General features: G+C 44.0%; 43 protein-coding genes and 1 tRNA gene. 32 read left to right on the top strand and 12 right to left on the bottom strand.

The features are described from left to right. The first annotated feature begins 160 nt into the window (after positions 1-160). From DD657_RS11905 to DD657_RS11950, 10 genes are all read left to right on the top strand, one after another. Positions 161-1,462, top strand: coding sequence for an alpha amylase family protein (locus tag DD657_RS11905; RefSeq protein ID WP_021986831.1), 1,302 nt, complete (start codon positions 161-163; stop codon positions 1,460-1,462). Between the two features lie 75 nt (positions 1,463-1,537). Next, positions 1,538-4,675: a SusC/RagA family TonB-linked outer membrane protein gene (locus DD657_RS11910; RefSeq protein WP_082989301.1), complete on the top strand. Its 3,138-nt coding sequence runs from the start codon at positions 1,538-1,540 to the stop codon at positions 4,673-4,675. Positions 4,676-4,693: 18 nt separating this feature from the next. Further along, positions 4,694-6,328 (top strand): RagB/SusD family nutrient uptake outer membrane protein, encoded by a 1,635-nt coding sequence (locus DD657_RS11915; RefSeq protein ID WP_021986829.1) that lies wholly within the window; start codon positions 4,694-4,696, stop codon positions 6,326-6,328. Positions 6,329-6,341: 13 nt separating this feature from the next. Beyond that, positions 6,342-8,054: a DUF5018 domain-containing protein gene (locus tag DD657_RS11920; RefSeq protein WP_287050000.1), complete on the top strand. Its 1,713-nt coding sequence runs from the start codon at positions 6,342-6,344 to the stop codon at positions 8,052-8,054. 84 nt (positions 8,055-8,138) lie between these two features. Then, complete coding sequence (locus DD657_RS11925) at positions 8,139-9,530, top strand: alpha amylase family protein (RefSeq protein ID WP_287050001.1); 1,392 nt, start codon at positions 8,139-8,141, stop codon at positions 9,528-9,530. A 270-nt stretch (positions 9,531-9,800) separates the two neighbouring features. Continuing rightward, the gene (locus DD657_RS11930; protein WP_287050003.1) at positions 9,801-10,874 is read left to right on the top strand and encodes an SGNH/GDSL hydrolase family protein; all 1,074 of its coding nucleotides are present in this window, start codon (positions 9,801-9,803) and stop codon (positions 10,872-10,874) included. 20 nt (positions 10,875-10,894) lie between these two features. Then, positions 10,895-11,905, top strand: a complete 1,011-nt coding sequence (locus DD657_RS11935) for a phosphodiester glycosidase family protein (RefSeq protein ID WP_287050005.1) — start codon at positions 10,895-10,897, stop codon at positions 11,903-11,905. Between the two features lie 35 nt (positions 11,906-11,940). After that, entirely contained in the window at positions 11,941-12,717 is a 777-nt protein-coding gene (locus DD657_RS11940; protein ID WP_287050007.1) for a glycerophosphodiester phosphodiesterase family protein, read from the top strand. 181 nt (positions 12,718-12,898) lie between these two features. Next, positions 12,899-14,062, top strand: a complete 1,164-nt coding sequence (locus DD657_RS11945; protein ID WP_068692415.1) for a n-acyl-d-glucosamine 2-epimerase — start codon at positions 12,899-12,901, stop codon at positions 14,060-14,062. 16 nt (positions 14,063-14,078) lie between these two features. Continuing rightward, positions 14,079-15,155: an SGNH/GDSL hydrolase family protein gene (locus DD657_RS11950; RefSeq protein WP_287050009.1), complete on the top strand. Its 1,077-nt coding sequence runs from the start codon at positions 14,079-14,081 to the stop codon at positions 15,153-15,155. A 5-nt stretch (positions 15,156-15,160) separates the two neighbouring features. Here the strand turns inward: DD657_RS11950 and DD657_RS11955 are convergent, their stop codons facing one another. Continuing rightward, positions 15,161-15,526, bottom strand: a complete 366-nt coding sequence (locus DD657_RS11955; RefSeq protein ID WP_021986821.1) for a hypothetical protein — start codon at positions 15,524-15,526, stop codon at positions 15,161-15,163. Next, positions 15,523-16,077: an RNA polymerase sigma factor gene (locus tag DD657_RS11960; RefSeq protein WP_068691811.1), complete on the bottom strand. Its 555-nt coding sequence runs from the start codon at positions 16,075-16,077 to the stop codon at positions 15,523-15,525. The genes DD657_RS11955 and DD657_RS11960 overlap by 4 nt, the downstream gene beginning before the upstream one ends. Positions 16,078-16,249: 172 nt before the next feature. On the opposite strand from DD657_RS11960, the gene DD657_RS11965 reads away from it, so the two are divergent. Beyond that, entirely contained in the window at positions 16,250-16,663 is a 414-nt protein-coding gene (locus DD657_RS11965; protein WP_287050025.1) for a DUF6249 domain-containing protein, read from the top strand. Between the two features lie 77 nt (positions 16,664-16,740). Here DD657_RS11965 and dinB read toward each other — a convergent pair whose 3' ends face one another. From dinB to DD657_RS11985, 4 genes are all read right to left on the bottom strand, one after another. Then, positions 16,741-17,814, bottom strand: coding sequence for a DNA polymerase IV (dinB, locus tag DD657_RS11970; RefSeq protein WP_287050012.1), 1,074 nt, complete (start codon positions 17,812-17,814; stop codon positions 16,741-16,743). Between the two features lie 89 nt (positions 17,815-17,903). Next, positions 17,904-19,055: an MFS transporter gene (locus DD657_RS11975; protein ID WP_021986817.1), complete on the bottom strand. Its 1,152-nt coding sequence runs from the start codon at positions 19,053-19,055 to the stop codon at positions 17,904-17,906. A gap of 105 nt (positions 19,056-19,160) precedes the next feature. Next, positions 19,161-20,927 carry a class I mannose-6-phosphate isomerase gene (locus DD657_RS11980; RefSeq protein WP_287050014.1) on the bottom strand — a complete coding sequence of 589 codons (1,767 nt, stop codon included), beginning with the start codon at positions 20,925-20,927 and terminating at the stop codon, positions 19,161-19,163. A gap of 10 nt (positions 20,928-20,937) precedes the next feature. Further along, positions 20,938-21,837: an ROK family protein gene (locus DD657_RS11985; protein WP_021986815.1), complete on the bottom strand. Its 900-nt coding sequence runs from the start codon at positions 21,835-21,837 to the stop codon at positions 20,938-20,940. A gap of 348 nt (positions 21,838-22,185) precedes the next feature. On the opposite strand from DD657_RS11985, the gene DD657_RS11990 reads away from it, so the two are divergent. The 7 genes from DD657_RS11990 (at position 22,186) to DD657_RS12020 (ending at position 34,279) form a co-directional block, all read left to right on the top strand. Then, a complete protein-coding gene (locus DD657_RS11990) occupies positions 22,186-25,257 on the top strand; it encodes a SusC/RagA family TonB-linked outer membrane protein (protein ID WP_287050016.1) in 3,072 nt (1,023 codons plus the stop codon). Positions 25,258-25,269: 12 nt separating this feature from the next. Beyond that, a complete protein-coding gene (locus DD657_RS11995) occupies positions 25,270-26,868 on the top strand; it encodes a RagB/SusD family nutrient uptake outer membrane protein (RefSeq protein ID WP_118774638.1) in 1,599 nt (532 codons plus the stop codon). Positions 26,869-27,004: 136 nt separating this feature from the next. Further along, positions 27,005-28,141: a SusE domain-containing protein gene (locus tag DD657_RS12000; protein ID WP_273134539.1), complete on the top strand. Its 1,137-nt coding sequence runs from the start codon at positions 27,005-27,007 to the stop codon at positions 28,139-28,141. A 154-nt stretch (positions 28,142-28,295) separates the two neighbouring features. Beyond that, positions 28,296-29,513 carry a glycoside hydrolase family 76 protein gene (locus DD657_RS12005; RefSeq protein WP_021986811.1) on the top strand — a complete coding sequence of 406 codons (1,218 nt, stop codon included), beginning with the start codon at positions 28,296-28,298 and terminating at the stop codon, positions 29,511-29,513. Between the two features lie 258 nt (positions 29,514-29,771). Then, on the top strand, positions 29,772-30,953 hold the full coding sequence (locus DD657_RS12010) for a glycoside hydrolase family 76 protein (protein WP_068691824.1): 1,182 nt from the start codon (positions 29,772-29,774) through the stop codon (positions 30,951-30,953). A gap of 20 nt (positions 30,954-30,973) precedes the next feature. After that, complete coding sequence (locus DD657_RS12015) at positions 30,974-33,343, top strand: GH92 family glycosyl hydrolase (protein WP_287050018.1); 2,370 nt, start codon at positions 30,974-30,976, stop codon at positions 33,341-33,343. 195 nt (positions 33,344-33,538) lie between these two features. Further along, a complete protein-coding gene (locus DD657_RS12020) occupies positions 33,539-34,279 on the top strand; it encodes a GntR family transcriptional regulator (RefSeq protein WP_068692419.1) in 741 nt (246 codons plus the stop codon). Between the two features lie 36 nt (positions 34,280-34,315). Here DD657_RS12020 and DD657_RS12025 read toward each other — a convergent pair. Then, positions 34,316-34,388: transfer RNA gene (locus DD657_RS12025), tRNA-Phe, on the bottom strand. Between the two features lie 227 nt (positions 34,389-34,615). Between DD657_RS12025 and rbp the strand changes: the two genes are divergently transcribed. The 3 genes from rbp (at position 34,616) to DD657_RS12040 (ending at position 38,114) form a co-directional block, all read left to right on the top strand. Further along, the gene (rbp, locus tag DD657_RS12030) at positions 34,616-34,936 is read left to right on the top strand and encodes an RNA-binding regulator (RefSeq protein ID WP_068691826.1); all 321 of its coding nucleotides are present in this window, start codon (positions 34,616-34,618) and stop codon (positions 34,934-34,936) included. 539 nt (positions 34,937-35,475) lie between these two features. Next, positions 35,476-36,822, top strand: a complete 1,347-nt coding sequence (locus tag DD657_RS12035; RefSeq protein WP_021986806.1) for a WG repeat-containing protein — start codon at positions 35,476-35,478, stop codon at positions 36,820-36,822. Positions 36,823-36,848: 26 nt separating this feature from the next. Continuing rightward, positions 36,849-38,114: a hypothetical protein gene (locus DD657_RS12040; RefSeq protein ID WP_021986805.1), complete on the top strand. Its 1,266-nt coding sequence runs from the start codon at positions 36,849-36,851 to the stop codon at positions 38,112-38,114. Positions 38,115-38,149: 35 nt separating this feature from the next. On the opposite strand, the gene DD657_RS12045 is transcribed toward DD657_RS12040, so the two are convergent. Both DD657_RS12045 and thiL read right to left on the bottom strand, forming a co-directional pair. Beyond that, positions 38,150-38,752, bottom strand: coding sequence for a hypothetical protein (locus tag DD657_RS12045; RefSeq protein ID WP_021986804.1), 603 nt, complete (start codon positions 38,750-38,752; stop codon positions 38,150-38,152). A gap of 34 nt (positions 38,753-38,786) precedes the next feature. Next, positions 38,787-39,830, bottom strand: coding sequence for a thiamine-phosphate kinase (gene thiL / locus DD657_RS12050; RefSeq protein WP_068691828.1), 1,044 nt, complete (start codon positions 39,828-39,830; stop codon positions 38,787-38,789). Between the two features lie 176 nt (positions 39,831-40,006). Here thiL and sufB point away from each other — a divergent pair, with 176 nt between their 5' ends. The 9 genes from sufB (at position 40,007) to DD657_RS12095 (ending at position 50,486) form a co-directional block, all read left to right on the top strand. Beyond that, positions 40,007-41,452: a Fe-S cluster assembly protein SufB gene (gene sufB / locus DD657_RS12055; RefSeq protein WP_021986802.1), complete on the top strand. Its 1,446-nt coding sequence runs from the start codon at positions 40,007-40,009 to the stop codon at positions 41,450-41,452. A 101-nt stretch (positions 41,453-41,553) separates the two neighbouring features. Beyond that, a complete protein-coding gene (gene sufC, locus DD657_RS12060; protein ID WP_118774496.1) occupies positions 41,554-42,300 on the top strand; it encodes a Fe-S cluster assembly ATPase SufC in 747 nt (248 codons plus the stop codon). Positions 42,301-42,347: 47 nt separating this feature from the next. Then, positions 42,348-43,709 (top strand): Fe-S cluster assembly protein SufD, encoded by a 1,362-nt coding sequence (gene sufD, locus DD657_RS12065; protein ID WP_068691830.1) that lies wholly within the window; start codon positions 42,348-42,350, stop codon positions 43,707-43,709. 35 nt (positions 43,710-43,744) lie between these two features. Beyond that, entirely contained in the window at positions 43,745-44,968 is a 1,224-nt protein-coding gene (locus tag DD657_RS12070; protein ID WP_287050019.1) for an aminotransferase class V-fold PLP-dependent enzyme, read from the top strand. A 55-nt stretch (positions 44,969-45,023) separates the two neighbouring features. After that, positions 45,024-45,443: a SufE family protein gene (locus DD657_RS12075; RefSeq protein WP_068692423.1), complete on the top strand. Its 420-nt coding sequence runs from the start codon at positions 45,024-45,026 to the stop codon at positions 45,441-45,443. Positions 45,444-45,484: 41 nt separating this feature from the next. Continuing rightward, positions 45,485-45,799: an iron-sulfur cluster assembly protein gene (locus DD657_RS12080; RefSeq protein ID WP_021986797.1), complete on the top strand. Its 315-nt coding sequence runs from the start codon at positions 45,485-45,487 to the stop codon at positions 45,797-45,799. Positions 45,800-45,916: 117 nt separating this feature from the next. Continuing rightward, positions 45,917-47,731, top strand: a complete 1,815-nt coding sequence (locus DD657_RS12085) for a DUF5723 family protein (protein ID WP_287050020.1) — start codon at positions 45,917-45,919, stop codon at positions 47,729-47,731. Positions 47,732-47,930: 199 nt separating this feature from the next. Further along, entirely contained in the window at positions 47,931-50,312 is a 2,382-nt protein-coding gene (feoB, locus tag DD657_RS12090) for a ferrous iron transport protein B (protein WP_187373432.1), read from the top strand. Positions 50,313-50,336: 24 nt separating this feature from the next. Continuing rightward, the gene (locus DD657_RS12095) at positions 50,337-50,486 is read left to right on the top strand and encodes a FeoB-associated Cys-rich membrane protein (RefSeq protein ID WP_021986794.1); all 150 of its coding nucleotides are present in this window, start codon (positions 50,337-50,339) and stop codon (positions 50,484-50,486) included. A 13-nt stretch (positions 50,487-50,499) separates the two neighbouring features. Here the strand turns inward: DD657_RS12095 and DD657_RS12100 are convergent, their stop codons facing one another. The 3 genes from DD657_RS12100 to DD657_RS12110 all read right to left on the bottom strand — a co-directional run bounded on the left by DD657_RS12100 (position 50,500) and on the right by DD657_RS12110 (position 54,736). After that, the gene (locus tag DD657_RS12100; protein ID WP_068691834.1) at positions 50,500-51,258 is read right to left on the bottom strand and encodes a hypothetical protein; all 759 of its coding nucleotides are present in this window, start codon (positions 51,256-51,258) and stop codon (positions 50,500-50,502) included. A 100-nt stretch (positions 51,259-51,358) separates the two neighbouring features. After that, positions 51,359-52,732, bottom strand: coding sequence for an MltF family protein (locus DD657_RS12105; protein WP_068691836.1), 1,374 nt, complete (start codon positions 52,730-52,732; stop codon positions 51,359-51,361). A 51-nt stretch (positions 52,733-52,783) separates the two neighbouring features. Next, positions 52,784-54,736 carry a putative porin gene (locus DD657_RS12110; protein ID WP_287050021.1) on the bottom strand — a complete coding sequence of 651 codons (1,953 nt, stop codon included), beginning with the start codon at positions 54,734-54,736 and terminating at the stop codon, positions 52,784-52,786. A gap of 77 nt (positions 54,737-54,813) precedes the next feature. Here DD657_RS12110 and DD657_RS12115 point away from each other — a divergent pair, with 77 nt between their 5' ends. Together DD657_RS12115 and DD657_RS12120 are read left to right on the top strand one after the other, a co-directional pair. After that, on the top strand, positions 54,814-56,520 hold the full coding sequence (locus DD657_RS12115) for a glutamine--tRNA ligase/YqeY domain fusion protein (RefSeq protein WP_068691840.1): 1,707 nt from the start codon (positions 54,814-54,816) through the stop codon (positions 56,518-56,520). A gap of 78 nt (positions 56,521-56,598) precedes the next feature. Next, positions 56,599-57,465, top strand: a complete 867-nt coding sequence (locus tag DD657_RS12120; protein WP_287050022.1) for a YitT family protein — start codon at positions 56,599-56,601, stop codon at positions 57,463-57,465. The last annotated feature ends 150 nt before the right edge of the window (positions 57,466-57,615 follow it).

The raw sequence follows: 57,615 nt of genomic DNA on the forward strand, positions 1-57,615 counted from the left end.
GAACGTTTTAATTACAGATTTTAAATTGACGATTTTGGACTGAAAGAATTTGATGCCGAATCAGCTTGCCAGATAATCTAAAATTTACAATCTAAAATTTACAATTTATATAAACGTTTTTTGAGACTTATTATTGGTTAATGTAATAAAATTGGGATTGATGATTAAAAAATTACTACTGCCCCTTCTGATTATGCTGGTTCTTGGGGCAAAAGCAGAGGTTAAACCGAAGTACATGTGGTTTGATTGTGAGGCTAACTACAAACGTTTGAGTTATCCGGATTCGATTGCTTATTATTTAAATAAGGTAAAGAAAACCGGTTTTACGGATGTGGTGGTGGATATCAAATCCATTATGGGTGAAGTGCTTTACAAAAGTGATTATGCCCCCTACATGGGTGAATGGAAAGGCATTACGCGTGCCGGAAATTATGATATGTTGGGCATTTTTATAAAAGAGGCCCGTAAGATCGGTCTGAGGGTACATGCGTCGATGAATGTTTTTAGCGGTGGTCATAATTTCCATCAGCGAGGCATTATTTATAAAGAGCATCCGGAATGGCAGTCGCAGGTGTATTGGATCGACCGGATTATGCCTATTTCTGAAATGACCTGGAATTATAACGGGATGCTCAATCCCGCGAATCCGGAAGTTCGGAAATACGAGCTGGATATTATCAAAGAGGTTGTGAAAAAGTACAAGGACCTGGACGGAATCGTGCTGGATCGGGTACGTTATGACGGTATTACCTCGGATTTCAGTGAGTTGTCCAAAAAAGCATTCGAAAAATACGCCCGGGTAAAAGTGGAGAAATTTCCGGAAGATTTGATTTATTGGACCAAAGAAAACGGTAAGGATGTGTGGAAGCCGGGAAAACATTTTAAAAAATGGGTAGAATGGCGGTCTTGGGTGATTACTTCTTTTATGGAAGAGGTACGGAAAGAAGTAAAAAAGATCAATAGTCACCTTTTACTGGGGGATTATACGGGAGCCTGGTATCCGGTGTATTATGAGCTGGGCGTAAATTGGGCAAGCCGGAAATACGATCCTTCCAGGCATTACGATTGGGCGACGCCTTCCTATAAAAAAACCGGATATGCCCATTTGCTGGATGTATACATGACCGGTCTGTATTATAACGAAGTAACGATTGAGGAGGTGAAGCAATTGAACGAGGCGAATATGAAAAACCGCACAGAGGCAGCGATGGGAGAAGGCCGTGATTATTGGTATTCAGTAGAGGGCGGTACTCAATTGGCCAAAGAGATCGTATGCGGCGATGTGCCTGTTACGGGCAGTATTTATGTCGATCAGTACAACGGCAACCGGGAACAATTTAAGCGGGCGGTAAAAATGGCTTTGCAAAAAGGAGACGGACTTATGCTGTTCGATATCGTTCATATCATCAACAGGGATTGGTGGGATACGCTGGAAGAAGCAATTCAAGAGTCAACTAAATAAAATCCTAAATTCAATTATTAATTAAAAAACATTCCTATGAAAAGAGGCATTCTGTTTTTTCGAAATTGCCTGATAATGAGAATAGCAATATTGTCATTGTTAATGGTGTTTACTTCGGCGGGGATGGCGTTCGCGCAGTCTGTCGTCAAAGGTAAAATTACGGATAGTAAAGGAGATATTGTTATCGGTGCTACGGTAATGGTGAAAGGGACGACCATCGGAACGGCAACCGATGTGAACGGTCTTTATTCTTTGACAATTCCTGCTAATGTAAAAGGTCCGAAAATATTGTCTTATTCCTTTTTGGGGTATAAAACCCAGGAAGTAACCTTGAAGGATCAAACCGTTATAGACATTGTTTTGCAGGATGATGTAGCTAATTTGGACGAGGTTGTCGTTGTCGGTTACGGCACTCAGCGCCGGGCCAGCGTGACGGGATCGGTGGCACAGGTCGGAGGGGAAGAATTATTGCGGGCTCCGGTAGGTAATATTGCTAACCATTTGGGAGGTTTGGTTACGGGTGTTATTTCCTACCAGACTTCCGGGCAGCCGGGTAGTGACGGAGCCAGTATTATCGTTCGCGGTGCCGGAGCAAAATATATTGTGGACGGTGTACAGCGTGACTTTACTGAAATAGATCCGAATGAAATCGCGAATATTTCAGTTTTGAAAGATGCATCTTCTGCCGCTATTTACGGTTTGGATGCCAGCTCTGTGATTATTGTAACGACAAAGAAAGGAAAGGTTGCTCCTTCCAAAATAACGTTTACAGGTTCTTATGGCGTCAGCCAGAATGCGGTAATGTTGGAAATGCTGGACGGACCGGAGTATGCTTACTGGTACAATAAAGCTCGTCAAATGGACGGGAATGCTCCGGTTTTCTCCGATGAGCATGTGAAGATGATGCTGAATGGAGATGATTCCGACGGTTGGGGAAACACCAACTGGTATAAGGAAACATTTGACCTGGGACGCAATTATACTTATAATGTGAATGCCAGCGGCGGTTCTGAAAAATTACGGTATTTTGCTTCTATCGGAAGCTACAATCAGGAAGGTAATGTGAAAGGATTCAAATACAACCGTATCAATCTGCGTTCCAATATCGATGCGACTATTGCCAATAATCTGGATTTGACGGTAGGTATTGCCGGTCGTATTGAAAAGCGGAGACAACCCGGTTTTTCGGCCAATCCGGGAGATTGGAATAACATTCCGCAACAGGCTATGCGTGCTCATCCTTATGCACCCAAAATGTATCACGGTCTGCCGGTGTCTACCAGAACGGCCAGTACGTGGGTAAGTCCCGAGGCTGCAACAGAGCTCTCCGGTTATAATAAAAACCGTAAAATGGTTGTGGAAACGAATTTGGCCTTGAATTACAATGTGCCCTGGGTAAAAGGATTGAAAGCTAAATTTATGGTGGCTTATGATGCGGCTTATAATCTGTCAAAAGCTTTTTCTACGCCTTACAGAACGATGATTGCTACGCGTCCGGGTTCTGTAAATGACAATATTCAATATACGGAAGCCTGGGATCCCAGAAACTACGCGATAAAAGAGAAGTCGGAAGGATATGCCTTGTCTGAAGGAACGACTCATTATGAGCATATTACGACCAATACCAGTTTGAATTACGATAATCAATTCGGTAAGCACAAAGTGGCGTTTATGGCATTGATGGAAACTGTTCAGAAAAAAGGAAACGATATGAGCGGCTATGTGACCGGTTTTAATTTTGCCGGTATGGACGAACTTTCGCAATCTGTCAATAAAGGTACCGATAAATCTTCGGTAGCCGGTAGCAGTTACGATCAGCGGAATGTCGGATTTGCAGCCCGTTTGAATTACGATTATGACAATCGTTATCTGGCAGAGCTGGCTTTCCGTTATGACGGCAGCTATAAATTCGGTGGTATGAAGAAAGGCAACCGTTGGGCACCGTTCCCTTCTGCTTCTTTGGGTTGGAGAATGTCGGAAGAACAATGGTTTAAAAAAGCATTGCCTTATGTAGATAACCTGAAGTTGAGAGGAAGTGTGGGATTGACGGGTATGACGGAAGGTATAAATGCTTATATGGACTTGTCAACCCTGAAGCCGCTGGATGCTCCGGCTGCCGTGATCGGAGGACAGGCTGTCAGCGGATTGATGACCAATGTCGTTCCTAATTTCAATTTGACCTGGGCCAAGGGTTTACAATATAACGGTGGTATCGAATTATCGATGTGGGGTGGTAAACTGGGTCTGGAAGTGGATGTATTCTATAAATACCTTTACGATATGTTGAGTAAGGTTACGGGTGGGTTCCCCGATTCATGGGGTGGTTACCACCAGACTTATGAAAACAAGAACAAACAGGAACATAAAGGTTTTGAATTTGTGTTGAGCCATAGTAACCGGATCGGAGATTTCGCCTATAAGGTAGCTTTGAACGGAACGTATACGAAGCGGATTTGGTTGAGGTATACGGACGACATCAATACCCCTGATTACTTGAAATTAACGGGTAAAGAAGTGGGTAGTCAGATCGGATTTATTGCTTTGGGCTTGTATCAAAACCAGGAGCAAATTGATAATTCGGCTATGTTGCCCGGTGATGAAGGAAAATTGCGTCCGGGAGATATTATTTACATGGATAGAAACGGGGACGGTAAGATCACTTATGACCAGGACCGTGGTTATGTCGGTAAGAATGCTTATCCGAAGTTTGTCGGTGGCTTTACCTTTAACGGATCCTGGAGAGGTATCGACCTGTCGTTTATGTTCCAGGGAGCATTGGGACGGGATGTGGCGTTGACCGGAGTTTATGAAGGTGTCGGTATGGATAATTCCTCAATGACGTTGTCTTTTTACCACGATGCAAATTCTCCCCGCTATTTGGTCGAAAATGCCTGGACGGAAGATAACCGGGGTGCTAAATTACCTCGCTTGACAATCGATTCCCCGACAACGCATAATGCATATTCTTCTACATTCTGGTATAAAAACGGGGATTATCTGCGTTTGAAAAATATGCAGATCGGTTATACTTTCCCGCAAAAATGGATGAATGCCGTGGGTATTTCCAATTTAAGAGTGTATGTGGAAGGGGAAAATCTGTTTACAATCAGTGAACTGCAGAAATACAATATCGATCCGGAACAACCGAATGTATCCAACGGATATTATCCGCAACAACGGATATTCTCTGTAGGCGTTAATTTGTCGTTCTAATTAAAATAGTCGAATATTATGAAATATACAATATTAAAATTAGCTGTACTGGTCGGGATGATCGGATTTTCAGGGTGTACGGATTTTATGGATACGACACCGACCGACCGGGTATCCGATAAAATGATTTGGCAGGATGAGGCGAGTGCGAATCTTTACCTGAATACATTTTATGCATATATCGATCGTTACGGGGTATTCGGGAATGCCCAGTTTAACAGTAATTTGACGGAAGGATTGACCAATACCTTTAAGTACGGGTCGGTATCGATGGGGGCTTTGGCCGGGGATGCCAACTATTATGTATTCAATCCCGCGCTTATATCGCCGGATCAGAATCTGCTGGGCACCTGGGGGGCAACCTATGAAAGAATCCGGAGGATTAACGAATTTTTGGCTACAATGCAGAAATACTCTACGTTTTCTACGGACGTAAATGCGAAATTAGAGGCTCAGGCTCGTTTTTTCAGGGCATATCTTTATTTCCAACTGGCAAAACGGCATGGAGGTGTGATTTTGTATACGGATTTGAATATGTCGAAAAACAAGAATCGCAGTACGAAAGAGGAAACCTATGATCTGATTGAGAAAGATCTGGATTATGCTGCCTCTGTGTTACCGAAAGAATGGGGGGCAGAAAATAGAGGCCGGATCACCAAGGGTGCTGCATTCGCTTTTAAATCCAGGGCAATGCTTTATGCAGAACGCTGGGATAAGGTGAAAGCCAGTGCCGACTCGGTATTTAATTTGCAGATGTACAGTTTGACCGATGCTTATGGGGATGCCTGGAAAGGCGGCAATTCGGAAGCTATTCTGGAATACGAATATTTGAGGACGGGACCGTCTCATGGATTCGACAAATCATATGCACCTTTTGGAGAAATTGAAAATGGCGGAGGCAGCGGAACTCCGACACAGGAAATGGTGGAGTCGTATGAGAAAGCGGATGGTACTCAGGTAGACTGGAGTCCTTGGCATGTTGCAGACGGTACGACTGTTCGGCCGCCGTATGAAGAACTGGAGCCTCGTTTTCAGGCTACGGTTATCTATAACGGATGCGAATGGAAAGGCAATACGATGGAAAATAGCGTCGGCGGAACGAAGGGAAGATTCCTGGAGTACGGTAACGACCCTTATTGTCAGGGAAAAACGACAACGGGGTATTATCTGCGGAAGTTGATGGATGAAACGCATACGGATTATACCTATAATAGCGATCAGAGTTGGGTGGAAATCCGCCTGGCAGAAGTATATCTGAATCGTGCGGAAGCTAATTTCAGACTGGGGAATACGGGCGCGGCACTGGCTGATATGAATGCTGTGAGAACCCGTCCGGGGGTTGGTTTACCTGCTAAATCCGGACTTACCGGAGAAGAGTTGATGGCTGCTATCCGTCAGGAAAGGAAAATTGAATTGGCTTATGAAGGACATTTGTATTGGGATATGCGTCGTTGGAAATTAGCTCATAAGGAGTATAACAATTACCGTTGCCACGGTATGAAAATCACTTCTGAAGGTGCAGACAACCGGTATGAATATGTGGATTGTGATTTCCAGGACAGAAAGTTCTTAGAAAAAACCTATGTGTTACCGATTCCTTCTTCAGAGTTGTCGAACAATTCGGGTATCGAACAATATGACGAATGGAAATAAAATGATTGCGACTATGAAAAAATATACGATTTTACAATTGATCGCGGCGTTGTGTCTTTTACTAGGCGGATGCCAGGATGTGGAAACAGTAGTGCCGGATGTTGCTGCTGTCGGTATAAGTAGTATAACGGCTACTTTCGAGGATGGTTCCGGTAATTTTAAGGGTATTGTGGAAGAAGGAAAAAATGAGATTATCATTGTTATTCCTTATTACTATCCGGAAAACACGGACAATGTGATGACGATGGATAAGTTTACCAATATGCGTATGAGTGCATCGTTGGCGGATAATGTGACGATTAGTCCTGCTTTGTTGTACATGGATTTGACGAAGGAGAACGTCGTAACCGTTAAGAATCAGCGGAAAGAAAGCAACCGCTATATCGTAAAAGGAGAGATTCGTAAAAGTACGGCTTGTTTGCTGGAGGAATTCAATTTGCCGGGCCTGGGCATTTCCGGAGTGATCGATCAGGATAAAAAAACGGTGTCTCTGGTGTCTACCGATAATATCGGCGAAGTGTTGGCGGATGTTACCCTTTCGTATCATGCGACAATTTCTCCGGACCCGAGGACTGTGGCCCTGAATTATGACGAGGACGTGCAATTGACGGTAACGGCCCATGACGGTGTTACCAAGAGTGTTTATACCGTGCAGAAACGGTTGCCGGAAAAACTGAATGTCGGTATCCGGAAAGGTAGTGTGAAAGAATTGTTTATCAAGAAACTGAATGCGGATTTAGGTATAACGACGGCTAATCTCACCGGTGGTATGGCTGCGATCGGTAAGTATATTGTTCTGAATACCCGTGCTGAAAAGAGTATTTATATCGATGCAAAAACCGGAGAGAAAGTCGGTGAGATCGATTTGGGGGCTATCACCGGAAATCTGATCAACTTCAATACGACGGGAGATGAAGCGGGGAATATTTTGATCTGTAATTTGTCGCCTAACGACGGTGCCAATAATAAATATTTTAAGATATGGAAGATAGCCGGAGTTACCGGTACGCCTCAGGAGTTGATCTCTTATGAGAATACGCCTCAATATGAACTTGGACGTAAGTTTTCTGTCAGAGGTAGTGTGGACGGAGATGCCATTATTACGGCTCCGATTGTAAATACAACGGCATTTGCCCGCTGGACGATCGTAGGGGGACAGGTGACATCCCAGACTCCGGAAATCGTAACCGTAACGGGTCCGACCGTATGGGGATTGCATTGTGATGTGATCTATACTTCGGCTACGGATGTTAACAGTGATTATTTCGTGGTATCCTATGCCGACAATACGGCTGCCTGGGTGAACGGTGCAACGAACGTAACCCGTCAGAAACTCGATCCGTTGAATACGAATTTCTATTGCAATACGGTTGACTATGTTGAGTTCAACAAAGGCAAATATATGAGTTATGCCTGGGTAAATCCGTGGACCTGGGGAGATGCCGACCGGGTATTTATGCTCAATGTTTCTTCTTTGGCCAATTATACCGGAGCTGTGGCAACAGAATGGGGATGGGATTCCGGTAATCCGGTTGTGGAATGGGCTTCTCCGTATGACGGCGGAGTTACCGGTTTCGGTCCGAAATACATCGGACAGCCTGCTAATGGAAACGGTACAGCGGACGTGGCATTCCGGGTTTCGGATAACGGATATTATCTGTATCTCTATTTCATGTTTACCAATGGTTGTATTGCCGGGTATCAGTTTGATTGTATAGATTTGTAATAAATTGAAAACTGTGTCGGAACTTTCTGCCTCCTTTATAAAGGGGGAAAGTTTTGACACAGTTTCTATATACGTGTATTTTGTATGAATAATGTTTGGAAGTCAGTTTTTTATGCGTTTTTTGCGGTTGTTTTGTCCGGTTTTCTGGGGGTGGGGTGTGGAGATGACGGGAATAAACATTCCTGGGAATTCGGGGACGACGATGAGGAGGAGACCGATCCGAAGGCAGAAAAACCCCGCTATATCTGGATAGATGCGGCAGCCAATTTCCCGGATTTTGCGAATAGTAAAGAAAACATAGCCAGAGATCTCGGGTTGGCAAAGGAGTCCGGATTTACCGATATTGTTGTGGATGTCCGGCCTACAAACGGAGATGTATTGTTTAAAACAACTGCCGGCAGTCAAGTCGAATGGTTGGGAGCCTGGGTGTCTGGTGTGTACACGAAAGTTAACCGTACGGCAACCTGGGATTATTTACAGGCCTTTATCGACGAAGGACATCGTTTGGGCCTGCGGGTGCATGCCGGTTTCAATACTTTTGTCGGAGGAAATGTGACGGCTTTGGGAAATGCAGGGGTTGTCTTCAGGGATGATGAAAAAGCGGCCTGGGTAACCTATAAATTGTCCGATAGCGGTATACACAGTGCTTTGGATGAGCAAACCGGCGGAGAACGTTTTTTTAATCCGGTAAACGAAGATGTGCAAAATTATATTTGCGGTTTGCTGGAAGATCTGGCTGCTTATGAAGGTTTGGACGGTATTATTCTGGACCGGGGACGTTTTGAGGGATTAGCCAGTGATTTTTCGGATTATACCCGGAAAAAGTTTGAGGCTTTTTTAGGACATGAAATTGCTGATTTTCCGGGAGATGTTATGCGGACAGATATAACGGAAGGAAATATTCCGTCTGAGGTACCGGTTTATTTTAAAAAATGGCTCGAATTCAGGGTAAAGGTTGTTCATGATTTTATGGTAAAGGCCCGCACCCGGATAAAGGCCCGTAATCCGGAAGTTAAATTCGGTGTGTATGTAGGTGGATGGTATTCAACTTATTACGCCAACGGTGTAAATTGGGCGAGTCCCGATTACAATACGTCTTTGAAATATTCATGGGCGACGGCAGATTATAAAAATTACGGTTACGCAGATCATATGGATCAGATATTGATAGGAGCTTATGCTGCACCTACCGCTGTTTACGGGAATACGGAATGGACGATTCAGGGTTTTTGCCGGAACGCGATGGACCTTATTAAAGGAGCTGCGCCCGTTATCGGAGGGCCGGATGTCGGCAACGGTCAGTGGGCAACGGCCGGAGATGCTGTCGTCAATCAGGCGATAACGAAGTCGGTGGATGCTGCTATTCATGCCTGTGACGGTTATTTTCTGTTTGATATGATCCATTTGAAACAAAAAAATCAATGGCAATATGTCAAACAAGGTATCGATAATTATCTGGTGACTGTCCATAAATAGTTTTTGTCTTTTGTATTGCCGAAGGATGGAAAAGTTGCCGGATGTTGTTTTTGACCGGTTTATTTTTGATTTACGATTTACGATTTACGATTTTTGATTTATGGTTTACGACTCTTCTTTTTGCAGGGAAGGACTGTGGGTATAATCTAAAATCGTAAATCTGAAATCTGCAATTAAAACGTCGGTATATGCTGTTGTAAAACTTATATTTAAATAAATTGCAAATACAATAAATGAGTCCATGGACTTGGTAAAATAAATGTGAATTCAATGAAGTTTTTCGTTTTTATATTGCTTTGGTGTTTGTGTGGAATGACATTACAGGCCCAGTTTGTTTATTATCCCGCTTCCGATTTTCCGCTTTTGGGGAAAATATCGGAAAAGACGGAAACCAGATACGAGCGTTTACCGGCTTTGCTGAACGGAAATACCCGTCCCCCTATTTGGGAACTGGGAAAAAATACGGCTGGATTAGCGATACGTTTTGTTTCCGATTCCAAAGCTATTGCCGTGCGCTGGACATTACGGGCTCAGGTAACTATGAGCCACATGGCATTGACGGGGATTCAGGGGTTGGATTTGTATACGTTAGAAGGTAAGAAATGGCGTTTTGTCAATGTTGCCCGTCCGGAGGGTAAAGAGAATACGGCTGTGATCATTTCCAATATGGAGCCTGTAGAGCGGGAATATATGCTTTATCTGCCATTGTATGACGGAGTTGTTTCTTTGGAAATAGGGGTAGATTCGACAGCTTCGATCGGACAGCCTAAAGTGGATTTACCTGTTCGGGACAAACCAGTGGTGTGTTATGGTACGAGTATTTTGCAGGGAGGCTGTGCTTCGCGTCCGGGAATGGCTCATACCAATATCCTCTCCCGCCGGTTGAACCGGGAGTTTGTGAATTTGGGTTTTAGCGGAAACGGGCAGTTGGATTATGAGATCGCCGGAATTATGACAAACCGGGATGCCGCTCTGTATATTTTAGATTTTGTACCCAATGCCAGTGTGCAGCAGATAGAAGAGAAAGCCGAACGTTTTTTCCGGATTATCCGGGATAAGGCTCCGGATGTACCTGTCATTTTTGTTGAAGATCCGCCTTTTACGCATAGTAAATACGATCGGGTCATGCAGCAGGAGATCGAGCGGAAAAATAAAGCTTTACATATCGTATTCGACAGATTGAAGAAAGCGGGTGAAAAATCGATTTGGCTGTTGCCTTCTGAAAAGATAATAGGTGATGATGCTGAGGCAACTGTTGACGGTATACATTTTACGGATTTGGGGTTTATGAGATATGCTGAATATTTGTATCCGGTTATTGAAAAAAGGATGAAAAAAGAATGATTTTTTGTAAAAACAGGGTTATGACGAAAAAAGGACTTTTTTTAGGGTTGATCGTATGGGTATTTTGGGGAGTATTGATAAGTTGCGGGAGCGAGGTTGGAGGTAAGCCGGATTATGAGTTCCCTTCGGGAAATCCTGAACCGGGGGAAGGGGATTCCGGTCCGGAAGCACAAGGGTGGCAAGTGACAAATGCATTTGGAGAGTTACCTGTTTATTTGAAAGTTTATAAGTCGCCTGCTGTGTTGAGAGGCAAGAATGCTGTGGCATACATTGCCGTTGTAGATACGGAAAAAGGTGCCGAATTTTTGATTTTGGGAGATGTTTCCGGCAGTAAGACTCCGGCACAGTTTTACGAAACAGAAACGGTGAAGCCGGCAGTCATAATGAATGCAGGTTATTTCTGGGATGGGAATACGGTAAGTATGTTGTGTAAGGAGGGGAGAATATTGGCCCCGGCGCAGCCTGTGTGGCAGTCTGATCTTACGTTCTATCCGACGCGGGGAGCTTTCGGTGTCGGAAATGACGGCGTTTATGATGTAAATTGGGTATATACTGTCGGAGATCAGATGTATGCTTATCCCGCTCCGGCGCAAAATAATGAAGAAGAAACCCCTCTTCAGGAGCCTTCTGCCGATTTTCCTCAAGGTGGCCGGGTATGGAACGTCAGACACGCTATCGGCGGGGGACCTGTACTGGTAAAGGCCGATGTTTATCAGAATACATACAGCCAGGAGTTGTTCGGGGATGCCAGTGGAATCGGTGCATTGGCGAATCATCCCCGTTCAGCTATCGGCATAACCAGGGATCAAAAACTGATCTTTTTTGTTTGTGAGGGACGGAATGTTACCCCGGGTGTATCTGGTTTGACTTTGGAAGATGTGGCCTGTATTTTGAAAGATTTGGGTTGTGTGGATGCTCTGAACTTGGACGGAGGTGGGTCATCCTGTATGTTGATTAATGGGAAAGAAACGATAAAGCCGAGTAGTAATGGGGTTCAACGGGCTGTTGTTACGGCAGTCGCCGTTCGTTGACCGGTTGATATGATTGAATTTAAAACGATTTGTTTATGAAAAATATTCTGTTAGCCTGGTTGGTTATGCTGGGTTTTTGTATACAGCTTCAGGCTGAAAACGGGCCGAAAGTGATTGCCCATCGCGGGTATTGGAACAAAGAAAATTCGGCCCAGAATTCGATTGTAGCGTTACAGGAAGCCGGTGGAATTAAATGTTACGGTAGTGAGTTTGATGTCCAGCTGACCTCTGATGGTGTGCCGGTCGTTGTTCACGATGCGGTGGTGGAAGGAATCGTGATCGAGAAAAGTATTTACGAAGATGTGAAAAATATCCGGCTGGCAAACGGCGAAGGTGTTCCTACGCTGGAAGAATATCTGAAAGCCGGGAAAAAAATCGGTAAAACCCGGTTGATATTGGAAATAAAGCCTCATTCGACACCGGAGAAAGAGACGCGCGTGGTTGAACTGGTGTTGCAAATGGTAAAAAAGGCCGGGCTGGAAAAGAAAACCGAATATATTTCATTCAGTAAACATGTTTTGAAAGAGATTGTAAGGTGCTCTCCCCGGGTACGATCCGCTTATTTATCAAGTGATTTAACTCCGGCACAGATTAAGGAGTTGGGATGTACGGGGGTAGACTATAATTACGCCGTTATCCAGCAGCATCCTTCCTGGGTGGAAGAATGTCATCGTCTGGGTATGACGGTTAATGTCTGGACGGTGGACCGGCCGGAAGTCATGAAAGAGATGATGGAGAAAGGTGTCGATTATATCACAACCAATGAGCCGGTTTTATTACAAACGCTGATAAAGGGAAAAAACAGATATTAGATCAAAGTATTTCCTATATACAGGATATATTCTAAAATAATTTAATAATTATGCCGGTATATTTTAAATAATGATTATTTTTGTTTGTTATTATATCATTACTCTTAATAATTAATCTGATTTAAGGTTTTATATCAGACGATTAGTGATTTTATTACAATATAAATAGGAAGATATGGATATGGATTTTGAACAACTGGCCAAACAATATAAAGGTGAGTTGTTGGACAATGTGTTGCCTTTTTGGCTCGATTTTTCACAGGATAAGGAATACGGAGGGTATTTTACTTGTTTGGAGAGAGACGGACGGGTCTTTGATACCGATAAATTTATCTGGTTGCAAGGCCGTGAGGTGTGGATGTTTGCCATGCTTTACAATAAAGTGGAGAAACGGAAGGAATGGCTTGATTGCGCTGTGCAGGGTGGAGAGTTCCTGAAAAAGTACGGTCATGACGGGGATTACAATTGGTATTTTGCGTTGGATCGTCAGGGGCGTCCGTTGGTCGAGCCTTATAATATCTTTTCTTATACTTTTGCAACGATGGCTTTCGGGCAATTGAGCCTGGCCACCGGCGATGCCGGGTATGCTGAAATTGCCAGGAAGACATTCGATAAAATCCAGACAAAGCTGGATAATCCCAAAGGGAAATGGAACAAGGCTTATCCGGGAACCCGTAATCTGAAAAATTTTGCATTGCCGATGATTTTGTGTAATCTGGCTCTTGAGATCGAACATTTATTAGGGGAGGATTACCTGAAAAAATGCATGGAGGTTTGTATCCATGAGGTAATGGATGTTTTTTACCGGCCGGAGTTGGGAATTGTGGTGGAAAATGTAACGGTGGAGGGGGAATTATCGGATACTTTTGAAGGCCGGTCGGTCAATCCGGGGCATGCGATCGAAGCGATGTGGTTTATTATGGATTTGGGGGTACGTCTGAAACGTCCGGAACTGGTGGAAAAAGCGAAAGATATTGCTTTGAAAATGGTGAAATACGGTTGGGATGAAAAGTACGACGGGATTTTCTATTTTATGGATCGTTTGGGACATCCTCAGCAGCAGTTGGAATGGGACCAGAAGTTGTGGTGGGTGCATATCGAGACCATGATCAGTATGTTGAAGGGGTATCAACTGACAGGTTCGGAAGAGTGTTTGGAGTGGTTTAAGCGGGTGCATGATTATGTGTGGACACATTTTAAGGATCCGGAATGTCCGGAATGGTTCGGTTATCTGAATCGCCGGGGAGAAGTTCTGTTGTCTTTGAAGGGAGGTAAATGGAAAGGATGTTTTCATGTTCCCCGCGGTTTATACCAGTGTTGGCAGGTTTTGGAAAAACTGAAATAAATTTATTTGTCAGGCAATGAAGGTTATTGGACTCATTTTGATCGGATTGATAGCATTGCTCGGAGAGTTGAAGGCGGAAAGATTACCCGTGCAGGTGGGGATGAAGGCTGTTTCGGCCGATAACGATACGCTCCGGCAGTTGGGCCGGGTTGTAAAGGAAGGCGATCGTCTGGGGTTGTATTGGGCGGCTTGCGGGGTGGAATTAACCTGTAAAACGACGACTTTGCTAGTAGAGATGGATAGTGACGCTCCGGATAATTACGTACAGGTGGTGATCGACGATCGATACGATACCCCTGTGATCATCCGGTGTACGCCCGGGCGTAAGCTTTACCGGATAGCTGAACATTTGCCGGATACATGGCATAAATTTACCTTGAGACGACGGACCGATCCGACGACAATGGGTTGTTTTCTCCATACCTTGTGGGTGGACGGACAGGCTTGTCTGCAGGTGACACCGGCAAAATCCCTGAAAGTCGAATATTACGGCGATTCGGTGTCCTCAGGGCATGGAGACGAAGCTGATGTGGAAGGAGGGGAGAATCCGGTAGATCGTTTTTACTGGAATCCGATGAAGGCTTTTACCGGTTATTCGGCTCAATTGGCAGATGCCGATTATGCCATAATTTCCAAAAGCGGAATCGGTTTGATGGTGAGTTGGTACGATCAGGTGTTGGGAGATATCTATGATTTGGATAATCCGCATGATTACAGCCGGAAGCATGATTTTGCATCCTGGCAGCCGGATATAGTCGTTATCAATGTGATGCAGAACGATTCCTGGCTTTTGTCGAAACTGGATCCTGTTCCCGGCGAGAAAACCATCGTGGAACGCTATTGCGGTTTTGTCCGGAATCTGCTGTCGGTTTATCCGAAAGCGCAGATTATATGTGCTTTAGGGCCGATGAATATTGTAGATAAAGGATCGCCCTGGCCGGGATATGTAGAGAAGAGTGTGAAAATACTCCGGAAGGAAAATCCGGGAAGGCATATCTCTTCTTGTTTTTTTCCTTATTTGCCGACGAAAGATCATCCGACTGTAAAGGAACATGAGGTGGCAGCCCGGATATTGGCAGCCCGTTTAAAATAAAATTTTTAAAGTAAATTTTTAAAATGTTTTCGAAACCGGTAATCTATCCATAGGAGTAAGGTTGACGGCAGCATAACACACAAAAGAAGGGTAAAGCCGGGGAACAGGGTAATGTTTGCCGGCTTTTTCAGTACCGGGCTGAAAACTTCAACCGGATTGAAATCCAGGTAATGAATCAATACATAGCAGGCGGATACCAGCATTGCGATAGAAGTGAATACAACGATAGCTATGTTTCGTAGTTCTCGTCTTTTCCGTGCTTTCTGAACTTTCTGCATGATCTGCCTGTTCAGTTTTTCCGGTAGCGGGCTTGCCGATATTCTTTTGAATATTTCCTGTAGCGCTTTGTCGTTTAATTCTTCCCTGTTCATGATATTTCCTCCTTCAGGATAACATATAGTTTTTTACGTACCCGGTGCAGTTTTACTTTAATGTTGCTGACCGATAAGCCTGTTATTTCAGCAATTTCTTCGATGGAATGAGCTTCGTTGTAAAAGAGGCTGATCAGTCCGCGCTCATCCGGGGGTAACAGGCTTACTGCTTTTTCCAGTTTTTGTAATTGTTCTTCGTTCTGCTCATCATCTAAAGTTTCCTGTACTTTTTCGTCCAGGACATTGTCGATGGTATTTTCTTCAATGTATAAAAATTCACGTTTCTTTTTGCGGGTTGCTGAGATAGCCGTATTGTAAGCTATCCGGTAAAGCCAGGTGGAAAACCGGCAATCTCCCTTAAAAGAATGCAACACCTGAAATACTTTTACGAATACGTCTTGTGTTAGTTCTTCTGCTTCTTCTTTATAACGGACGATTTTAAGAATGAGTAAATAGACACGGTGACTGTACCGATCTACCAGCCGGGAAAAGAATTCCATGTCCCCGTCCAGTATTTTCCGGATGTAGTATGTATCGTCCAATTCGTTCATGTCGTCCTTTTGACGTACCTCCTGCCTGTCGGTTACATATTTCAGGGATTAAAAATAAAAAATTTTTTTACGGAAATGTTGTAACCGGGGAAGATTTCTGGCGTCAAAGAGGCAAAGAACAAAAAGTCGCTGCGATTTGGAATATAAATGTTGAATATAATAAAATTTTAAGATTATGGACTTTATAACTGCACCTTTGATTACATTTATCGTTTTTGCAAGTATTTACGGATTGTTTGAATTATTTGTAAGAAGGAGAGAGCGCATGGCTATTATTGAGAAATTGGGCGATAAGTTTGATCCCTCGATGATAGAAGGTAAGTTGAATTTCGGCATGTTTGGCGGGAGACGTTTTTCATTCAGCGCGTTAAAGATAGCCTGTTTGATGATCGGTATCGGATTGGGCTTCTTGATCGGGTTTGTCATCTGTTCGAATTGCATTCCCGGATATGTAATGGGAGATACGAATTACAGGGCCGGAGACGTCATCAGTATTATTTACGGAGCTTGTCTGTTTGTATTTGGCGGAATCGGTTTGTTGGTGGCTTTTCTGACAGAACTGAAGTATTTTAAGAAGAAAGAATAAGAGAAAAACTGATTTTTAGTGCGTGAAACTGTGCCGGAACTCAAATCCGGCACAGTTTTTTTATGCCGGAATAAACTTTAAAAATCGAAGCTCAACTGTGTCGGTTTTTTGTCCGGCGGAAGACTTGAAGGTGTCGATACACTGAGTCCCATCAGCCTTACACTTTTTCCCTGAAGGTCGGTTTCCCGGAGCAGTTGCTTGGCTAAGGGAAGAATCCGGGGCAATGTCGTCAGGTTGTATTCGACGGTAAGACTGTGATTTCTAATGGTGAAGTCGGCAAACTTTATTTTTAAAGTAAGGGTACGGCCTTTGAAATCAGCTTTTTGCAGACGTCCCGTCAGTTCCGTTGTAATGTGGTATAGTTCGATGATAAGCGCCATCGGAGTCTCGATATCCTTGTCGAAGGTCGTTTCGCATCCGACGGATTTCCGGACCCGGACGGCTTCGACATCCCGGGGATCGTTGCCATGGGCAAAGTCGTGGTATACAATCCCGTTTTTCCCGAAATTCCGGTGCAGGAATTCTTCGGAGCATTTACGGAGGTCTTCTCCGGTATGAATGCCGAGGCTGTGCATTTTATGGGCGGTTACTTTGCCGATGCCCCAGAAAGCTTCTATCGGAAGTCCGGCAATAAATTCAGGGGCTTTGTCGGGGTGAATGACGTAAAGACCGTCGGGTTTACGATAGTCGGAAGCGATTTTGGCCAGAAATTTGTTGTAGGAAACCCCGGCAGAAGCAATGAGTCCCAATTCTTCGCGGATGTTTTTCTTTATGGCTTTGGCAATATCCGTCGCCAGCTCCATCCCCATTTTGTTTTCAGTGACGTCCAGGAAAGCTTCGTCCAGGGACAAAGGTTCGATAAGGTCGGTATACCGGTGGAATATTTCCCGGATTTCCCGGGAAACGGATTTGTATACTTCCATGCGGGAAGGAATAAAGATCAGTTGGGGACACAATTGCATCGCTTTTTGGGATGACATGGCGGAGTGGATGCCGAATTTCCGGGCTTCGTAGCTGGCCGTGGCGACAATGCCTCTTTTAGACGGATTACCGACAGCAACCGGCTTTCCCCGGAGTTCCGGATTGTCCCGTTGTTCGATGGAAGCATAGAAGGCATCCATATCGATATGTATAATTTTACGGTATTCCATATTTTCCCCCTTACGACAAAATTAGGAGGAAAATATGGAAAATAAAAAAGACAAAATCAAAAAGCCGTTAAAGTTGTCAGAGTTGTTTTTTAATGTTTTTTCCGGAATGCAAGGGCACAGAATAATAAATAGACCATACACAATCCGATGATCAGGGTGGCTCCGGTTTGTGAACCGACGGCTTCGGTTGCCAGTCCCATAAAAACAGGGATAATGGCGCCTCCGGCAACTCCCATAATCATTAATCCGGAAACACCGTTGGCTTTTTCCGGTACGGTTTGTAGTGCGAAAGAGAACAGGATTGAAAATACATTGGCGCAAGCAAAACCGATAACACTGACTCCCCCCCAAATAAGCCATTTTTCTTGTGCAAATAATAGTACGATCAAAGCTGCCAGGGCGGTAAAGATACTGTAGAGAAAGAATTTTCCGGATGCGTAACGGGCCAGTATAATGGCTCCGATAAAGGCTCCGGCTGTCCGGAATGCGAAATAGAGACTGGTGCCGTAGCCTGCTTCACTAAGTGCCATGCCACATCTTTCCATGAGGATTTTAGGGGTTACGGTATTCATGCCTACGTCGACTCCGACAACGAATACGATACCCAGGAAAAGCCAGAGAACGGTCTTGTTACCGAGTAATCCGAAACAGTCTTTAAAGGACGAAACATTTTGTCCGGCTTGTTCGCGGGGAACGGCTGTCAGCAGGAGCCAAACCGTAGAAATCAGGGTAATGGCAGCGAATAAGGGGAACATATATTGCCAATTGCCGAACCAGGCTGTAGCGCAGGCCGCTATAATAGGGCCGCAAAAAGAGGAGATGGCCTTTACGAATTGTCCGGCCGTCAGGCTGCTGGTTAGCTTTTCTTCACTGACGACATTCGATAAAAGCGGATTCAGGGATACCTGTAAAATGGTGTTTCCGATTCCGAGTAAAGCGAAAGCCGTCAGGCAGATGGTGTAATTGTATTGAATAAGCGGTAGCAGCATGGCCAGGAATGTGAATAACATACTGACCAACACGGTATTTTTTCTGCCGATTTTATTCATCAATAAACCTGTCGGTACGGAGAATGCGAAAAACCAGATAAAAACCATAGAAGGCAGGAAGTTGGCTTCGGTTTCTGTTAATCCGAAGTCTTGCTTGACATAGCTGGAAGAGATTCCGACTACGTCACAAAATCCCATAATGAAAAAACCGAACAATATGGGAAGCAGCAGTTGTATTTGATGACGGTTCATGTGTAGATTTTTAATTTATGATTTATCGGGCTGTTTGGCCGGAATGAATAATCGAAGTTGAAAAGGTCCGAAAATGTTTGTGGCATTTTCGGACTTGGGGTTTTATTATTTCATAAACGCTTTGACAACCTGTACTTCCCGTCCCGACTGATTGATGAGACGGTAACTTCCTGCAGCAGCCGAAATGACATAGGTTTCTGCATAATGAAGTTGCTGACGCACACCTCCGGCCGTTTCGATCAGGATTTTTTCACCTTCAACCAGGTTCAGTACATGGCATTTTCCTTCGGTTTTTACCTCTACATCCGTATGGAATGTGTAGCGGTGTACATCGTAGGAATGGTCCCGATGGGTAGGTAAGTGCCAGAGCTCCCAGTCTGCCCCTTTTTCCAGAAGGGCCGGGTGAGAGATCAGCTCTTGTTTTACCTTTTCCCCTTTCCGGTCGAAATAAAGGTTTTCCATTGCCCGTTTGATATTCAGGGGTCTGGGGGTCCCGTCTAAGTCCAGAGCCAGCCAGTCGTACATTTTGAATGTAAAAATGTATGGCGTTGTGCTGATTTCCAGAACCAGGTTATTGCGTCCCGAACTGTGTAACGTACCGGGAGGAATGAGGTACAGGCCGTGTTTATGGGCAGGATGGGACAGTATGTACCGGTTCACATCCAGGGGCGTATTTTTTTGGAAGCTTTCGGTTAAAGCCGCTTCGAATTCGGCGGGTTGGATACTTTCCTGGAAGCCCAGGTAAACGACGGCGTCGTCTTTGCAGTCCAGCACATAATACGTTTCTTCCTGTGTAAGTACTTCACCGAAATTCCGGCGGGCATATTCTCTTCTGGGGTGGCATTGGATAGACAGGTTGCCCCCGTCGAAATTGTCCAGATAATCCATGCGGATGGGAAATTCATCCCCGTATTCATTGTAACAGGCTTCGCCGACAACGGCTGTTCCGGCTTCGTACATCAGGCTGTCGAAAGAAACTTCCAGCATATTTTTGTCGCTTTCGAATAAAATACCGTTTTCCGGTACGATCAGTTCGAATGACCAGGCATAGTTGGGAACATCTTTGGGAAGTCCTTCGATGTGTTCTTTGATCCATTGACCTCCCCAGGCACCCGGTTCAAACCAGGGACGTACCCGGAATCCGTTTGTTGCTAATGTTTTAAGCCCCTGACGTAACTCCTCGCCTTTCATCCAACTGATTTCTTGCGGTCGTTGTCCGTCCACCATGATGTCAATGCTGGGAAGTATCGCTTTTTTATGCCGGTTGAGAAGTACCCAGTCTACAAAATAGAAACGTTTGTACATCACTTTCGGGGCTGCGGTTTGAGAGGTCCCGAGGTTGTGGATAACACCGGCACGGGCTCTGAATTGTATTTCGTTTTTGGGGAGGTCGATATATATAAGCTTGCCTTTCCAGCCTGCCAGCGAAGCTCCGCATCCGACGAGAATGTTCATCGGAGCCTGAGGATCCGGTTGTATCTTTTTCAGTTGCCCGGCGTCGAAGTAGTCCGATAAATTAAAATCGGCTCTTTTCCCGAAAATAGGATCGTCGCCGCCGAGGAAGGGTGCTGCTAACGTATTGATTTCTTCTTCTGATTTCAGGGCGGCACGGATGTCCCACCAAACGGCTTGGATACCTTTGGCTTGTAAGCAAAGGTTCAGTTCTTGTTTGAACAAATCAAAAAGTACCCCGATATAGCCGTCGATAACGACCGTTTTTTCCCTGGCGATTTCATCGGCTAAAGAGTGAAAACCGGCTTTGATTTTTCCGTTACCCAGGTTAAAAGTTGGGTATACATCGTATTGTCCCGGCGTATTGTCCGGTTTTTCCAAAGGTAATAAGTATTGTGACGTTTTTCTGAATTTTTCCATATCGAATCGTTTAATGCTTGTGATGAATAAATAAGGAGGCTGCCCCCAGCATTGCGGCGTTATCCCGTAATGAAGACAGGCGGATGGCGATGTTTTCACCTTGTTGGCTGAGACGGCTTTCCAAACTGGGGCCGAATAGGGAATAGGCCCTGGAAATATTGCCTCCCAGAACAACAATATCAGCCTGGAATTGACGGACTAGCGGCAGAATAAAGTCTGCCAGCCGTTGTCCGTATTCTTTGAATATTTGTCCTGCAACCGGATTAGCGGGCACCTGGTCTGCAATTTCTTTGGCTCCTGCGACCGTTTTTCCGCTTAATTCGAAGAAGCGATGGCAGAACCAACGGGTTGAAAAGGCATTGTCGGCAATACCGCCATCAAAAGGCAGATTGTACACCCAGCCGTTTGCAGGTACGGAAGGACCGGTTTCGATCAATTGCTTGCCGGCGATAAAACCGGAGCCGATACCGGTTCCCAGTGTAAGAGCAATGATCCGGTTGGCGTCCCGGGCACAACCGCCGATGGCTTCCCCCAAAGCAAATGCCCCTGCATCGTTAATGTACCGAACTTCCAGGCCTGTTGCGGATTGCAATGCCGATAACAGGGAATGGGTTACGTCCAGGCCGAACAAATGTTCGAATTTATCTACTCCTTCGATCTTACAAATGCCGTTCCTGTAATCGAAAGGGCCCGGAAATGCAAAACCCAGGCCTTGCGGATTCACGCCGGAAGCTGAAATACTGGCTTGGATACATTTTGTCCATACATTTAACAAGACAGATGGATAAGCTGTATTATCGGCTTCCTTTTTAATTATGGTATTGTCTAAAATAGAACCGGAGGAGAGGTCTACCACGCACGAACCTATGTGACTACCACCGATATCAATACCTACAGTGTATTGGGTCATGTCTTCTGATTTTGTTTTTTTATATTCTTCGCATAAAAAATATGCTTAAAAATTTTTTTTTTCAAAAATATACTTACATTTGCATCATGTTTGAACATATTAGACATGTGCAAATATAGAAAATAAAATTAATACCAAACAATAGAAAAAGAAAATAAAAAAAAGTTTGCCTTTTTATGTGTGCTGAAAAGTGCATACGTTTTAAAACCAGGAAAAAAACGGAAAATCCAAATCAGAAAAGAAAATTATTTAAAGAACGAAAAATTGGAATATATTAATTAAGACGGTAATAATTTATTGACAATTAGTATTTTGTGTGTTAAAAATTTTTGCAAAACTCAATCAATTATGAAACAATCATCTGATTCGAATGTACAGAAGTACATGATTATGCCCTCGGAGGGATCACGAGTGGCGAAACGATTGTTTGCAATGGTCTGGCTTGTTTGTTTGAACATGCTTGTGGCCGGTTCGTTGTTTGCTCAACAGGGAACGATTGCGATCAAAGGAAAAATCACATCTGCTGCCGACAGGGAAGCATTGATAGGTGCGACAGTATTAATAAAAGGTTCCGGAGTCGGGACGGCTGCCGATATTAACGGGGAATTCACTTTGAATGCAGCACCTGATGCTGTACTGGTGATTACTTGTATCGGTTTTCAGCAGCAGGAGATAGCGGTAAAGGGCAGGACGGCTTTGGATATTGTTATGCAGCCGGAGACGATCAGTCTGGAAGATGTGGTGGTTATCGGTTACGGGACGCAAAAGAAAGTGAATTTGACCGGAGCTGTGGCTTCAATTTCTTCTAAAGAACTTGCCGGCAAGCCGGTTGCAAACGTTGTCGAGGCTTTGCAGGGAACTACGCCCGGATTGGTTATCCAACAATCCAATTCGCAGCCGGGTATGCGTCCGAGTATTAATATCCGGGGATTGAATACCTTGAATAATAACGATCCGATGGTGATCATCGACGGGATTATAGGGGATATTCAGAACGTAAATCCTTCTGATATTGAAAGTATGTCCGTATTGAAAGATGCATCTTCTACGGCTATTTACGGTTCACGGGCTTCTAACGGAGTGATCTTGATTACCACAAAGAAGGGAAGTGCGAATAAAACGGAGATCAATTATCAATTTATGTACGGATGGCAGGACCCGACTTGCTTGCCGAAGATTGTGGATTCCTGGGTTTATGCTGAATTGAGGAATGAGGCATTGGTGAATTCCGGCCGGCCGACCGCTTTTACCCCGGAACAGATCAACTATTACCGGCATGGAGGACCGAATGTGAAATGGATCGAGGAGTTATATAAGAAAGCAACTCCTCAGCAATCTCACAGCTTGTCTTTGACCGGGGGTAATGACAGGACGACTTACTTGTTATCCATGGGTTATATGGATCAGGGCAGTATGTTTAAAGGGCCGAATTACGGTTTGAAACGTTACAATGCCCGTTTGAATTTGCATCATAAAATGTATGAAAATCTGACAATTGATGCGACGATTGCTTATGCCCGCAATGAAATCAAGGATCATGCTTATTGGACGGAATGGTTGATCGAACAGGCCAACCGTATGCCTTCTATTTACGAGATCAAGGATAAAGACGGTAACTATACGTTCCCGAGCGGAAGTAATTCCAATGCTTTGGCCCGTTTGGAACGGGGTGGATACCGGAAGAGTATGAACGACGACCTTTCTGCCACTTTATCAGCTGAATTGCATATATGGGACGGGTTGAAGTTGAAAGGTATGGTCGGAGGTCAGTTGTATAATAACCGGATGCATGAAAACCGGAAGGCAATCGATATCCCGGGGTCCGGAGATACGGAAAACCGGATGACGGAAAATTTCGGACGTACGCAGAATATTACGACCAATCTGATGCTGACGTACGATAAGACTTTCGGTAAACATACCGTAGGTGCTATGGTCGGATATTCTTATGAAGGAAGTCGTGACAACAGTTTTCAGACCTATCGTTTGAGCGATGCTCCGAATTACGATATTATGGCCGGAGCTCAGACGACCGGTACCGGTAATGAAGGATGGGCCAGTGACTGGGCGATTTATTCTGTTTTTGCCCGTTTGAATTACAATTACGAAGGACGCTATTTGTTTGAAGCCAATTTAAGAGACGATATGTCTTCGAAGTTTGCCAAAGGGAACCGTTCGGCCCTTTTCCCCTCTTTCTCTTTGGGATGGAGAATTTCGGAAGAAAAGTTCTTTGAAGGCATCCGGGATTATATCCCTTCCCTGAAATTGCGCGGTTCCTGGGGATTGGTCGGAAATAACCGTATTGATAATTACCAGTATTTGTCGACGATCAGTGTTGCTCCCGGATATAATTTCGGAAATAATGTTGTCAATACGGCCGGATACGGTTCTGCCAATGCGGATATGAAATGGGAGACGACCCGTATGGCTAATGCCGGTGTGGATTTGGGATTGCTGGACAATGCACTGAATATATCTGCTGACTTTTTCCATAATATGACGCGTGACATTTTGATCGCATTGCCGGTGCCGGGAATATACGGTGGCGGTGCGCCGATACAAAATGCCGGTAAAGTGAAAAACTACGGTTGGGAGATTGCTGCAAGCTATCGGTTTAAGACCGGTGGTATAGAGCATACGATTTCCGGTAATATTTCCGACAGCTACAATGAGGTTGTAGATACCAAAGGGGTGGAATGGATCAATGGCTATGATGTCAATACCATTATTAAAGAAGGTTATCCGATCAATTCTTATTATGCATATCGTTGGGACGGCTTTTTCCAGAATGAGGCAGAGGTAGCGAAAGGTCCCCATCTGGACGGTATTACGCCGAAACCCGGAGATATCCGTTATATCGATAAATCCGGTCCCGGAGGAAAAAGGGACGGTGTGATCAAAGAAGACGACGACCGTTTTATTCTCGGCAATAACTATCCCCACTATACTTATGGGTTCAGCTACGGTTTCTCTTGGAAAGGTTTTGACTTTTCGATGTTCTGGCAAGGCGTCGGCAAACGGAGTGTATGGTTGCGCGGGGAGGCTGTAGAGGCGTTCCACAACAACAACGAGGGACCGGTACTGGATTTCCACCAGGATCGTTGGACTCCTTCGAATCCGAATGCTACCTATCCTCGCCTTACTGTCGGTTCCGAATCGGCTAATAATGCTGCAAAATCGGATTTCTGGATTCAGGACGGTTCGTATTTGCGTTTGAAAAACCTGCAATTGGGGTATACTTTCCCCGCCAAATGGTTGCGTAAAGCCTGTATTAAGGATTTGAAAGTGTATGTCAGCGGACAGAATCTGTTTACCCACAGTCATATCAAAGGCGGTTGGGACCCCGAGACAACGGACGGTGGCGGACGTATTTATCCGGTATCCAGAGTTATCTCCTGCGGTTTGAATGTTAAATTTTAAAAGGGATTGAAAATGAAAAAAAATATCATAAAAACAGGTCTCTTGGCTATAATGTCTGTCGCTGCGGTGTCTTGCATCGACCTCGATACGGCTCCTTACGACAGAGAAACTGATCTTACGGCCTGGGACAAACCGGAATCGGCGATAAATGGAGTAAACGCCTGTTATCCGACAATGATCAGTGCGGAAGAGTTGTTGTATGCCGATGCCATGTCGGATAATGCCTATACGAAAGTGAATAATACGTTGAACCAGGCAATCGGTAACGGGAGCTATTCAACGGCGCATAACTATGTGAAATTGGTATGGGATAGCCGTTATGCCGGAATACGGGTATGTAATAAATTATTGGGAAATATAGATAAAGTACCGGGGTTATCCGATGAATTGAGGGAGCGTTACCGGGGAGAAGCCCGTGTGATCCGGGATTTTCATTATTTTGAGCTGTTATCCAAATTCGGGGATGTTCCTTATTTTACCAATGATATTTCGATAGCCCAGTCACAAAGTATTGCCCGTACACCGAAAGCTGAAATTGTTGAAAAACTGTTGACGGATTTGAGTCAGGTGATCGATTCGGAATGTTTGCCGTCAGCCTATGGAGATACGGATAAAGGACGTATTACCCGTTGGGCGGCTATGGGACTGAAAGCCCGTATTCTTTTGTTTGAAGGACGCTGGGGGGAATTAAAAGAGGTAACCGGCCGGATTATGCAGGAAGGACCGTTCAGTTTATTCCCGAGTTACAGTGGTTTGTTCGAAGTTGCCAATGAAAATAATCAGGAAGTGATTCTGGATTTGCAATATATTGCTTTAGACCGGGAACAAAACGAACAGTATGAATTTTTACCGCCTTCTTTGGGGGGATATGCTCAATTGGCTCCGCTTCAGGAACTGGTGGACGATTATGTGATGCTCAACGGTAAAGGTATTCATGAAACCGGTTCGGGATACAGTGAATCACAGCCTTATGTAAACCGTGATCCCCGTTTGGCTGCAACCATCGCTTATACGGGTAATAGCTATACTTTGGCAGACGGTACCGAACATGTGATAAATTGTGACAGAGAAAGTGTTCCGGACGGTTTCGGTTACTCTTCCGACTGTTCACCGACGGGATATTATATTAAAAAATATTGGGATAAGACGTATCGGAGTACCCATATGTCGGGGCTGAATATGATTATTCTGCGGTATGCAGATGTTTTATTGATGCATGCGGAAGCCTTAGCCGAATTGGGACAATTGGATGCCTCTGCCTGGAATAAAACGATTCGTTTGATTCGGGAAAGAGCCGGATTTGTCGATGCTACAGCTTTGGATTTCCCCGGTGGCGGACCGGAAGCCTTGAAAAACATCGTTCGGCGGGAACGTCGGTGTGAATTGGCATTGGAGGGATTGCGCCATAAGGATATCATCCGTTGGAAAACGGCAGAGAATGTATTGAACGGCTGGTGTCACGGATTAAAAACCGGTGATGTGGTCGGTGCCGATAACGGTTATGTGAGGATCGAAAACCGGGTATTTAATCCGGCTAAGCATTACTTGTGGCCGATCCCGCAGAATGAAAGGGATTTGAATAAGAATCTGACCCAGAATCCGAGTTGGTAAGAATGTGTCGGTAGATGCTAAAAAGTAGTACTTTATAAATGAATGATACATTTCAATATTCCGGTCGTCTTTGATTCAGGAAGATTGTGAAAATGTAAATAAGTCGATGGACTTAATGATTAAACAAAAACACAAAATGAGACATTTAGCTTTGTTTTTAACGGTATTTTCCTTCCTGTTGACGGGATGTGAAGATGAATATAGTTATTCGGCTGAATTTACCGTACCCCAGACATTGATCAGTCCGGTACCGGTGCAGTTGGATTTAACTTCGACTCAGAATGTTGTATTTTCGTGGAAAGGCGGAGGTGCAGCAGACGGTGGTATTTTATTGTATGAGGTGTTGTTCGATAAAGAAGATGGGGATTTTTCGGCTCCGATTTATAAAACTCCCAGTGATCTGGGGGCAGAACCTCAATTGACGATGACTCATGTCATGTTGAATAAACTGGCCCGTTTGTCCGGAATAAAAACCGGTCAGACCGGTACGTTGAAATGGACGGTAAAAGCTTCCCGCGGAGGTGTCGTGAAGGAAGCAGCCGCGACGGGAGAGGTGACGCTTACCCGTCCGGAAGGACTTGAGCTGCCCGAACAACTATACCTTTTCGGTACAGCTTCCGAAAACGGAGCTGCCGGACAACCTTTCCGTATCGCCAGTGACGGTATCTATGTTGTATATACGACCTTGAAAGCCGACGGGAATATTTATTTTGCCGGAGGAGTGACAGAGGATGACGTAAAATATTACGTCAATGGAGACGGAGTTTTGACGGAAGGCAATGCGACGACAGAAGTAACGAAGCAGGATGTTCCCGTGCGCCTGACTGTGAATTTCAATACGAAAGCGATGACAATCGAGACTGTTTCGGCCATCCGGATGATCTGGGGATGTAATTACAATACGATTGCAGACCTGACTTATGCGGGGAACGGTATATTCAAAGCTACCGGTGTGGCCATCGAATTTGTACAGCCGGATCGTCCGAATACCAATCCTCCGGATTGGCTGGGTTGGACAGAGGAACGGTATTATTTTATTGCGACGGTAAATGGTGTAGAAGTATGCTGGGGACGTATGGATAATGTATCTGCGGAACGTCCGACAGGAAACGAACCGTTGTCGTTCTATGAACTGGGCGAGTTCGGCTGGAGCCAGTGGGATCACTTGTGGAAGATGAGCGGTAGCCTTGATGTAAAGAGATGTACTGTTACGATTAATACGAATATAGAGGGGTTGATGGTGCATCAGTTTAGCGATGTCCTCCCTCTGTAGATGACGATTGCCACACATGTGGCAATGGAAACTGAAAGTCGGAAGTCAGAAGTCCCTGGATTTTTGACTTTTGACTCTCATCCGAAAATATCCATTCACAGTCGCTAAGGGAAAATGGCGTTTTGATTTCCCGGGGACTTAAAAACAACGAAGTATGAAAAAAATATGTTATTTGATGTTGGGTTTGCTGTTTATGGCATGTAGTGACGGTTCGGAAAAATGGTCTCCCGGCGATGATGATCCCGATGATCCTTCCGGTGGTGGTGAGGAAACCGTTATTTATCATCAACGGGCCAAAGAGATGTTCGATTTGGTACAGAGGTATTACAAACACGGTAATTCCGGTTTGTATAAAGAGAGTTTTCCCTCCCAGTCCGGCGATCCGGAATACTCTTTTCTGTGGCCTTACGACGGACTGGTATCGTCAGCGGCTTTATTGACTCAATTGGGATATGATGTCGGTTATCCGGAAATGGTAAACGGATTTGAAAAATATTGGAGAAATGGGGCTAATGGCAACAATATCGGAGGATATGGCTCTTCGACAGATGGGACTACCGGAGGCGGAACCCGTTTTTATGATGATAATTCGATTGTCGGAATCAGTTTGGTAGAGGCTTATGAAGTGACAGGAAATGCCGATTATTTGCAGCGGGCTGGTCGGATTGTTAAATTCTTACAGAGCGGAGAAGACAATGTATTGGGCGGAGCCTTATGGTGGAATGAAGATCAGAAAAATATGACAGGAGAACCCAATTCCAATAAACCGAGTTGTTCCAACGGATATGCGACGCAGTTTTTGTTGAAATATTATGCTGTATGCGGGGCTTCTGAAAAAGCCGAAGTATTGGCTTTTGCAAAGCGCTTGTACGAGTGGTTGCGGACCAATTTATTAGATCCTTCGGACAAATGTTATTGGAATGATATAAATGCCAAAGGAGAGATCAATAAGACCAAATGGACATACAACACCGGCGTCATGGTGCAGAATGGGATTTGCTTGTATCGCATTACCGGTGAGCAAAGGTATTTGACGGAAGCGGTCGCTTCCGCACAGGGTGGATACGATTTTTTTGTCCGGACGCGGAATGGGGTGACATTGGCTTATCCCGACAACGATCCCTGGTTTAATACCAAGTTGTTACGGGCTTATATTGATTTACAACCTTTGCACCGGGGTGCCGATGCCTGGATCAAGGCTTATCAGAAATTTATCAATAACGGATACGACAATGCCCGGACGGACGAGGGATTCTTTTATGAAGATTGGACGGGTGCCAGTGCGAAACGGTATTATTCGCTGCTGATGCAGGACGCCGTTATTGAATCGTACGGTGCATTGGCTTTGTATGCAGGAGAAGAAGTAAACTGAAATATCGTAGATTTTAAATTTTAGATTGAAAAACGGATAGGAACTTTAGGTTTTCTCGACAGCTTTAAACTCTCTCGACAGTAGCAAAGCCGCACTTGGCAGAACCGAAGGTTCGTTAATCCGCGGATAATGCGAACGTGTTAATCTGAAATCGCAGATTTCACAAAGGGGAGGATTGCGGATTCAATTTAAAGTCGTAAATCTAAAATCTGCAATTTTTAGGCAGAGTTTAATAAACAATGGACTTAAAATCTTAAAATAAAAAATAGAATGCGGAATTTTTTGATTATAGCATGGATTTGTGTTGTGGCCGGAGGATGTCAGGTGGCGAAGAAACCGACTCCCTATCTGGATAAGGCCAAAACGATGTTTGAAAAGGTATGGAATAATTATCGGGTAAAGGAGTACGGGTTGTTTTCGGAATATTATCCGAATACGTATAAACCGGATTTGACCTATTTTCAGGACAGTGCCCGAAAAGCTCAGAAAGTATCTTTTTTGTGGCCGATGAGCGGTGTTTTCTCGTCCGTAAACCTGTTGGCCGAGCTGGATCCCCGGAATTATAGCGTTTATCAGGACTCTATGGTGAAGGCCGTAGAGATGTATTATGATGATCAGCGTACCCCTCCGGGATATCAGGCCTATCCGGTATGCTTTGAAAAAGTCGACCGTTATTATGACGATAACGGTTTGGTGGGGATCGATTATATTGATGCTTATAAGTCGGCGAAAAATCCGGTATATCTGGCTAAAGCAAAAGAAGTGATGACTTTCATTATGAGCGGGTGGGACGATAATTACGGCGGCGCTGTTTCCTGGCTGGAAGGGCATAAGGATCAGAAGCCGGCTTGTTCGAACGGTAAAGCTACTGTCCTGGCTTTGAAATTATATGAGGAAACAAAGGAGCAGCAATACCTGGATTTAGGGCTTCGGTATTACAATTGGATGATGGAACATTTATTGGACGATTCGTTGAATATTATCTGGAATTCTTTATTGACGGAAAAAGGCGAGGTACAACAACATGCCTATACCTATAATACGGGAACAATGATTCAGGCTGCCGTGCGCTTGTATCGGTTTACCGGGGAAGAGAAATTTTTGAAAGAGGCCCGGGAGATGGCAGAAGGAAGTTATCGGTATTATGTTAAAACAACACCGGAAGGTGTGGTTTATATAAGCGACCTCCCTTGGTTTGTGACGGTTCTTTTCCGGGGATATCAGGATTTGTATGAGATCGACGGGGACACTAAGTATGTAGATGCGATTATTGCCAGTGCGGATTATGCCTGGGAACATGCCCGGGATGTGGCCGGTTTGATTTACAATGACTGGACCGGAAGAAACGACGAAAAGACAAAACCCAAATGGTTATTGGATGAGTCTTGTATGATTGAGGTATATACCCGGGCTGCTATGATCCGGGGTGAAATAGAGTAAATCTGATAAAAAGAAAGAAGATGATACGAAAATATATATGGGTAGTATTGTGTATTGGGCTGCTGGGGCAAAGCCGGGCGGAAAGTTTGAAGCCGATAGATTATGTGAATCCGAATATCGGATCGGTGCATAGCCGGTGGTTTTTTTATACTCCGGCGGCAGAACCTTTCGGGATGGCCAAGTTAGGAGCGTCGACAAACGGGAGCTATGGGAATGTACAAGGCTGGGAGGCTGTCGGTTATGAAGACGGACATACTTCCATCGATGGGTTTCCCTGTTTCCATGAGTTTCAGGTAGGAGGGGTCGTGTTGATGCCGGTGGTCGGAGCGTTAAAAACGAATCCCGGAAAATTGGAAAATCCGGAGGAAGGGTATCGTTCCCGTTTTGACAAGGCAACGGAAAAAGCCCGCCCGGGATATTATTCGGTCGTATTGAAAGATTATGATGTGAAAGCCGAATTGACGGCCACGACCCGGGTCGGATTTCAACGTTATACTTTCCCGGCTTCCGATATGTCCCGTATTGTTTTCGACGTCGGTAACCGTTTGGGGGAAAGCGGTGCGGTACGGAATGCTTATGTGAAGTGGGATGGAAAGGATGTGGTTGAAGGATATGTCATAACGGAACCGGAATACGTGAAAAAATACCAGGCCGGAGCTACTGTGAATATGTATTTTTATGCCCGGTTGAGCCGGACACCGGAAAGTGTGGATGTATTTTACCGGGACGGCGAAATACGGCAGGCTGCGGAGATTGAAGGTGCCGGTGCCGGAATGAGCTTGAATTATAAGACGAAGGCAGGGGAAGTAATCGATGTGAAAATCGGACTCTCCTATACTTCTGTTGAGAATGCAAAATTGAATTTCGAAACGGAAGCTGCCGGGTTGTCTTTCGAGCGGGCATTGAAGAAGGTAACGGCCAAATGGGAAGAAAATCTGGGCAGAATATCGGTGAGCGGAGGTACGAATGAAAGCAAGATTAAATTTTATACCGGACTCTATCATGTTTTGTTGGGACGGGGAATCGTCAGTGATATTAACGGGGCATACCCCAGAAACGACGGCACGGTAGGACAAATTGAAAAAGACCGGCACGGTAATCCCAAACACAACCACTATAATACGGATGCCGTATGGGGGGCTTACTGGAACCTGACCCCATTATGGGCTTTGGCATTTCCCGAATATTACAATGATTTTATCAGTAGTCAGTTGTTGGTGTATGAGGATGCCGGATGGCTGGGAGACGGTATTGCCTGTAGTAAGTATGTTTCCGGTGTCGGAACGAATATGATGAGTATAGCATTTGCCGGAGCTTATCAAAGCGGGCTTCGGGGATTTGATGTGGAAAAAGCTTATCAGGCTGCTTTAAAAAATGAGTTGGGTTCGGAAGGACGTATCGAGGGAGCGGGTAAAATGGATGTGAATCAGTTTGTGAAACTCGGGTACGTTCCTTATGAAAACAGCTATCATTTCGGTACGCACCCGGGAGGCTCTACTTTTTCGGCTTCTCATACCCTGGAATACAGTTTTAGTGCTTATGCGGTGTCCCAATGGGCAAAAGCGTTGGGAAAACAGGAAGATTACCTGCGTTTGAAAGAATTGTCGAAAGGCTGGGAGAAATTGTTCGATCCGGAATGTAAAATGATTCGGCCGCGGGTAGTCGGCGGTGCCTTTATCGATAAATTCGATCCGTTGGAATCCTGGAGGGGTTTTCAGGAAGGGAATGCGATGCAGTATACCTTTTTTGTTCCTCAGGACCCCCAGAGCTTGATCCGGAAAGTAGGAAAAGATGAATTCAACAATCGGCTGGATTCCATATTTACTGTTGCCCGTCAGACTATTTTTGGCGGGGGTAAAGTCGTAAATGCTTTCTCCGGTTTGCAAAGTCCGTATAACCACGGCAATCAGCCGAGTCTGCATATTTCCTGGTTGTTTAATTTTTCAGGAAAGCCTTATCTGACCCAAAAATGGACCCGTTTGATTTGTGATGAGTTTTACGGTGTGAGCGGAGAACATGGATATGGTTACGGGCAGGATGAAGATCAGGGACAATTGGGAGCATGGTATGTCATGACTGCTATGGGGCTGTTCGATGTACAGGGCGGAGCAACGGTACATCCCACTTACCAGTTGGGAAGTCCTCTTTTCGACCGGATTGAGATTCGTTTGAGTCCGGTAAATGCTTCCGGACGTAAATTTGTGATCGAGACGACCGGAAACGGCCCCGATGCTTACTATGTACAATCTGCTTCTCTGAATGGGAAGGATTTGAATAATTGCTGGATATACCGGGAGGATATTTACAAAGGCGGTGTGTTGAAATTGAAAATGGGCCGGCAACCGGCTGAGACCTGGGGGGTGAAAGAACCGCCTTATTATGCCCAATAATAGTGATGTGACGAGATGTGGAAATAAGGCTGTGCCGGATTTCCACATTCTTTTGGGAATTGTATGTGTTTGTGACTACGTATCAGATAAGCCGGCCTTTTATTTGTACTAATTGAGGCACTTTCATGATTTTTTAGTTAAAACGATTAAATTTTTTTATCTTTGTAGGAGATGTTTGGGACAAATGTAGAGATTATGTCGTTAAAATTGGATCATAACAGCACTATCCCCCTGCATGTGCAGGCCGAAAACCTGTTGAGGTCGCTTATTTCGCAGGAGGAATATCAGCATGGGAAATTATTGCCCAATGAGGTGGAGTTGGCTCAACAATTGAATATTTCCCGTAATACATTAAGACAGGCCATCAATCGTTTGGTTTTTGAGCAGCGCTTGATTCGTAAAAAAGGTTACGGAACAGTCGTTGCACCTAAAGGCGTATATAGTAATGCCCGGAACTGGACGAGTTTCACACGGGAGATGAAAGCTTTGGGGATAGAGATAAAAAATTTCGAATTGCATGTAAGCTGGCAATCTGTTTCCGATAATGTGGCTAATTTTTTTAATGTACCGGTCGGTACGAAGGTGTTATGTATGGAGAAACTGAGAGGAAAAACGGATTTTCCTTTCGTGTATTTTATTTCGTATTTCAATCCCCGGATCGGTATTACCGGGCAGGAGGATTTCAGTCAGCCTTTGTATGACATGTTATCTAAAGAATTCGATATAGAAGTGGGTATTTCCCGGGAAGAAATCAATGCCAGACATTGCCCCGGCAAATATGCGGATAAATTGAATATCGAGGAAGGAGAACCGATATTGGTCAGAAAAAGATATGTATACGACGTACAGGATATGCCTGTCGAATTCAATATCGGATATTACCGGGCAGATAGTTTCACTTATTCGATAGAATTCAGGAAAGATCAGAATAATTAAAAAAAAGAGAGTTGCAATGCAACTCTCTTTTTTGGGTGGTATCACCTGGAATCGAACCAGGGACACAAGGATTTTCAGTCCTTTGCTCTACCGACTGAGCTATGACACCGTCTTTTTGCGTGTGCAAATGTAGATACTTTTTCTGAAAATGCAAATAAAATGAAGAATAAAATGAAAAATATTTTTCTGAAAAAAATATTGGTTTTTTTTATTTCTGATAATTAATAATTTAGTTTATATTTGCTGCGGTAGAGGAATTCCGGATTCTTTTTTTGTAACTAAAAAAAGCAGGCCTGCGTATCTTTCTACATGTTTTACTAATTTAATTTTTTTATTGTGAATATTTTTGTTGCAAAAATGAGTTCTACCACCACTGGGGAGGACTTGGCTGCTCTTTTCGGAGAGCATGGGACAGTAACTTCTGCAAAAGTTATTACTGATCGTGAAACCGGTAATTCGAAATGTTTTGGTTTCGTTGAAATGGAAGACGAAACAGAAGGAATGAATGCTATCAATGCTCTCAATGAAACAGAATTCCAAGGCAGAAAAATTGTTGTGAAAAAAGCACGGCCGAGAGAAGAAGGAGAAGAAAGAAATTATCACAGACCTTTCCAGAGAAACAACGGAGGAGAAAGAAGATTTAATTCTCATCATTGATTGGTGAAAGTAATGTTAAGCTGTCCGGAAGAAGTTCCGGACAGTTTTTTTATATCTTAAATTCTGCCTGTGATTTGCTGATCTTTTACTTTTCTGGCTTTTGGTGTATTGATTTTTACATATATTAAAAAAAAGGAACAAAAAGTAGCAGGTCGCTGATTAAATTTTTATATTTGACAGAAAAATTGAACGTTTTAATTGCAGATTTTAAATTGACGATTTTGGACTAAAAGAATTCGATAACGAATCAGTTTGCCCAATAATTTAAAATTTACAATCTAAAATTTACAATTTATATGAAGGTTTTAATCGTGCTTTTATTTTTGATTTATCATTTTAATTCTTCTTTTTTACAAGAAAGGGATGTGCGTATAATCTAAAATCGTGAATCGTGAATCGTAAATCGTGAATCGTAAATCGTGAATCGTAAATCGTGAATCGTAAATCGTAAATCGTAAATCTAAAATCGTAAATCTAAAATTAAGGCCTTCTTTATTTCAGGTGGTGTTTTAAAAAGTGCTAATTTAAAAATTTGTGGTATGAATTTTATTTACAAGCAACTACTTTTTTGTTTTTTACTGATCGGTTGTTTGTCTGTGTATGGGCAGCAGCCGGAAGAAAATGTGGTTTGGCAGGAAAGAGACGGAAAGTATTTTTTGGCGGATGCCGATGGTAATGCTTTGAGTTCTGCCGTGTATGATCAGTTTGGGGATTGGCTCGGCGACCGGGCTTGGGTGAGAAATGATCAGAAATTCGGTATTATCGGTAAACAAGGGCAAGAGATGTTACCGGTTGTTTATGAAAATTTTATACTGGATTTTACGGAGAGCGGTTTATTGGCTAAACAAAATGGGAAATGGGGATTTATAGACTGGAAAGGGGGAGTGGTTATTCCTTTCCAATATGATTTTGTGACGGATTCGTATTCGAATGGGTTGATAGGTGTAAACGTGGGGGGAGAGAGTACGGATAAAAGTATCAGGGGTGGCAAATGGGGATTTGTAAATAAGAAAGGTCGTATTATTTGTGTACCTAAATATAGTTATGTCGGTTCAGATTGTCAGGACGATGTGATTTGGGTGAATGCGGGAGGGTCGATTGATGCAGAAGGAAATGTTACCGGCGGGAAATTCGGACTTGTCAATGCCGCTGGCAAGGAGGTTGCGTTTTTAAAGTATGACGATGTGGCTGCAGCACGTCAGGCTTATAGGGAATCTTTGGAGAAAGTGAGGTGGAAAAAGAACGGAACTAAATTTGCTTTGTATGATAAAAAGACGGGGAAAATGGTTTCCAAAACTTACGATAAATATTGGGAATGGTCCGGAGACCGGGCGATTGTTTCCAATAATCAGAAATTCGGTTATATCGATAAGAACGGAAAGGAAATTGTCCCGGTCATATACGACGATATGAAGCTGAAGCATACGGAGGAAGGAATATTGGCTAAAAAAGACGGGAAATGGGGATTCGTGGATTGGCAGGGACAGCCTGTTCTGCCTTTTCAGTACGATGTCCTCAGTAATATATTGGATAACGGATTGGTGGCCGTAAATATCGGAGGCCAGGCTGTTAATAATCAAGGCACCATAGACGGAGGATTGTGGGGGTATATTGATATACATGGCCGGGTCATTGCTCCTGTAAAATACAATTATGTCGGCTCTCAATGGACGGACGGTATGGTTTGGGTCAATCTGGGAGGAAAAATAAATGTCGGGGATAATTCTGTATCCGGCGGGAAATTCGGGCTTATTGACACGACCGGTTTGGAGGTTGTGCCGGTATTGTTCAGCGGTGACCAGCAGGCTCGGGAAGCATTGCAGAAAGGATTGGGAAATTTATTCGGAATAGGAGATGTCATTCCGGATCAGGTATGGGATTATTAAAAACAAATAGAGATAAAATCAGACTTATGAAAATCATATTTATATTTTTGGCGTATACTGTTTTTTTTATGAATATTTCCTGGGGGCAGGAAAGCGGATCTAAATATCGCCGGAGTTCTTTATATACAATGCTGATAACTCATCCTTCGGACAAATTCGGAAAAGATATAGAGGACGTATTTATCTCTATGCCTACTCCGGATAAATTCGATAATCATGATTTGAATGTAAAAACGGTGCAAAGCCCTTATAGGCATAAAGCCAAACGGGGAGGAACGAATGAAGAATGGAGTACCCTGACGACTTTTTTGGATAGTAATGCCGTAGCCAGACGTGTGGTTGCCAAGTGGTTCAACCGGGATAAAAGAAACGGAACTTTTGATATGAGTCTGGTGGCTTACCGGGGACATTACAATGCTTCCGAACTGGATGTGCAACTGGCTAAAGCCAGTGTGCGGGGAACGGGGCTTTTGGCTGACGCCGGAGAGGAGTTGGTCGGAAATACGTTTATTATGGTCAATGACATCCGGTATGTGGATAAAGAAGAAAGAGGAAAAATGTGGGGGTCCATATTGCAGGGGATCGGTGAAATAGCTGGGGCCGCGGTAGGAGGAGATACAGGAGAAGCGATTACTTCCCTGGGGAATACGGCACAGGATTTTGCCAATATGATCGCCGGTTTCAGGGTTATCGTTACCTCTTATCTGTATCGCTTGGAATGGAATGAGGAGGTTGCCAATACATTTTACCAGGATTATTATACGGACGCTTCCTCCTTGGAGCCTCATAAAATAGCTGCTTTTCAGCAAGACCGGACGACATTCAGGTTGAAATATATCGGGCATCAGATTATCGATAGCGGTAAGACTTCGATGAACGGGATCGAAGCTGCCAATAACGATGCTTTGAAAAGTCAGATGATTCGTAAAGTTTGTACCCGTGCCCTGGATAAATCGATTGTCGAGTTGCAAAAAGAACACGAAGAGTTCAAAGTGAAAGTGCCGATTTTAAAAGTAGAGCCTTATATTGCGGCACAGATTGGTTTGAAGGAAGGGCTGACCAGTAAATCGAAATTTGAGGTGTTGGAGCAATATCAGGATGAGAACGGCCGCACCCGCTATAAAAGAGTCGGTGTCGTAAAACCGGAGGGAACGATCTGGGATAACCGCTATATGGCTGTGGAAGAAAAAGCAAGCGGAGCAAATCTGAATGAAACCCGTTTCAAGAAGGTGAGTGGCGGTACTTTTTATCCCGGGATGCTTTTGAGGGAGATTAAATTCAAAAAGAATTAGATGTTACAATATGAAATGAACCGTCGTCAGGCGGTTCATTTTTTGTATTTTGCTTTTAGGAAGGCCAAAAGAACTTTGTGCAGCAAAATTGCTTCCCGGTATTCCGGATCGGTCATGTCCGGATTTATTTCAACTGCATTGCAAGCTTCGTTGACCTGTTCGTCGCTGTCGATAAACTCCGGGAAATTTTCTTCCAGCCACAACATATCCGCTATCTGCATTTTACCGATACATTCGAGTGCCAGGTTGCGGGCTTCCAGCCTGTTGTCGTCCCGGTATTTTTTCAGGAATATTTCGATGATGGCATCGGTAAAATAGTCGCTGAAATAATGCAACAACAGCAACCTGCGTTTATAGTGTTCGGGAGAAGTCCGCAGGGAGTCGTTTAAAACCGAGCCGAGTCCGGTGTAAGCCAATTCTGCTGTTTCGATACTGTCTTCCTCTTCTTCGTCAAGTTCGAGCAGCAGTATTTTAAACAAGGTATCGCTGTATTGGTCTTGCAAATCATAAGTAATGCTGTCGTGGTAATAGTCTTGCCGGTGGTGCATAACTTCCCGAAGGGACGAGGTTAAAGCTTTCCGGTTACCTTCTTCACAATAGTGTTGAATTTCTTCCAATAATAATTTCAGGTCTTTCATCGGTTCTGTTTTCCGTATTGATCGAAAATGTATTTTATTCCTTTGTGGCACTGAAATTTGTCCAGCCTTGTGCTTTCAGTTCGAACGAATTGCCATCCCGGGTCCTCAATTGGTAACCCTCTGCTACCGGAGTCGTATGTCCGACGACACTGATATGCGGAAGTGACGTTACTTGGTCGAAAACTTCCAGGGGAACCGTAAATAATAATTCGTAATCTTCTCCTCCGGATAAGGCGCAGACCGTGGCGTTCATATTCAGTTCTTCCGCCATTTTATAGGTCTGGTAGTCGATGGGGATTTTTTCTTCATAAAGTTTACAGCCGATACCGGAAGCTTTGCAGATGTGCATGATTTCGGAGGATAACCCGTCTGAAATATCGATCATTGCCGTGGGGTGTATGTGTTTTTCCCGTAATGTCCGGATAATATCGACACGGGCTTCGGGTTTCAGTTGCCTTTCCAGAATATATTCGTAACCTGAAAAATCCGGTTGTACAGCTTGCTCATTGCCGGAAAAGACCGTTTTTTCCCTTTCCAGCAGTTGAAGCCCCATGTAGGCGGCTCCCAGATCTCCGGTGACACAGATCAGTTGGTTTTCCTTGGCTGTGTTGCGGTAAACGATTTGCTCTTCGTCCGCTTCTCCGAGAACGGTAATGCTGATACACATACCGGTTTTGGAGGATGTGGTGTCTCCCCCGATCAGATCGACGCCGTACTTCTCGCAGGCCAGGTATATTCCGGAATACAGCTCTTCGACACTTTCCAGGGAAAAGTGATTGGAGAGAGCGAGGGAAACGGTGATTTGCCGGGCGGTGCCGTTCATAGCACAAATATCGCTGACATTGGAAGCGACGGCTTTATATCCCAGATGCTTCAAAGGAGTATAGGTCAGATCGAAATGAATCCCCTGAATCAGCATATCCGTACTGACCAATATTTTTTTTGAGCCGTAATCCAATACAGCGGCATCGTCTCCGACACCTTTACAGGAAGACGGATTTTTCAACTGGATTGTTTTGGTAAGATGTTCGATTAATCCGAATTCACCTACTTCAGATAATTCCGTGTATTTTGCCATAATTGAAAATTAAAATAAGGTATTACAAAAGTAATGTAAAAAAAGAAGGGTACAATATAGTTAATCTTTATCCTGTAATAAAAATAATTGACGAGAGGTTCAAAGGAATAAAGGATGGCTGTGTTAAATATATTTTGTAATTTTGCAGGGATTAGCATAAAATGAAACAGAAGAATATGGCTAAAGAACAAGACGATATATTGCAGGAAGTTACCGGGAGCGACTATAAATATGGTTTTGTAACCGATGTGGAGACGGATACAATCGGGAAGGGATTGAGTGAAGAGGTGATCCGGACGATTTCGGCAAAAAAAGAGGAACCGGAGTGGTTGTTGGAATTCCGGTTGAAAGCTTACCGGAAATGGTTGACGATGAAAATGCCGGCTTGGGCACAACTGGATATTCCGGAGATCGATTACCAGGATATTATTTATTATGCTGCTCCCAGGCAGGAAGCCAAAAAAGAATGGGAGGATGTGGACCCGGAATTGAAGGCGACTTTCGATAAGCTGGGGATTCCTTTAAACGAGCAGAAGACATTGGCAGGTGTGGCTGTCGATGCTGTTATGGATAGTATCTCTGTAAAAACGACGTTTAAGGAAGCGTTGGCAGAGCGGGGGGTTATTTTTTGCTCGTTTTCCGAGGCCGTGAAAAACCACCCGGACTTGGTCAGAAAATATCTGGGAACGGTTGTTCCGTACAACGACAATTTTTTTGCTGCGTTGAACTCTGCTGTTTTCAGCGACGGTTCTTTCGTGTATATCCCCAAGGGAGTGCGTTGCCCGATGGAGTTGTCTACTTATTTCCGGATCAATGCGGCTAAAACGGGTCAGTTTGAACGGACGTTGATTGTTGCCGAAGACGATTCTTATGTCAGCTATCTGGAAGGATGTACCGCCCCCCAGCGGGATGAGAATCAGCTCCATGCTGCAATTGTAGAGATCGTGATCGAGAAAAATGCGGAAGTAAAATACAGTACGGTACAGAATTGGTATCCGGGGGACAAGGAAGGCAAAGGCGGAATATATAACTTCGTGACCAAGCGGGGGATATGTAAGGGAGAAAACGCCAAATTGATTTGGGCACAGGTAGAAACCGGATCGGCTATTACCTGGAAGTACCCGAGTACAATTTTGAAAGGAGACGGCTCTGTCAGCGAATTTTATTCCGTAGCAGTAACCAATAACTACCAACAGGCCGATACAGGTACTAAAATGATACATATCGGAAATAACACCCGTAGCCGGATTGTATCGAAGGGTATTTCGGCCGGTTATAGCAGCAATTCCTACCGGGGAAAGGTCAAGGTCGTGAAGACCTGTCAAAATGCCCGGAATTATTCCCAATGCGATTCCTTGCTGTTAGGGGATAAATGCGGTGCTCATACCTTCCCTTATTTGGAAATTGAAAATCCGACGGCTCAGGTGGAGCATGAAGCTACTACATCTAAAATCGGAGAAGATCAGATTTTTTATTGCAACCAGCGGGGGATATCGACAGAAGATGCTGTCGGCTTGATAATAAAAGGATATGCAGGGGATGTGATCAATAAAATGCCGATGGAGTTTGCCGTAGAAGCCCAGAAGTTGTTGCAGATCAGTTTGGAGGGCAGCGTAGGATGAGGTATTTAAACGCAGAAAGAGAATAGAAATGATAATATATTGAAAGGAGAAAAAGAAAAGTCATTTTCGATTTTCAATTTTCAGTTTTCAATTGAACAGCTATGTTAAAGATAAAAGATTTACATGCCGTCGTTGACGGAAAAGAAATATTGAAAGGGATCAACCTGGAAGTGAAAGCCGGCGAGGTACATGCAATCATGGGACCTAACGGAGCCGGTAAGAGTACATTATCTGCTGTTTTGACGGGACGTGAGCGGTTTCAGGTGACACAGGGGGAGATTGAATTTAACGGGAAAAACTTACTGGAATTGCCGGCTGAAGACCGGGCAAGAGAGGGGATTTTTCTGAGTTTCCAATATCCGGTAGAAATACCGGGAGTGAGTACGGTTAACTTTTTGAAAACAGCGGTCAATGAGCATCGTAAATACGAAGGTTTGCCGCCTTATCCGGCCGGTGATTTCCTGAAAATGATCCGGGAAAAAATGGAGTTGGTCGGTATCGATAGTAAGTTGTTGAACCGTTCCCTGAATGAAGGCTTTTCCGGAGGGGAGAAAAAAAGAAATGAAATTTTTCAGATGGCCGTACTGGAACCCAAACTGGCTATTCTCGACGAAACGGACTCCGGTTTGGATATCGATGCGTTACGTACCGTCGCTCAAGGTGTGAATAAATTGAAAAGACCCGATAATGCGACGATCGTCATTACTCACTATCAACGTTTGCTGGATTACATCGTACCGGATGTGGTACACGTATTGTATGACGGTAAAATTGTAAAGACGGCCGGAAAAGAATTGGTGGCTGAATTGGAAAAATACGGTTACGATTGGATTAAAAAGGGGTTATAAGCGACGGGGTAGGCAGAGTGTCGGTTTAACTCGAAATTTGAATGTTTATGGCTGAAATTGAAAAAATAAATAATGATTTTGTAAATCTTTTCCGGGAAGGACGTCCTTTGCTCGAGAACGGATGCGGAAAAGCGATGAACGTTTGTAGGGAAGAAGCTTTTCGGCATTTTGAAGCGCTGGGAGGTGTCCCGTATAAAACGGAAGATTATTGGTATACCGATTTGTCGTCGGTGTTGGGACTGGATTACAAAATCGTATTGAAGTATATAGCGCAGGATGTCGATTTGAAGGAGGTGTTCCGCTGTGCGGTTCCGGATCTTTTGACGAATCTTATATTGACGGTAAACGGTTGGTATTTCAAAGAAAATGCGCCGATAGAGATACCGGAAGGGGTGATTGTTTGTGGCTTGCAGGAAGCGGGCGTCAAATATCCGCATCTGTTGGAGTCTCACTATAACCGTTATACTCCTGCAGCGGCAAAGGATGGCATGATTGCTTTGAATACGGCTTTTGCCCAGGATGGCTTGTTTGTATATATTCCGAAAAATACAGTTGTCGAGCGCCCCTTACAGGTCGTGAATCTGTTGCGGGCAAAAGCTGATTTGATGGCTTTCCAACGAAATCTGATTGTGGTGGAAGCCGGTGCACAGGCTACGATGCTGGTATGCGACCATACGCTTTCGGACAATCGTTTCCTGATGAATAATACAACGGAAGTGTATTTGGGGGAAGGAGCTCATCTCGATTATTATCAGGTGCAGAATCAGCATTTGGGGGCCTCTCAAATTAATTCGTTGCTGATTTCCGAGCAGCGTAACTCTGTTTTTGAAAGTAATCTGGTTACATTGTATGGGGGAATGATCCGGAACAACCAGTATGTTGCCCTGAATGGAGAGGGAGGGGAATGCCATTTGTATGGAATTTATATCTTGGATAAAAGCCAGCATGTCGACAATTACTCTTATATAGACCATATTGCACCTCATTGTACCAGTAACGAGCATTTTAAAGGTGTATTGGACGATGCTTCTGTTGCTAATTTCTCCGGTTGTATCCGTGTGGAGCCCGATGCTCAGAAAACAGAGGCTTATCAGGCAAACAATAATCTGCTGCTGACAGATACGGCGAGGGTGAACACAAAACCGCAATTGATCATCGATGCCGATGATGTGAAATGCAGTCACGGAGCGACGGTCGGACAAATCGATGAAGAGGCGATGTTTTATCTTCGTTCCCGGGGAATCAGTATGGCAGAGGCCCGGATGATGATGATGTTTGGGTTTGCCCATGACATTGTGCGCCGGGTGAAGCTGGAGCCGTTGCGGGTAAAGATCGATGATTTGATCGATAAGCGTTTCCGGGGTGAATTTTCCAAATGTTATAATTGCCTGATGCAATGTAAGAAGTAGATCAATGAGAAACTTCGGTTTTCAAATTTTGTAAGATGTTCGATATTTGTAAAATAAGGGCCGATTTCCCGATTTTTCAGGAAGAGATATATGGGAAGCCGTTGATTTATCTGGATAGTGGAGCTACCAGCCAACGTCCCCGTCAGGTCGTCGATAAAATGACCGAGTATTACTTGCGTTACAACTCGAATGTGCACCGGGGGGTACATTATTTAAGTAATATATGTACCGATGCCAATGAGGAAGCCCGCCGTGTTGTTCAGCAATTTGTTCACGCTGCTTCGGAAAAAGAGATTATTTTTACCCGGGGAACCACGGAAAGTATAAATCTGGTTGCATATACCTTTGGGGAGGCTTTTATCGGGGAAGGAGATGAAATTTTGGTGACGGAGATGGAACACCATGCCAACATCGTTCCCTGGCAGATGTTGTGTGAACGCAAAGGTGCAAAATTAAAAGTGGTCCCGTTTAACGAGGCGGGGGAGCTCGACTTGGCGGCCTTTGAGCGTTTGCTGACCGATCGGGTAAAACTGGTGGGAGTTGCTTATGTTTCGAATGTATTGGGGACGGTGAATCCGGTGGAGACGATCATCCGCAAGGCACATGCCGTCGGAGCCCGGGTTCTTATCGACGGGGCTCAGGCTGTACAGCATATCGCTGTGGATGTACAGGCTTTGGATTGCGATTTTTTTGTTTTTTCCGGACATAAGATATACGGACCGACCGGAGTCGGTGTTTTATACGGTAAGGAAGAATTACTGGAGCAGATGCCTCCTTGGCAGGGAGGGGGAGAGATGATCAGGGAGGTACGTTTTGAGAAAACGACTTATAACGAGCTGCCTTTTAAATTCGAAGCCGGAACCCCTGACTTTATCGGAATTATCGGTTTAGGTGAAGCCTTGAAATATGTGAATGCGATCGGTTTGCCGGAGATAGCTTCCTATGAGCATGCATTGCTGGCCTATGCCATGCGGCAGATAAAAGAGGTTCCGGGAATGCGTATATTTGGAGAGGCTGTCTGTAAGTCGTCGGTTATTTCTTTTGCCGTAGGGGATATTCATCATTCAGATATGGGCGTTCTGTTGGATAAGATGGGGATTGCCGTGCGTACCGGGCAATTGTGTGCCGAGCCGGTTATGCAACATTACGGAGTAACGGGGATGGTACGGGCTTCTTTGGGAATGTATAACACGGAAGAAGAAATCGATATTTTGTGCGGAGGTATAAAAAGAGTCGCCAAAATGTTCGGTATCGGGTAAAACTGTTGTAATTTTGTTGAAATTTGAATTACCGGATCCGGAATTTGTAAATAGAATGAAGACAATAGAAGAAATAGAGCGGGAAATTACCGAGGAGTTTTCGGTTTATGAAGATTGGATGGACAAGTATGCTTATCTGATCGAAATCGGGACGGCAATGCCCGATATGGCTGAGCAGCATAAAACGGAAGATAATCTGATCAAAGGGTGTCAGTCGAGAGTATGGTTTCATGCGGAAATGAAAGATGGATTGCTTTACTTCACGGCGGATAGCGATGCGATTATCACCAAAGGGATTGCCGGATTACTGATCCGGGTGTTTTCCGGACAAAAGCCGGAGGATATCGTAAAGGCCGATTTGCATTTTATCGATGAGATCGGGCTGACACAGCATTTGTCGCCGACCCGTTCAAACGGACTTTTGTCCATGGTGAAGCAGATAAAGATGTACGGAATTGCTTTTTCCGCCGGATAATGCAGAAATTATCGTATTAAAAATAGTATAAACCTGACTGTATGGCAGCGAGCTTGATAAGAGATTTGATCATCGAGAAATTATGTACGGTCTATGATCCTGAAATTCCTGTTAATGTCTGGGATTTGGGCTTGATTTATAATATAGAGTTCCCCAAACCTTCGGAAGTGATTATCGAAATGACATTGACAGCCCCCGGTTGTCCTATTGCTGATGAGATCGTGCAACAAGTGCACGATGTTGTGATGGAAATCGAAGGCATTAACAGTGTTACCGTCAATTTGGTTTTTGAACCGGCGTGGGGACCGGATCGGATGAGTGAGGTGGCGAAGCTGGAATTGGGGTATGATATCTGATGGAAAGGCATAAAGCCGATAAACTTTTGTAACTTTATAAATTCATTTTTGTTTTTGTTGATATTTTAACATAGATTTGCAAATTGAAAAGATGCGTTTGTAAATTTTAAGATATCTATGAGAATAAAGATGAAGCGTTGTGTGCTTGTATTGCTTGCCGTCCTTTCTTTGGCAGAGGTTACAAAGGGGCAGGATGGTAACAATGTTACTTACTACTTATCGAATTTACCGCAAAGAGTCAGAATAAATCCTTCCTATCAGCCTGAATACAAAGTATGGATCGGATTGCCGGCATTGAGTGGTATATCGGTTAATTACATGAATTCCTCTTTCGGGATAGACGATCTGATACGAAAAGGTAAAAATGATTCCTTGTATGTAGATATCGACCGCATGTATAAATCGTTGCGGAAAAATAATATCGTCAGCTTATTCAATGAAAATTCCCTTTTAACTGTCGGAATCAGATTTAAAAGTTGGTATGCCACTTTGGATATTACGCAGAAAAACGATGTCGTATTTCGTACCAGCAAAGATATTTTTACTTTTTTGAAAAACGGAAATGCTCCTTATCTGGGAAAAAACTTTGATTTGGGTGGAATTGGGCTGAAAGCGAGTCTGTATGACGAGTTCGCTTTCGGTTTGTCGAAAAAGCTGAACAATAAATGGACTGTCGGCGGGCGGGCTAAATTTTTGCTGGGTATTGCCAATGTGGATATGAAAAAGTCCAAAATAAGCGTAAATACGAAAAGCGACGGAAGCAGTCTTTTGTTGCACTCGGAGCAGGATATATGCATATCGGCACCGGTTACGCTGGATTATAAATTGAAGGATGGGTTTGTAGAATGGGACGACCTGGATGCCGATGTCGATGATTTTAATACTTCCATGGTATTGAATACGAAAAATCCGGGATTTGCTTTGGATTTGGGGGCGGAATATCAGTTTAATGAAAAAGTGAAATTCTATGCCAGTATTATAGATGCCGGTTTCATCCATTGGGGAGGGAAAGGTTACCGTTTTACCCAGAATACGACTTTCGACTGGACGGGAGCAGATGCTTCCAATAGCGGTAATTCCAACGATGAAAACTATGTTTCGATAGACGATGCTTTCGATGATATGATCGATAGCTTAAAAAATAATTTCCGTTTAAAAGAAGGAAACAGCGGATATACGACGATGTTGCATTCGAAAATGTATCTGGGTGCCACCTATGATGTACATAAGATGCTGACGGTCGGAGGACTTTTGCGGATGACGATGATGGATAAAACCTTTTATCCTTCTTTTACGGCTTCTGCCGATGCCCGTTTGTGCCGGAATGTGAGTGCTGCCGTTTCATATACGGTTATGCCGGGGAATTATGTAAATCTCGGTGTAGGAATTACAGCAAAGGCAGGACCTGTTCAATTTTATGCTTCAACGGATAACGTCATGGGGGCGAATTATACGAGTACGCAATCTTTGGGCGGACGTTTCGGTATAAACCTGTTGTTCGGTCATAAGGATAAGAAGAAAAAAGTAAAAGAGGAAGAAGTACCGGCCGAAACGGTTGTGGTACCGGTGAAAAAAACGGAACCTGAAGTGAAAAAAGATACGGTGCAGTTGGATACTACGCCGAAAGTAGAACCCCGGCCTGAGATGTTGGTAGCTCCCGAACGGGAAGAAACCATGTTGGGGGTTGGCGAGACGGGTAAGCCTTATCATGTCATTTTAGGTAGTTTCAAAAGTAAATTAAGGGCGGAAAGATTGCAGGGACGGTTGGTAAAACAGGGATTTAAAGAAGCTAAGATCATGCAGAATGAACAGGGCATGTACCGGGTAAGTGCCGTAGCTTTCAGTCAGCGTGAAGAAGCCTGGGCAAAAGTATTTGAAATCCGGGAGAAATATGCTCAGTTTTTTGATGCCTGGGCTTTGAAAGTCAATTAAATTTGTTTGTTATATAATATCCGAAAAGTTTTGGGTTGGAATAAGAGAATGTTTTGTTTCTCTTGGTTCCGGGAAAACGCCAGAACTTCTCGGATTTTTTACGCCTTTTTGCCTGTCTGCTTCTTTCTTGCCTCCCCATTTATGGGGATTTCATTTGTCACGGGAAATATGTATTTTTGGCGCGAAATAAATTGCAGGCATGAAAAATCATTTTTTGAGATTGGCCGATATTCCGACGGGGAATGAGTGTGTGATTGTCAAAGTACATGGGCATGGTAGTTTCCGCAATCGGATTGTGGAAATGGGGTTTGTCAAAGGGGAGAAAGTTACTGTAATTAAAAATGCTCCCCTGCGCGATCCGATCGAGTATAAATTGATGGACGGTCATATCTCCTTACGCCGTAGTGAGGCGGAGCTCATCGAGGTAATGGATGTTACCGGATCATGGGCAGAGCATTCGGACACTTCTGCTTATAACGGAACGTTTTCCGATGATAGTGTGAGGAATGTCATTCGGGAGAAAGCCAATACGATTGAGATCGCTTTGGTGGGTAACCCGAATTGCGGGAAGACGTCTTTTTTTAACCGTGCCACGGGATTACGGGAACATGTCGGCAATTACAGCGGGGTGACGGTAGATGCCAAAGAAGCTGTTTTTAAACATAAAGGGTACACGATCCGGTTGATCGATTTGCCGGGTACTTATTCGATTACGGAATATACGGCGGAAGAAATATTTGTACGTACGTATATAACGGATCATCATCCCGATATCGTGTTGAATATTGTAGATGCTTCGAATCTGGAACGGAATCTTTTTCTGACAACCCAGTTGATCGATATGAATATCCGGGTGGTAATGGCTTTGAATATGTATGATGAGCTGGGTAGGGAAGGAGCTGTACTGGACGAGGGCTATTTGGGGAGATTATTGGGAATTCCGATCGTTCCTACGACTGCGAGCCAGGGAAGCGGTATCGAGGCTGTACTTAGTAAAATCATAGAGGTTTTTGAAGATAAGAGCGAGGTTTCCCGCCACATCCATATCAATTACGGTGTGGAGATCGAGACTGCCATAGATAAGATAAAGGAAACGATTGTTCCCAACCGGAATATTACAGACCGTTTTGCTCCCCGCTATCTGGCTATAAAGATGATCGAAGACGACTCGATTACAAAAGAAATGCTGAAAAAGGTACCTAATTATGCCCGGATCGAGGAGGTTACCCGGAAATACATCGGAATACTCGAAAAGGAATTTAAGGAAGATACTCGTACCATTATTACCAATGCCAAATACGGATTTATCCGGGGAGCCTTAAAAGAGACTTATACGGAGGGGGACAGGGACAAGAGGCAGTTGACCAATGCCATCGATACCGTGTTGACCCATCATTGGTTGGGTTTTCCCGTATTGTTGTTGTTTATGTGGGTGATGTTTCAGGCTACTTTTTCGTTGGGGAGTTATCCTATGGACTGGATTGAGCAAGGGGTAGATGCCCTGGGGAATTGGGTGACCCATGTAATGCCTCAGGGACCTCTGAATGATCTGATTGTAGACGGTGTGATTGCCGGAGTCGGGGGGGTGATTGTGTTCTTGCCCAATATTCTCATTTTGTTCTTCTTTATCTCCCTGATGGAAGACACCGGATATATGGCCCGGGCAGCTTTTATTATGGATAAACTGATGCATAAGATCGGATTACACGGGAAATCATTTATTCCTTTGCTGATCGGTTTCGGATGCAATGTGCCGGCTATAATGGCCACCCGTACCCTGGAGAGCCGTAGGGAAAGGTTGCTGACCATGCTGATCACTCCTTTTATGTCGTGCAGCGCACGTTTACCGGTCTATATTTTGCTGGTGTCGGCTTTCTTTCCGGTGAATCAGGGACTTATATTGCTGTCGGTGTATATGATCGGAATCGGGATCGCCATTTTGACGGCTTTGGTGTTGAAAAAGCTGATGTTTCATAAAGTTTCCGATCCTTTTGTCATGGAATTGCCTCCTTACCGGATGCCGACGATGCGTAATACCCTGTTACACATGTGGGCTAAAGCCGGACAGTATTTGAAGAAGATGGGAACCATCATTTTATTTGCTTCTATCCTGATCTGGGCATTGGGCTATTATCCCCATCGTCCGGAATATGAAAAACAGAGTCCGGAGCAAATGGAAAATTCTTATATCGGGCGTATGGGAAAGGCGATAGAACCGGTGATTGCTCCGCTTGGATTCGACTGGAAAATGGGTGTGAGTATCGTTACCGGATTAGCTGCTAAGGAAATTGTCGTGAGTTCGATGGGAATACTCTATCATGTACCGGATGCAGAAGAAAACACCCAGACTTTGGCAGAAACTTTACGGAATCAGAAAGATGCGCAGGGACAATCGATATTTACTCCTTTGGTGGCTTATTGTTTCATGTTGTTTATATTGATTTATTTCCCCTGTATGGCTGTTATCGCTGCCATCCGAAAGGAAGCCGGACTGAAATGGGCCTTTTTTACCATGTTTTATACCACTTCCCTGGCCTGGCTGGTTGCTTTTTGCGTATACCAGATCGGAAGATTGTTTTAAGTCGGATTCTAAAAGGGCGGAATTATGTGGCAGCAGATCATTGTCGGAATTATTATCCTGATCGCACTTTGGGGGATGTTTAACCGTTTGTATAGGAAAAAAAAGAGAAAGAATAGAAATTGTAAGGACGGGACCTGTGAGGGATGTCCGTTAAAAGAGAAATGCCGGTCGTAGCCGGCATTTCTTTTTATGATTGGAAGGGGAGTTTCAAGGTAATCTCGTCTGCTTCTTTTTTGCGTTTGATGCGTTCTTTTTCTCCTCTGCGGAATACGTATACCAGGCCGTATTCTTCACACATATACCTTTTTTCTTCTTCGTCCTTTACACTGGAAAAATAACTCTCCACCTCATTCCATATATTCAATATCAAGGCGTCTGCTTCATCCCGGAATTGTGCAACTTCTGAACTGAAACGGGCAGAATTGGCCTGCAATCTTTTCTGAAATTCGTAGCCTTGTTTAAAGTTTTCATAGTTGACACGTACCAAAGCAATTGCTGGGCTGTAAATCGGATTACCTCCGCGGTTGTTCAGACGTTCCTGCTCTCCGGAAATAACTCTTTCCCCCCAGTTGAGCAACTCCTGTTCTGTCAATAAAGAAGGAACCTTGGAATCTTCTTCTTCCAATCCGTAATAGACCCGAGCCTGCGGTTTGAGTTCTCCCCGGGCAATCGTAAAATTCAATACCTGTATGAAATGAGAAACATATAACCGCGCTTTGCGGGTAAGTTCAGAGAATTTCTGGCTGTTTTCTATTTGTTTTTCCCGGGCTGCCTTGGAGTTGGTGATAGCCACTTCGAATTTGGGTAAAAATATGTCGATTTTTTGTTTTAATGGAAAAGAATATGCCATCATATTGATGTCATCCAGACGTTCTCCTTTACGCAAGGCCGTTTTCAAAGCCCTTATTCTCGCTGCATCTGTATTTGGTAATCTTCTGTAAGGCATGCGTTTAAATATTAAAAATCCCTTAAATACGACAATGCGAAGATATTTAAAAAAAAACAGTAAATCAATATTCGTACAAACATTTTTTGTTCTTTTTGCGCTAACGTTTGATGTGTTTGTAGTTGTTGTAAGTTTCCAATACCTTTCGTACGTAGTCTACAGCTTGCTGGCCGTCGCAATATCCATTGAAAGAAAGAGAGTCCCGGTAATATTCCGGATCGGATTTATGTTGCAGGTAGAAAGCTACGTTATTGTCCCATTTGTAAGGGTCTTTGTTGTATTTTTGCGTCAATCGCATGGCGTCTTTGACATGACCGGCGCCTACATTGTAAGAAGCCAGTGTAAATTTGATCTTCTCTTTTTCTGCTATCGGATATTGCAGAAAAATGTTATCCAGATATTTTAAATAGCGTACACCCGTATAAATGTTACTGTCCGGTTGAAAATAGTCGAATACGTTGAACATACTGGCTGTTTCCGGGATCACCTGCATTAATCCGTAAGCTCCGACCTGAGATTCCGCTTCGGGATCGAATCTGGATTCGTTGTATATCAGAGCCGCCAATAACCGCCAATCCCAATCGAGAAATTTGCTCTCTTTTTTCAGTTCTTCATCGAAAGGGGAAATATCACCTTTTTTTAATAATGTATATTTGGAAGTAGGATTGGCGGAGTTGTTGAAATACCTTTTATAAAGGTAGTTTAATTTGCCGCTTTTTTTTACCTGGATCAGCCAGCGGTTGATTTCCTCCGTTAAGGTCGAGTCGGCTGCGGGAGTAGCCCAGGCTACGGAAATACTGTTGTTCAGCCGCAATGAGTAGTCCAGATTTTTCATAGAGGTGGACAATGCTTTGGCAATATTCTCATCCATGACCGTCAGCCTGATCTCTCCGGTTTCTACGAGATGCAGGATGTCTTCGGAAGAATAATCTGTGATTTCGGAGATTTTGATGTGAATATTCAAAGAATCCTCGAGTTGCTGAACCAGTTTCCGGTAGGGGCTGTCTTTTTTGATAAAGACTGTCTTTCCGTCCAGTTCTTTCGCATCCCGGAGGATTGTATTGTTTTTATTTTGCACCAATACTTCCCCTGTTTTGAAAAAAGGGTTTGAAAAATTGAGTTTTTCTTTTCTTTCCGGAGTTTCCGTCATGCTAACGGCAATCAGGTCGAATTTCCCTTCTTCGAGGTGGTGGATGAGGCTGTCGATGTTATTATTGATTTCGACAATGTGTAAATCGATTCCTAAAAAAGAGGCGAAATCTTTGGCCAGATCGTAATGAAAACCACGGGGAATACCTTTGTAAACGTAATAATCTGTTGTGGAATAAAAAGTGGATATATCCAGATGTCCCCGGAGAAGAACTTTTTCAATAGAAGTCGGTGCCGGATAGATGAAATCCGGCTTCTTCCTCTTTTCTTTACAGGAAAAACACAGAGAAATAAGGGCAAATATTACGATATTTTTCAGTGGCATTGGGTAAAGATATAAAAAAAATGCCGAACAAAAATCGTATTCCCGGATTAATCAGTCGAAGAAATTCCAGGAAAGTCCGAATTTGAACATCCCCGGATTGATCGGATAATCCAAAGCGCTGAAATATTCACCGTTCGTGATAAAGTAGTTTACATGTTCGTATTTCAGGAAAAGATGAGCACGTTTGATGCCGAAATCCAGAAATACATCGACTTTGGGGTAGCCTCCTGTTTTTTCCTCCCGTTGGTTGTAGAATTGCATGGACGAAGGTTGGTATTTGTCGGCATAGAATTTTGTATTGTAAAATAAATCGATACCGATGACGAACTTCAATACTTTCTTAAAGAAAGCATTCTGGTAGTAATTGTGTGAATACAAAGCTACCGTAGGCAAAGAAAGTACATCTTCCTGGGTGCTTTTCTGCACGTATACCGTTTGATCGAAATGAAAATTTCCGGCTTTGAATTTTTGTTTGCCCCACAAGGTGAGTACCATTAAATTTTTAGAACTTTGAACAGGCATGGCAGCCGTATCGAAATACACATAATCGATCGTATTGTTCCAGCCGACACCGAGTTCGGTCCGTGAACGTTCGTTGATATAACGGCCTTCGACACTGAATGTTTTTATGTTGCTGAAATTATTTTCCCAATAGTCGTGGTTGCCGATATAGCGGGAGAAAAAAGGATTGACAGTTTTGGACTCGATAGACGCATCGACTCTGATATAGGAACTGCGGTCTTTCCTGAGATATTGACGCAAAAATCCCTCTACGGTAAAATTACCGATATAATCTCCCAGTAGACAAAGCCTGACGGCTGCATCGAAATTGAATAGTGCAGTTGTATCGACATTGAATAAGCCGCCCGTCAGCCAGGTACCCGTATAAAGGTCTTTGCCCCGGTTATTGATCGTATCCAGCGAGGTACGTCCGGTGTAATCCAGGTATTCGAAGTCCAATCCGGCATATATGCCCGGCAGGTATTTGTATTTAGGGTGTTCATTTACAACAAATTTACTGCTCAGATTATAGAGACGGTTGCTCTGCATGTCGGCACTTTTTACCGTGTCCAGATAAGTATGGGGGAAAAAGTCGCGGTTGACACTCGCTTCTTTAAAACGATGCACATTATCCTCAACTTTTACCGCCAGAATGGCTTTGGCCGGATAAGTGATCGTTGTGTCTTTGCTGCGGGCCACTTCTTTTTCTTTTCCGATGTTGTATTGTACTTGCGTGTAGAAATTGAAATTCCGGTAACTATTGGTCGTATTGGACAGATTGACCGGAATATTCTCAGCGTTGATGGTGGTGTCGCGGATGTATTTTTTATCTACGATACCTCCGTTTTCATTGAATTTTCCGTTGTTTTGATTGATAAAGAAATTGACAACCCATCTTTCATATTCATAAGAAGAGAAAAAAGATACATTGTAAGCTTTTGCTTTTTGATTCATGTAACGGCCATCACTGGATATCAGGTTGTAACGAAAACCGGCATTCCAGTAAGGACGAATGTTTTGGGAATGCCAGATGTCCAGAAAAGTTTCGTTTTTCCCTTTACCGCCCCCGGTTTTGTAAGTCAGTTGGGTAAAAGGGGTGGTGGTATTGAAATTCAGTGCATCCACGGGTTTAAACAGATAGGCACGGATATTGGTAAGCGGATAAAAATCTTCTTCTTTCGCCCGCTCGATATAAATATCGGAAATATACGGGGAGGGGAAATTTGCTAAATACGTGTTTGCAATACTTTTTCTGAAAATATAATTGTAATTGTGCGCGTTGTCTAACGTGGTATCCAACGGAATATCTTCGGTGTAAACACCGTCGTGCCGCCATTGCCAGGTTTTTCTGAAATGCGGTATATTAGGCGTTTTTACAGAATCTCTGTGAGAAATATCAGGACTGTTGCCGTCTCTTGTGCCTGCCGGGTTCTGGAGTCTGCTTTGAGCGAATCCGCTCAAATGGAGGGCACCGAAAATCAGTATGTAAATTAATTTTTTCATCGTCGCAAATATACGTAAACTTTTAAAACTCTCATAAATTACTTACTTTTGTGGCTTAAAATATAAATGCATATCATATGGATACAAATCATCACATCTCCGAAACGGAAGATGAAGTCAAATCGCTGAATTTTATTGAGCAAATTATTGAAGAGGAAATTGCCGAAGGTAAGAACGGCGGCCGGGTTCATACCCGTTTCCCGCCGGAGCCTAACGGGTATCTTCACATCGGGCATGCCACTTCGATTTGTCTGAATTTCGGACTTGCTGCCAAATATAACGGAAAATGTAATTTGCGTTTTGACGACACCAATCCCGTAAAAGAGGATGTCGAATATACGGATGCAATTCAGGGAGATATTAAATGGCTGGGGTTTGAATGGGACGGAGAGGTACGTTATGCTTCCGATTATTTTCAGCAATTGTATGACTGGGCGGAGCAGATGATAAAAGAGGGGAAAGCTTATGTGGACGATCAGACGGCAGAGGAGATCAGTGCCGGGCGTAAAACGATCAATGAGCCGGGAGTGAACAGTCCTTACCGGGAGAGAAGCATAGAAGAGAATCTGGACCTTTTCCGCCGGATGAAGAACGGGGAATTTAAAGAAGGTTCGAGGGTATTGCGGGCGAAAATAGATATGGCTTCTCCGAATATGCTGATGCGGGATCCGATCATGTACCGTATTATATACAGTAGCCATCATCGTACCGGAGATAAGTGGTGTATTTATCCGATGTATGATTTTACACATGGACAAAGCGATTATCTGGAAGGGATAACTCATTCCATATGTACGTTGGAGTTCGAAATCCACCGTCCGTTATACAACTGGTTCCTCGATCAGTTGACGGATACGGAATACCGCCCGCGGCAGATCGAATTTGCCCGTCGTAATCTGAATTATACCGTAATGAGCAAACGGAGGTTGCTGGAACTTGTACAGAAAGGATATGTTGCCGGTTGGGACGATCCCCGGATGCCTACGATATGCGGATTGAGGCGGCGGGGATATACGCCGGAATCGATTCGGGCCTTTGCCGAGAAAGTCGGCGTTGCCCGGCGCGAGATTGTTGTGGATATGGCCTTACTCGAATTCTGTGTACGGGAGCATCTGAATAAAACCGCACCTCGTGTCATGGCTGTTTTGGATCCGGTGAAGGTCGTTTTGGATAATTATCCGGAGAAAGGGGAGTTGGTGGCTATCGAGAACAATCCCGAAGATCCGGCTGCCGGAGTCAGAATGGTGCCCTTTTCCAAAGAGCTGTACATCGAACGGGATGATTTTATGGAAAATGCACCTAAAAAATTCTTCCGTCTGACCCCGGGAGGAGAAGTCCGTTTAAAAGGTGCCTATATTATAAAATGCGAAAGTGTTGAAAAGGACGAAGCCGGAAATATTACGCTGATACATTGTACTTGTGATATGGAAAGCCGTAGCGGTAACGGTACGGAGGCCAGCAACCGGAAGGTAAAAGGTACCTTGCATTGGGTTTCTGCCGCCGATGCTGTGGATGCTGAAGTGCGCCTGTACGACCGTTTGTTTAAAGACGAAGATCCGGCAGGACACAAGGATGTGGACTTTAAAGAGTTTATAAACGAAAATTCTTTGAAGATCATGAAGGGATGTAAGCTGGAACCGGGCCTGAAAGAAGCCGAACCGGGCGATCGTTTCCAGTTCCAGCGTTTGGGATATTTCTGTGTAGATAAAGATTCCCGCCCGGGTGAACTTGTGTTCAATCGGACGGTGGCTCTGAAAGACACCTGGGCCAAACAACAGAATTAAAGCAACGGGAGGTCTGAACGGTGTGTTGAAATCCGTTCAGGCATCCTGTTTTTTGTGGTGTAGTTTATATTATAACCGATGAATAGAATATTAGAAGAAATTAAGTCCTATGTGATAATCGCATTGGGGATGCTGATGTATGCCTTCTCGGCGACAGCTTTTCAGATTCCGAATAAAATTGTCGGAGGAGGTGCTACCGGTGTGGGTACTGTTATTTACTATCTGACAGACGGTCTTATCCCCGTCGGTGTCAGTTACTTTTTAATCAATGTGGTTTTGATTTCCATTGCCTTGAAGGTACTGGGACCTAAATTCGGGATCAAATCGATCTTTGCTATCTGTGTCGGTAGTTTCCTGTTGGGAATTTTGCAGCCTTTGTTTCCGGAGTCCCTGGTCTCCGACCGTTTTATGTGTGCTGTTATTTCCGGTATCCTGACGGGAGCCGGAATCGCTTTGGCGCTGGCACAGGGAGGAAGTACCGGGGGAACGGATATCGTGGCTATGTTGGTGACCAAGTACAGGAATGTGAGTCCCGGGAAAATGATTATGTATTGTGATTGCGGAATCATCGCTTCCAGTTTACTTATCAATTTCAACATCGAAGGTCTGATGTACGGTTATGTGATGATGGGCGTGGTGTCGTTTACGGTCGATTTCGTGCTTACGGGGAAAAAGCAGTCTGCTCAATTGTTTATCTTTACCGAGAAATACGAGGAGGTCGCCGAGCGGATTACCGAACGTTTTGTGCGAGGCGTGACCGTTGTCGATTGTACCGGCTGGTATACCGGACAGGCTAAAAAAATGCTGATTATAGTCGTTCGTAAAAATGAAGCGATCGAAGTGCTGAAAATTGCAAAAAGAGTCGATTCGAATGTGTTTATGACCATGAATACGGTAATGGGCGTGTTCGGCAAAGGATTTGATGAGGTGAAAGGCGTAAAGTGATGTGTTACGACTGAATCAATATTGAAATGCAGCGGAAATTTCCGCTGCATTTTTGTATTTTTATGCTTATGTAATTCATTTCTGATTTACGATTTATGGTACTTCTTTCCGCTTTTCCTTTTTTCGTCTTGTTTTTCTGTTCAAAAAGTC

Source organism: Culturomica sp. (assembly GCF_003524185.1).
Taxonomy (GTDB): Bacteria; Bacteroidota; Bacteroidia; order Bacteroidales; family Marinifilaceae; genus Culturomica; species Culturomica massiliensis.

Bases quoted from the DNA above. Each gene is read 5' to 3' on its own strand.
- DD657_RS11905 (WP_021986831.1), top strand. From the start codon at position 161: ATGATTAAAAAATTACTACTGCCCCTTCTGATTATGCTGGTTCTTGGG.
- DD657_RS11910 (WP_082989301.1), top strand. From the start codon at position 1,538: ATGAGAATAGCAATATTGTCATTGTTAATGGTGTTTACTTCGGCGGGG.
- DD657_RS11915 (WP_021986829.1), top strand. From the start codon at position 4,694: ATGAAATATACAATATTAAAATTAGCTGTACTGGTCGGGATGATCGGA.
- DD657_RS11920 (WP_287050000.1), top strand. From the start codon at position 6,342: ATGAAAAAATATACGATTTTACAATTGATCGCGGCGTTGTGTCTTTTA.
- DD657_RS11925 (WP_287050001.1), top strand. From the start codon at position 8,139: ATGAATAATGTTTGGAAGTCAGTTTTTTATGCGTTTTTTGCGGTTGTT.
- DD657_RS11930 (WP_287050003.1), top strand. From the start codon at position 9,801: ATGAAGTTTTTCGTTTTTATATTGCTTTGGTGTTTGTGTGGAATGACA.
- DD657_RS11935 (WP_287050005.1), top strand. From the start codon at position 10,895: ATGACGAAAAAAGGACTTTTTTTAGGGTTGATCGTATGGGTATTTTGG.
- DD657_RS11940 (WP_287050007.1), top strand. From the start codon at position 11,941: ATGAAAAATATTCTGTTAGCCTGGTTGGTTATGCTGGGTTTTTGTATA.
- DD657_RS11945 (WP_068692415.1), top strand. From the start codon at position 12,899: ATGGATTTTGAACAACTGGCCAAACAATATAAAGGTGAGTTGTTGGAC.
- DD657_RS11950 (WP_287050009.1), top strand. From the start codon at position 14,079: ATGAAGGTTATTGGACTCATTTTGATCGGATTGATAGCATTGCTCGGA.
- DD657_RS11955 (WP_021986821.1), bottom strand. From the start codon at position 15,526: ATGAACAGGGAAGAATTAAACGACAAAGCGCTACAGGAAATATTCAAA.
- DD657_RS11960 (WP_068691811.1), bottom strand. From the start codon at position 16,077: ATGAACGAATTGGACGATACATACTACATCCGGAAAATACTGGACGGG.
- dinB (WP_287050012.1), bottom strand. From the start codon at position 17,814: ATGGAATACCGTAAAATTATACATATCGATATGGATGCCTTCTATGCT.
- DD657_RS11975 (WP_021986817.1), bottom strand. From the start codon at position 19,055: ATGAACCGTCATCAAATACAACTGCTGCTTCCCATATTGTTCGGTTTT.
- DD657_RS11980 (WP_287050014.1), bottom strand. From the start codon at position 20,927: ATGGAAAAATTCAGAAAAACGTCACAATACTTATTACCTTTGGAAAAA.
- DD657_RS11985 (WP_021986815.1), bottom strand. From the start codon at position 21,837: ATGACCCAATACACTGTAGGTATTGATATCGGTGGTAGTCACATAGGT.
- DD657_RS11990 (WP_287050016.1), top strand. From the start codon at position 22,186: ATGAAACAATCATCTGATTCGAATGTACAGAAGTACATGATTATGCCC.
- DD657_RS11995 (WP_118774638.1), top strand. From the start codon at position 25,270: ATGAAAAAAAATATCATAAAAACAGGTCTCTTGGCTATAATGTCTGTC.
- DD657_RS12000 (WP_273134539.1), top strand. From the start codon at position 27,005: ATGAGACATTTAGCTTTGTTTTTAACGGTATTTTCCTTCCTGTTGACG.
- DD657_RS12005 (WP_021986811.1), top strand. From the start codon at position 28,296: ATGAAAAAAATATGTTATTTGATGTTGGGTTTGCTGTTTATGGCATGT.
- DD657_RS12015 (WP_287050018.1), top strand. From the start codon at position 30,974: ATGATACGAAAATATATATGGGTAGTATTGTGTATTGGGCTGCTGGGG.
- DD657_RS12020 (WP_068692419.1), top strand. From the start codon at position 33,539: ATGTCGTTAAAATTGGATCATAACAGCACTATCCCCCTGCATGTGCAG.
- DD657_RS12035 (WP_021986806.1), top strand. From the start codon at position 35,476: ATGAATTTTATTTACAAGCAACTACTTTTTTGTTTTTTACTGATCGGT.
- DD657_RS12040 (WP_021986805.1), top strand. From the start codon at position 36,849: ATGAAAATCATATTTATATTTTTGGCGTATACTGTTTTTTTTATGAAT.
- DD657_RS12045 (WP_021986804.1), bottom strand. From the start codon at position 38,752: ATGAAAGACCTGAAATTATTATTGGAAGAAATTCAACACTATTGTGAA.
- thiL (WP_068691828.1), bottom strand. From the start codon at position 39,830: ATGGCAAAATACACGGAATTATCTGAAGTAGGTGAATTCGGATTAATC.
- sufB (WP_021986802.1), top strand. From the start codon at position 40,007: ATGGCTAAAGAACAAGACGATATATTGCAGGAAGTTACCGGGAGCGAC.
- sufC (WP_118774496.1), top strand. From the start codon at position 41,554: ATGTTAAAGATAAAAGATTTACATGCCGTCGTTGACGGAAAAGAAATA.
- sufD (WP_068691830.1), top strand. From the start codon at position 42,348: ATGGCTGAAATTGAAAAAATAAATAATGATTTTGTAAATCTTTTCCGG.
- DD657_RS12070 (WP_287050019.1), top strand. From the start codon at position 43,745: ATGTTCGATATTTGTAAAATAAGGGCCGATTTCCCGATTTTTCAGGAA.
- DD657_RS12075 (WP_068692423.1), top strand. From the start codon at position 45,024: ATGAAGACAATAGAAGAAATAGAGCGGGAAATTACCGAGGAGTTTTCG.
- DD657_RS12080 (WP_021986797.1), top strand. From the start codon at position 45,485: ATGGCAGCGAGCTTGATAAGAGATTTGATCATCGAGAAATTATGTACG.
- DD657_RS12085 (WP_287050020.1), top strand. From the start codon at position 45,917: ATGAGAATAAAGATGAAGCGTTGTGTGCTTGTATTGCTTGCCGTCCTT.
- feoB (WP_187373432.1), top strand. From the start codon at position 47,931: ATGAAAAATCATTTTTTGAGATTGGCCGATATTCCGACGGGGAATGAG.
- DD657_RS12095 (WP_021986794.1), top strand. From the start codon at position 50,337: ATGTGGCAGCAGATCATTGTCGGAATTATTATCCTGATCGCACTTTGG.
- DD657_RS12100 (WP_068691834.1), bottom strand. From the start codon at position 51,258: ATGCCTTACAGAAGATTACCAAATACAGATGCAGCGAGAATAAGGGCT.
- DD657_RS12105 (WP_068691836.1), bottom strand. From the start codon at position 52,732: ATGCCACTGAAAAATATCGTAATATTTGCCCTTATTTCTCTGTGTTTT.
- DD657_RS12110 (WP_287050021.1), bottom strand. From the start codon at position 54,736: ATGAAAAAATTAATTTACATACTGATTTTCGGTGCCCTCCATTTGAGC.
- DD657_RS12115 (WP_068691840.1), top strand. From the start codon at position 54,814: ATGGATACAAATCATCACATCTCCGAAACGGAAGATGAAGTCAAATCG.
- DD657_RS12120 (WP_287050022.1), top strand. From the start codon at position 56,599: ATGAATAGAATATTAGAAGAAATTAAGTCCTATGTGATAATCGCATTG.